Genomic DNA, 54,860 nt, shown 5'->3' on the forward strand with positions numbered 1-54,860 from the left:
GAGCGCTGCTGCCTGGCGACGTCCACCAGACAAGCAGGGCTGAACGGGCGACGCAACGACCCCCGGTACGAAGCGGAGTCGGACCCGCGCCGAACTACCCGGGTGTGGGTGAGGGGGTGTTTTCGCAGGCCGCGTGGGCGTATGGGGGGATTTAGGTGGTCTTGACCCTCTCCTATTCCACGTCGTACGTGACCTAGGTCCTGTGGGCCGCCTCACCCCGGAGGGCCTCTTCCGAGCCCTCGAATGTGACCTGGGCCTCGAAGTTGGCGCGCCGCGTGGCCCGCCGGAGCGCCTTCAGGACCGTGCCGCCGATGGTGAGGGTGAGGACGACGGTCAGGGAGGCCCGGCCGAGGTCCCAGCCGAGGGAGGTGGCGAGGACGTACGCCAGGAAGCGCACCAGGTTCTCGCCCACCGGGTCCCCGGGCTGGAAGGAGACTCCCGTACCGAGGCCGCCGACGGTGACCCAGCCGTACAGATTGGTGACGGTGCCGTACGCGAACGCCGCCACGAACCCGTACGCCGACAGCATCAGCAGCTCGGCCCGGCCGCGGATCCCGCGCTCCGCCGCGCCCGGCAGCAGGCCCGCGCCCATGGTGAACCAGCCCATGGCCAGCATCTGGACCGGCATCCAGGGGCCCACACCGCCCGTGAGCAGGGCGGACGCGAACATCGTGACGGCGCCGAGGACGAAGCCGAAGCCCGGCCCGAGGACTCGGCCGCTCAGCACCATCAGGAAGAACATCGGTTCCAGGCCGGCCGTGCCCGCCCCGAGCGGCCGCAGCGCCGCGCCGACGGCGGCGAGCACGCCCAGCATGGCGACGGCCTTCGCGTCCATGCCGGAGTCGGCGATCGTCGCGACCACGACCGCGATGAGGAGGGGCAGGAGGGCGGCGAAGAACCAGGGGGCGTCGGCGGCGTGGGTGGTGACGGCGGAGTCACTGTCGGCGAAGAGGGGCCAGCCGACGGCGATCAGCCCGACGGTGGAGACGAGGGCGAGCGCGGCGATGGAGCGGACGCCGAGCCGGATGGGACGGGTCTTTCTGGCGGGGGCCCTGGTCGCAGTGCCAGTCACAGTGCCTCCCTGACCTGCTCGACCGTGAGCCAGGGCTGCGGGGCGAGGATCTTGGCGACCTGCGGGGAGAAGGCGGGGGAGGAGACGACGACCTCGGCCGTCGGGCCGTCCGCGACGACCTCGCCGCCCGCCAGGATCACCACCCGGTGCGCCAGCTCGGCGGCCAGCTCCACGTCGTGCGTGGCGAGCACGATCGCGTGCCCGGCGGCGGCGAGCTCGCGCAGGTGGGCGACGAGGCGGGCCTTGGCGGCATAGTCGAGACCGCGGGTCGGCTCGTCGAGGAGGAGGAGCGGGGGGCGTCCGGTGAGGACGACGGCGAGCGCGAGCGCGAGCCGCTGGCCCTCGGAGAGGTCGCGGGGGTGGGTGTCGTCCGCGACGCCCGCCAGCAGCTCGGACACCAGCGCCCGGCAGGTCCCGGGGGCGGTGCCCGCGTCGGTGTCGGCGGCGGAGCACTCGGCGCCTACCGTGTCCGCGTACAGCAGGTCACGGGGTTCCTGCGGTACGAGACCGACGTGGCGGATCAGCTCGCGGGGGTCGGTGCGGTGCGGGGCGCGGCCGGAGACGAGGGCGGTGCCGGAGGTGGGCTCGACGATGCCGACGAGGGCGTTGAGCAGGGTGGACTTGCCGGCGCCGTTGCGCCCCATGAGCGCGACGGTCTCGCCCGCGTCGACCCGCAGCTCCACCCGCCGCAACGCCTCGACCCGCCCACGCCGCACGCCTAGTGCGCGGACGTCGACGAGGGGGGCGGTGAGGGCGGTGGGGGGTGGGGTGGGGTCGGCGGTGCCCCGGGCGCGCCGCCGGAACAGGGAGATTCCCCCACCCCGCCCCTTCCCGAAACCCTGCCGGGGGCTGGTGGACGGTTGATCACCGGGGGCTGGTGCCCCCGGATCCGCCTGCTGCGCGGAGGCGTCCGAATTCAGCCCGTCCGGCGTTTGAGGACCGGGGGGTCGGGGGCGGAGCCCCCGGTTTCGGGAAGGGGCGGGGTGGGGGAGAGGCCCCGCAGGGCCGCCGCCCTCGGGGGCGTGGCCCACGGGTGCGCCGGCCTCCGGCGTCCGGCCCTCCAAGCGGGACCGTAGCCCCGACGCCTGTCGGCGGGCGTCTCGGATTGTCAGGGGGAGCGGGGTCCAGCCCGCCAGGCGGCCCAGGGAGACAACCGGGGGGTGGATCGGGGAGATCGCCATGATGTCAGCGGGCGGGCCCATGACCCCGTCCGGCAGCAGCAGGACCTGGTCCGCGTACTGGACCACCCGCTCCAGGCGGTGCTCCGCCATCAGGACCGTCGTGCCGAGGTCGTGCACCAGCCGCTGAAGGACCGCGAGGACATCCTCCGCCGCCGCCGGGTCCAGCGCCGACGTCGGCTCGTCCAGGACGAGGACCTGGGGGTGCGGGGTCAGCACCGAGCCGATCGCCACCCGCTGCTGCTGCCCGCCGGAGAGCGTGGCGATCGGCCGGTCGCGCAGCTCCGCGAGGCCCAGGAGGTCCAGGGTCTCCTCGACCCGCCGCCGCATCACGGCGGGCGCCAGGCCCAGGGACTCCATCCCGTACGCCAGCTCGTCCTCGACCGTGTCCGTCACGAAGTGCGCGAGCGGGTCCTGGCCGACCGTCCCGACCACGTCCGCGAGCTCACGCGGCTTGTGCGTACGGGTGTCCCGCCCCGCGACCGTGACCCGGCCGGTCAGCGTGCCGCCCGTGAAGTGCGGGACCAGGCCCGACACCGCGTTGAGCAGCGTCGACTTGCCGACGCCCGACGGGCCGACGAGCAGGACGAGTTCGCCCTCCGGGATCGTCAGGTCGATGCCCCGGAGCGTGGGCGCGGCCTCGTCCCCGTACCGCACCGAGACGTTCTCGAACCGGATCACTACGACTCCCTCGATACGGATGCGGATGCGGAGACCGGCACCGGGGCCACCCACGCCGGCAACAAACCCACCAGCAGCGAAAGCGCCGGCCACAGCGGCAGCTCCGGCGCCTCCAGCGGTACGACCCCCGGATGCAGCGCGTCGTACGCGTACCCGTTCGCCCAGATCATCAGCGCCGCCACCGCCACGCCCGAGCCGGCCACCAGCCAGGCCCGTACGCCCCACCGGTCCGGCCGGTACCGGGTCCGTGCCGCACGCAGGCCGCCGAGCCGGAGCCCCGCCATCGCCGCGACAAGACCGACGACGACCAGCGGAAGCCCGTACCCCGCGCCCTCCGCCGCCAGCAGCCCGTACGAACCCGCGCACACCCCGAGCAGGCCGCCCAGCGTGAGCAGGTTCGTCGTCCGCCGTACGGCCGGCGGCACCTGCGCCGTACGCCCGTACCCCCGCGCGTCCATCGACGCCGCCACCGCGATCGAGCGCTCCAGCGCGCCCTCCAGGACCGGAAGGCCGATCTGGAGCACCGCCCGTACCCCGCCCGTCGGCCGCCCGCGCAGCCGCCTGGCGGTCCGTAGCCGGACCACGTCGGCCACCATGTTCGGCGCGAAGGTCATCGCCACGACGACGGCGACCCCCGCCTCGTACAGCGCGCCCGGCAGCGACTTGAGCAGCCGCGCCGGGTTCGCGAGCGCGTTCGCCGCGCCCACGCAGATCAGCAGGGTCGCCAGCTTGGCCCCGTCGTAGACGGCGAAGACCACCTGCTCGGCCGTCACCCGGCCGCCGATCCGCACGCCCTGCGCCCAGTCCGGCATCGGCACCTCGGGCAGCGTGAACAGCTCCACCGTCCCCGGGATCGCCGAGCCGAGCACCACCGAGAACACCACCCGCAGGGCCACCACGAACAGACCCAGCTTCACGAACGCCCCGTACGAACGCGCCCACGGCGCGTCCGTACGGCGGGCCGCGACGACATAGCCCGCGACCGCGACGATCAGGCCGAGGAGCAGCGGGTTGGTGGTACGGGACGCGGCGACGGCCAGACCGAGCGCCCAGATCCACCAGGCGCCCGCGTGCAGCGCGTTGGAACGGCTCGCCTCGGGGGCACGGATCATGCGCGGCGGCGTGCCTTCCAGAGCGCGGCGCCCCCGAGCACGAGCACGGCGGCTCCGCCCACCAGGATTCCGACGGAGGGCCCGCCGGTGCCGTCGCCGTCCGCTTGCGGGGAGGCAGAGTCCGTGGCCGAGGCAGAGGCCTTGGGGCTTCCGCTGGGCTTCTTCTCCTCCGCCACCTGCTCGCCGCAGCCCTTCGCCGGGTACCCGGCGATCCCGCACAGCAGCGCCGCGCTGTCGTACCGCAGCGGCTTCGCCACGGCGGCCAGCGCCTCCGCGCTCGTCGCGTCGGTACGGACCTGGGCGCAGCCGGTCTTCACCGGTGGCTCGGGCGGGGTCTCGCCCTGCGGGGCGTCCTGAGCGGTGCCGAAGTCGATCACGACGGCGACCCGCTTGGTGCCGGCCTTCTCCCCCGTACCGCCGCAGATGCCCGCGAAGTCGGGGCCGGTCGTGGGCTTGGCCGCGTCGTTGGCGTCCTCGCTGACCGCGAAGCGGAAGCCGATCGCGTCGCCGTCGGAGGGCCGGGCGGTCGCCGGGCCCTGCGTCGCGTACGCCCAGGTCTTCCCGCCGTCGCTCTCCCAGTACGACCAGTAGCGATAGCCGGCGGCCTGGGCGGGCGCGGCGGTGGCGGCCAGTGTCAGTACGACACCGGCCGCCGCTCCGAGCAGCCGTGCCCTCACTTCTTGCGCCGCCCGCTCAGCAGGAAGCCGATCCCGATGCCGACGACCGCGCCGATGCCGATGATCCACCACAGGTTGGTCGAGTCGGAGTCGCTCTCCTCGCTCGCCTCGGCCGTGGCCTTGGCGGACGGCGTGGCCTTCGGCGCGGGGCCGGTGGCGGCCAGTTCCTTGAGGAGGTCGGTCGAGCCGAACGCGGTCGGGTCGACGTGCATGGCCGTCGCGGCCAGGGTCAGCTGCGCGTACGCGGCCGGGCCGTTCTCCTTGGCCCAGGCCGCGGAGTTCTCCTGGAGCCAGGTCAGCGCGCCGGTCGCCTCCTTCGTCGCACCGGCGGCGGCGAGCGCGACGACGGCGTCGGCGGTGTTGCCGTAGTCGGGCTGCTCGGTCGGGTCGGTGGCGCCGGGCATCGGCGGGGTGTTCAGGTGGCCGGTCTTCGCGAGCGCGGCGGCCAGGTAGGAGGCGCCGTTGAGCGCGGCCCGGTCGATCGTGGGCTTCGCCTCGGGCGTGCAGGTCGGCGTCTGCTGCGGCTCCACGCCGCGCGCGGTGATGCCCTTGCCGAGCCCCGCGAGGGTGGCGGCGGCGGTCGCGTCGGCGTTCGCGAGCAGCTTGCCGTCCTTGTCGGGCTGGTACGCGAAGGCGCCCGCGCCGTCCTTGGTGGAGCAGGGCAGGGCGAGGGTGAGCAGCGCGTCGTACGGGGTCTTGCCCTCGGCCGACTTCACATCGCCGGGCTTCTGGCCGAGCGCGGTGAGGGCGCTGACGACGATCGAGGTGGAGTTGGCGTCGCTGGGGCTGCCGGGGTTGTAGCCCCAGCCGCCGTCCTTGTTCTGCACGCTCTTCAGCCAGCTCGCGCCGGCCTCGGCGGACTTGCCGAGCGCCGGGTCGGTGTTCTTGCCCCTGACCCCGGTGATCGCCTGGACGGCGACGGCGGTGGCGTTGGTGTCCAGCATGGTGGTCGCGTCGCAGGGCTTCGCCGGGTCCGCGCGGTAGGAGGAGTAGGCGCCGTCGGCGCACTGCTGCTTCGTGAGCCAGGCCACGGCCTCGTCGGCGGGCTGGACGCCGTTGGTCGTCTGGGCGATGAACGCGAGGGACTGGCGCCACACGCCGTCGTACGTCGGGTCCTTCGTGCCGTAGAGACCGGCCGGGACCGTGGGCGGCGCGGGGGTCGCGGAGGGGGACGGGGCGGCGGTAGCGGCGGGGGCCAGGCCGGTGCAGAGCACCGCTGCGGCTGCGAAGGCGGCGGCGCCGCGGCGAACGGTGGTCATGCGTGTGGTGGCCTCTCCTGCGGCCGGGCACCGGCACGTTGAGGCACCAGGCTCGGCTCCGTATTCCTCGACGGTGCCGGCGGTCACGTCCCGGGCGGGGCATTCCGGCTTCCGTCCTCAGGGCGCCTTGGTGCGCCTGGCGCTCTGCGAGGGACGGTCACGGCTGCGGGTCAGTGCCGGATTTGCACCGGCTTCCCCCCGTACGGGTGTGATGACGACTCGCCCACTCTACCGGCCCGTACCCAGCCCGGCCGGGTGGGGAGGAGGGGGCTGGCCGGATGGGTGCGAGGGGCGTGCCCGGGTGGGTAGGAGGGCCTGCCCGGGCTTCGCTCGTGCCCCGCCCCGGGCTTCGCGGACTCGCCGCCGGGGTGCGGGTCCGCTGTGCCATGCTGGCCGCTGTTCGCGAGGACGGCGTCTCACGGGGGTGCGGAATGCGGCCGTTGACCGAGACCGATCCGCGTCGGGTGGGCGCGTACCGGTTGCTCTACCGCCTGGGGGAGGGCGGCATGGGCTGCGTCTACCTCGGCCGTTCGCCGGGTGGGCGGACGGTCGCGCTGAAGGTGGTGCACGGCACGCTGGCCGGTGACCCCGGATTCCGGCGGCGGTTCGCCCGCGAGGTCAGGGCCGCCCAGTCCTTACGGGGCGCGGGCACCGTACCCGTACTGGACGCGGATCCCGAGGCGGCGGTGCCCTGGCTGGCCACGGCGTACGTTCCCGGGCCCGCGCTCTCCGAGGCCGTGATCGCCCATGGGCCGCTGCCCCAGGAGGCCCTGTGGCGGCTGCTCTCCGGGCTCGCGCACACGCTCCACGGGGTGCACGGGGCGGGCCTGGTGCACCGGGACGTCAAGCCGTCCAACGTGCTGCTCGCGCAGTCGGGACCGCTCCTCATCGACTTCGGCATCGCGCGCTCGGCCGACGAGACGGCGCTGACCGGGACCGGTCTCGTGGTCGGTTCGCCCGGCTACATGTCGCCCGAGCAGGCCGAGGGCAAGGAGATCACCTCGGCCGCGGACGTCTTCTCGCTCGGCGCGGTCCTGGCCTTCGCGGCCACCGGGCGCGGCCCCTTCGGCGGCGGCTCGGTGGCCGAGCTGCTCTACCGCCTCGTGCACCACGAGCCTGACCTCGACGGAATCGGCGGCCGCTTCGAGGAGCTGGCGCGGCACTGCCTGGCCAAGCGCCCCGGGGACCGCCCGACGGTCACCGAACTGGCCGCCGTCGCCGACGAGCAGGGCGCGACCCGCGGCTCCTGGCTGCCGGGGCCGGTGATCGCCGCGATCGCCGAGAAGGCGGAGGAGCTGCTCAACGCGGAGGCGGAGGAGGACTCCTGGGAGGTCGCGGAGCCCGTTGCCAAGGCGTCGTCGGAACGCGTCACCACCGCCCTGCCCTCGCACGCCCCGCGGCCCACGACGGTCCTGCCGGACCAGGACCAGGACCCGAACCCGGCCCGGGTGTCGCCCGGACCTCGGCCCAAGGCGGCCGTGCCGCGTGCCCGGGCCGAGTCCAGGGCCCCGTCCGCCCGCGAGAGGGCGGTCAACGGCGTGAAGTTCGGGCTCGGCAGACCGCTGTACGCGCTGTTCTTCCTGCTCCCGATGGTCGTCTTCCTCGTCGGCGGCGTCGATCTCATGGACCGGGCGGTGCGGCACCCCTCCGAATCGGACCAGCAGCAGGGCCCCTTCCAGTGGGCGGCGGACGCGTGGTGGCGCGTGCCCGGCACCCTGGCCCTGTTCGCCGCCATGGTGGGGCTCCACCTCTACCGGCGGCGCCTGCTGACCGTCCCGCCCGGCAGGGTCCGGCTGTGGACGGTGGGCGTGGGTCTGTTCTGGATCGCGCTGATCGCGATGACCGTCCTGCACGTCCTGTGGGTCGCGTTCCTGGAGAACGGCACGGCTGCCGGCGGAGAGCACTGGCTGATGTGGGTGGCCATCCCGGTGATGATCCTCGGCGGCGGTACGGCTCCGCTGATCCTGGGGGCGTCGGTGATCAGGATCGCCAAGGCCTGAGTGTGAGGTCCTGCCGCGCCGGCCTCACACCGCCACGTACGTCACCGGCTCCGTACCCGCCACGGCCTCCGCGCGGCCCAGCTTCACGAGCCGGCGCAGATGTGCCTCGGCCTCGCTGACCGCGATGGTCCGGGAGCCGTACGGGATCTGGTCCCAGGGGCGGTTCCACTCCATGCGCTCGGCGAGCTGCCAGGGGGTGAGCGGGTTCGCGAGGAGGACCAGGAGCCCGGTCAGCCGCTCCTCGTGGTGGTCGAGCAGCTCCCGTACCCGCCCGGCCGCGTCGGTGAAGGCGTACTGGTGGGCGGGGAGCACCTCGGCGACGCCGAGCCGGCCGATCCGCTCCAGCGAGTCCAGGTAGTCGCCGAGGGGGTCGGTGGCGGTGACGTCGTCGGGGTCCTCGTAGAGGCCGATGTGCGGGGAGATCCCGGGCAGCAGGTGGTCCCCGGAGAAGAGGCGGCCGTGCCCGGGGAGCCGGGAGGGGTGCTCCTCCTCCAGGTGCAGGCAGACGTGGCCGGGGGTGTGGCCGGGGGTCCAGATCGCGCGCAGGCGGCGGCCGGCGAGGTCGAGCAGTTCGCCGGGGACGATCTCGCGGTCGGGCAGGGCGGAGCGGAGCCCGGGCAGGGTGCTCGCGCGGCGGCCGGAGGCCCGGGCGGCGAGGAGCGGCGCGGTGTGCTCCTCGGGCGCGCCGACGGCGGCCAGTTTGCGGGCGAGGTAGTCGAGCCACGTACCCGGCTCGGACTCGCGGGTGCGGCGGACGACGGCGGTGTCGGCGGCGTGCATCGCGATCCACGCCCCGGACGCCTCGCGGACCTGCCCCGAGAGGCCGTGGTGGTCGGGGTGGTGGTGGGTGATGACGACGCCGTGCACGTCCCGTACGGAGGTCCCCAACGCGACGAGTCCGTCGGCCAGTTCGGTCCAGGACGCGGGATCGTCCCAGCCGGTGTCGATGAGTACGGGCCCCCGGTCGGTGTCGATGACGTGGACGAGGGTGTGCCCGAGGGGGTTGTCCGGGATGGGGACCCGGATCGACCAGACGCCTCCGCCGTGCTCGGTCACCTGGCTCATGGGCCCTCATCTCTCCGCGACGGCAAGGCGTTCGGCTTGTCAGACCATGGCCACTATAACGAGATCTGACGATACGTCAGAAGAGTCTTGCTCACTCGACGAGTGCGGCGACGGCGGCGGGCGTCCAGTGCCCGAGCGCGCCGGGCCGGCCGGCGAGGTACTCCGCGATGTCGTCCACGCTCCAGGCCCCTGAAGCGCGGAGGCCGCCCGCGAGGTGCCGCAGGTAGACGGCGGAGGGCGCGAGGAGGGCGACCTCGGCGATGCGCCAAGGCGCGGTGAACGTCAGAAGGGGCAGGCCGTCGAGACGCCCCGGGCACACGACCGTCTCGTACCGCCCCGCCCCCAACTCGCTCCGCCCGAAGGCGAGAACACCGGCGAGGTCGAGGTCCACGGCCGTCCCCGGCTCCCGGTACATCTCCTGGGCGAGGATGTCGGAGAACTGCTCGACGGTGATGAGATGCGCGACGCCCCAGGCGACGCCGTCCGCGTCGGGGTCGTAGAACCCCCGGCCACCTCCCCACACCGGGGACTCGGTCGCGAAGTAGACCTGCCCCGGGAGGATGACGGCGACCGACCGCGCGGGGGGAGTGGTGTCGCGGCAGCCGGGATGGGCGTGCCCGGCGCCGCCCGGTGGAAGGCCGCCGGCGATGTAGCGGTTCAGGCGGGCGGGATGCATGTTGGAGCCGTAGGAGGCATACCAGACCCGCGACGCCGGACCGAGGTCACCCATGACGAACGCCTCCCGGGTGGGTGCTGGGCGGTGCTGTGCTGTGCTGTGCTGTGCGACAACGTCTCTCCGCCCCTCTCCCCATGGTCCTCCAAAACTCCCCGTCTGCCGGGAGGGCGCGGTCATAGACACCCGGGGTGGAAAAGACACCGCACTTCCCCGAGCTGCTGAGGCTGATCGACGAGCGGTCGGTGGCCTTCCGCGCCGCGATCGCCTCCGCGCCCAGCCTCGACGCACGGGTGCCGACCTGCCCCGAGTGGACGCTGTTCGACCTGGCGCGGCACCTGGGCGAGGGGCGCCGCGCCTGGGCCGCGACCGTCGCCGCGGGGCCCGCCGCCACGGCCAAGTCGGCACCGGAGGGCGCCCCGCCCGCGCCTCGGGAGCGCGAGGCCCTGCTGGCCTGGCTGGCCGCGTCGGCCCAGGAGCTGCTGGACGCGCTACGGGATGCCGGGCCGGACCGCGGTTGCTGGACGTGGTGGGGCGGCTCGCAGTCGCCGCAGACCTCGGGCGCCGTCGCCCGCCACCAGCTCCAGGAGGGCGCGGTACACACCTGTACGACCGCATCCCCGCGACCGCCCTCCACGTCACCGGAGACCCACCCAGATCGACCTCCTCCGCGCCTGGGACCCGGAGGGAGTAGGCGGAACGCTGAACGGGCAGCCGAGGCGTGGCGGTCGCCATCGGAGAGCCCTTCGCCGGTACGCGCTGGCGTCCACCCATCCGCGGCGAGCCGCTTTGAGCATTCGAGCAGGGCCAAACCCGACTACCACTTTCATCGGCTCGCCCCATCTCGCAGTCCCTACCAGCGATCGCCTCCAGCGCCTCAAGTCCTTGCTAGACATTCGGGACTTGAGAGGTGTCTGTGTCTGCTCGCCGTCGGTTAGTCTCGGCGGCATGGCTGCACGGAAGGGAATCATCGCGTTCGCTGCGCTGCTGGGTGCGCTCTGCGGCTCGACGGTGACAGCAGGCGTGACGTTGGCTATTGGGGGAAATTCGACTCCGTCGGTGGAATCGCGCACGGAGGTGCCTCCCACACGTGAGGAATCCATCCGCCAGTGGGAAGCAGCCTTGTCCAAGTCGGGGAAGACGCTCCCCGCAGGCGTGAACAAGATGACCGACCGGGAAATCTATGAAGCGATGTGGGCAGAGTGGCGGAAATACATCGTCCCCGAGAGTCCACCGAACCACCTTGTCGACTGAGAGCAACCGGTGACGGGCCCGCGCTGAGAGAAGGGCCCGTCACCGTAGGGTGTCTCAGGGTCAGACTCCGTTGGCCATGTTGATCACTGCAGCCGCGTGGCTTCCGTGCTCGGACGAGAACAGGTCATCGCTGACGCGCTGCCGGGTGTCCTTGTCCGCGTCGTAGTGACTGTTCGTTCCGACGATGCGTGGATCGTTCGGACCTGCCTGAATTGCGAACGGTCCGCCACTGGATCCCTGACCCATGTCGCAGTCCAGCTTGATCCTGTCGTCGAAGGGGTTCAAGGGGCTGGCGTCAGTGGTGTTGCCCATGCAGTACATCTGGCGCATGCCGTCGAGGTCGGCTCGCTTGTACCCCTGCATCGGATAGCCCATCGTGGCCACCGGCGCGTAGTCCGTCCTGTTCTCGGTGAACAGATAGCCGAATGCCACCCCGACGGCGTCCACCAGGGTGCCGTGATTGGCGTGCGAATTGAGGACGATGGCGGCCATATCGGCTTCATCGTGGTCGCCGTCCTGAGTCCAGGCCGTCGGGGCGAAACGGTGCGCGCCAGTCCATGACCCAAGAGGTTCGCTGCCGTTCCGTGACCCGGGAACGTACAGGAAGTGCTTCATCCAGCCGGCGTCACCCGAGCCGTCACCAAGATGGACGCAATGGCCGGCAGTCCAGATGGTGTTCTCGTTGGCCGAGGTGATCGACGCCGCGCTGCAATGACTGGGCGTCCCATCGGGCAGGAAGAAGAACAGCTTGCCCACAACCTTGTCTTGAGGTGCGGCGGGGGTCTCCTGAGAGACAGGGATCGTGGGAGGCGGCTCGGCTGCGGTGCTCGCCCCCGTCGGAGGCGTGCGCGCGTTGAAGCCCTGGGCAGGTGCTGACGCGGCCAGATTCTGCGGTGGAGCCATGCTTCGGACGCTGCGAACAGGGTCGGGACGCATGGCGGCCGGCTTCGCAGGATTGCGGAGCGCTTCCTCAACGCGTGCCGACGTCCACAAGGCGCGAATCTCCTTGTCCGAAAGCTCGTCCTTCTGGTCGTCGACGAAGGCGGTGCCAAGTCCCGTCGCGACCGGTTCTGCGGTGGCCGTGGTGGGGATCAGGAGGGCAAGTACAGAGGCCGCTGCGGTTGCCGCGGCGAAGCGGAGAAGACGCACGGATGCCCTTTCGCAGGGGTCGTTGGCGATCTACGTATGGCATCGAATCACGAGCAACTGGCATGTACACCGCACTTTCGCGCCGGTCTCGCCGGTGGAAATCGCCCTCGCTCCTCCCTTCTGCTCGCCGCCTGCCGGGCCGACCTCGTGGTCGCGGGAGGGTGTCCCGGGCGCGAACTGGGCTCGGGAGCCGTGGAGGGTTGCGCATGCGGGTGCGCAAGCGGTCGGCCCAGGTTCAGGCCCGTGGGGTCCTCGCCATTGCCCGTGATAACTAGAACTGGTATCAGTTCTGATGCACAGTCAGAAAAGTCGGGAACATCGCGGGTTCCGGGAGGCAGTCGGTCATGACCGAGCTTGTGGAGCACGGAAAGCTGTACATCGGTGGGGAGTTGACCGAGCCGGCGGGTGGGGACGTCATCGAGGTGATCTCGCCCCACAGCGAGGAGGTCATCGGCCGCGTGCCGCACGCCTCGCGGGCCGACGTGGACCGGGCCGTCGCCGTCGCGCGGGAGGCGTTCGACCATGGGCCCTGGCCGCGGATGACCCTCGAGGAGCGCATCGAGGTCGTCGGGCGGATCAAGGACGCCATCGCCGTGCGCCACGAGGAGATCGCCCGGTCGATCAGCTCCCAGAACGGCTCCCCGTACTCCTGGAGCGTCCTCGCCCAGGCCCTCGGCGCCATGATGGTCTGGGACGCGGCGATCACCATCGCCCGCGAGTTCCCGTACGAGACCCGGCGCGCCGGCGTCCTCGGGCCGATCATGGTGCGCCGCGAGCCCGTCGGCGTCGTCGCGGCCGTCGTGCCCTGGAACGTCCCGCAGTTCACCGCCGCCGCCAAGCTCGGGCCGGCCCTGCTCGCCGGCTGCACCGTGATCCTCAAGCCGTCGCCCGAGTCCCCCCTCGACTCGTACATCCTCGCCGAGATCGCGACCGAGGCCGGGCTCCCGGAGGGCGTCCTGTCGATCCTGCCCGCCGACCGCGAGGTCAGCGAGTACCTGGTCGGCCACCCGGGCGTCGACAAGGTCTCGTTCACCGGCTCGGTCGCCGCCGGCAAGCGCGTGATGGAGGTCGCCTCCCGCAACCTCACCCGCGTCACCCTCGAACTCGGCGGCAAGTCCGCCGCCGTCATCCTCCCCGACGCCGACCTCGCCCCCACCGTCGCCGGGATCGTCCCCGCCGCCTGGATGAACAACGGCCAGGCCTGCGTCGCCCAGACCCGCATCCTCGCCCCGCGCAGCCGGTACGACGAGATCGCCGAGGCCTTCGCCGCCGCCGCGGGCGCCCTGGTGGTCGGCGACCCGCTCGACCCCGCCACCCAGGTCGGCCCGCTCGTCGCCCAGCGGCAGCGGCAGCGCTCCCTCGACTACATCAAGGTCGGGCAGGACGAGGGCGCCAAGGTGCTGACCGGCGGTGGGCGGCCCGCCGGGCTCGACCGCGGCTGGTACGTCGAGCCGACCCTCTTCGGCGGCGTCGACAACTCCATGCGCATCGCCCGCGAGGAGATCTTCGGGCCCGTCATCTGCCTCCTCCCGTACGGGGACGAGAGCGAGGCGCTCGCGATCGCCAACGACTCCGACTTCGGGCTCAGCGGCAGCGTCTGGACCGGGGACGTGGAGCACGGCATCGACTTCGCCCGGAAGGTCCGCACGGGCACCTTCAACATCAACACCTTCAGCCTCGACATGCTCGGCCCTTTCGGCGGCTACAAGAACTCCGGTCTGGGGCGGGAGTTCGGGCCCGAGGGCTTCAGCGAGTACCTGGAGTACAAGATGGTGCATCTGCCGGCCGGGTACGAGGGGCCGGGTGGTGCGTGATGGGCGACCGCTGGCTCGTGGAGGTCGACCGGAGCGTGTGCATCGGCTCCGGGATGTGCGTCAACCACGCCCCGGACGGCTTCCGGCTCGACACGGCCCGCCAGTCCCACCCGCGCGAACCGGAGTCCGACGCGAACGAGCGCGTCCTCGCGGCGGCCGAGGGCTGCCCGGTCGAGGCCATCCTGATCACCCTGCTCGACGGCGGGGAACCGGTCTTCCCGCCTGAGGAGTGACCACCCCGGTCGACGGGCCCGAGCCGTGTGTGACACTCCTGCGGCATACGTACGACAGGGGTGGGGGACATGGTGAGGATGCGGTGGGCTGTGCCGGCGGCTGTACCGGCGGCTCTCGCGGCGCTGGCTGCGGCGGTGCTCGTGACCGGGTGCGACTCCGCGGGGCGGGCCGGTGCCGGCACGCCCTTCGGGCGGACCGCGGCCCAGACAGACATCGACGAGGCCACGGCCGCCGCCGGGCTGCCGGCGTCCGGGCGGCCCGAGGCGGTGGCGTCCACCACGCCCACCGCCAGGCCCTCCGCCACGCCGTCCACGGAGAAGGAGCGGGAGAAGGAGAGGCTCAAGGCGCGGGCCACGGCCTGTTCGGCGCACTGGATGAGCGGGGACAGCGAGCTGCGCGGAAGTGGAGATCCCCGGGGGAAGTTCGACGCGACCACCGCCGAACTGGTGAAGAGGGGATGGAGGGTGACGACGGACCGCCGCGAGGACAAGGTCGATGCGAAGGGCAGTACCGTCAGTGTCACGCTCAAGAAGAGCGGCTGGACGCTGATGGGTCGCCATCACGACCTGGGATCCGTGGACATGGTGTCCTTCCAGGCCTCCGAGGACGCCTGCATGAACGAGTTCAGCGAGAAGGACTGGGAACTCCTCGTGAACCAGGCCTGACCGTCCGGTGCCCGGCCGGGCGCGGCGCCAGGGACCGTTCTCACGTGCAAAAATCTTCCCTTGATCACGGGGGCAACAGGCCCGTGTGCACTCAGGATTGGGACAGTCGTGCGCAAGGCGAAGATGGTGGCCGCGGCCGCCGGTGTGGTGCTGCTGGTCGCGGGTTGCGGCAGCGAGGGCGGCTCGGGCAAGAACAAGGGCGGCGGCTCGTCCGCCTCCTCCTCGGGCTCCACGACCGGCGGCGCGGAGGCGGGTGGCGGCGAGAGCCCCACCGCGGCCGCGGTGGAGAAGGAGATCGAGTCCGCGGCCACGGCGGCGGGCTTCGTCCGGGACTCCTCGGGCGAGGACATCCCGGCCGGGCTCAAGGAGTGCATGGTGTCGTGGACGCCCGACGCCCAGAAGGCGGCGGACCCGAAGAAGTCCTACGAGACCACGGTGACCACGCTGACCGGCGGCGGCTGGACGCAGGGCCAGAAGACCGAGCAGGCCGGCTCCACCGTCCAGACGCTGAACAAGGGCGGCTGGTCGCTCAAGGCCAGCAACCACGGCGCCGCGGGCCTCGCCATGGTGATGTTCATCGGCACGGACAACTCCTCGAAGTGCGAGGCGCTGTTCAAGGCCGATCTGGAGAAGAACAAGAAGCAGTAGCGGTAGCAGTCGCAGTCGCAGTAACGGTCCGCCGTCTGCCTCGTCCCGTGGCCCCTCTACGGGGTCACGGGCACCGTGGCCGCCCCGGGCCCGGACCCGGTCCCGGGCCCCTCCGGCATCGTCAGGTCGATCAGCCGGCACACCGTCTCGATGTCGATCTTGACCTGTGCGATCGAGGCCCGCCCCGACAGCCAGGTGATCAGCGCCGAGTGCCAGGTGTGCTCGATCACCCGTACCGCCGACAGCTGCTGCGGCGTCGGGTGTTCGAGCCCCATCGAGTCCAGGATGATCGCCGTCGTCAGCCGCGAGACGGTGTCCACCTCCGGGCTCACGCTCCGGTCCGCGAACGTCAGCGCCCGCACCATCGCGTCCGCGAGCTGCGGCTCGCGCTGGAGCGCCCGGAACGCCCGCATCAGCGTCTCCGCGACCCGCTCGGCCGAGGTCTCACCCGCGGGCGGCCGCTTCCGCAGCGTGGTGTGCATGTGCTGGAGCTGGTCCTGCATGGTCGCGACCAGCAGATGGATCTTGGACGGGAAGTAGCGGTACAGCGTGCCCAGGGCCACCCCGGCCGCCTCCGCGACCTCCCGCATCTGTACGGCGTCGAATCCGCCCCGCCCGGCGAGCTGCGCGCTCGCGTGCAGGATGCGACGGCGGCGCGCCTCCTGGCGCTCCGTCAGGGGCGGCGATGCGGGTCTGTCTTCCGCGGTCATGAAGTCCCGTTCCGTGCGGTGGGCGAGCGGCGGTACGGCCGGAGTATGGCGGGGCTTCCGTCGTGGCGCGAATCACCTGATCCGGCTCTCGCGACGCGGCTACCTGCCGGTAGATTCTGTGCTCCTTGAACGATCAAGAATGATCAGGTCTGACAAGTCTGAAACTTGTTCTAGATTAGCGCGAGCGGATACGCTCCCGCGAAACGCAAGCTCGAAGGGGGCCGCGAGTGACCGCTGAGGCCATAGAGGCAAGCCCCCGCCAGGGCGTCCCGGACCACGGTGACTCCCCGTTGCGGATCGCTCTCCTCACGTACAAGGGAAATCCCTTCTGTGGCGGTCAGGGCGTCTATGTCCGCCACCTCTCGCGCGAACTCGCCCGCCTCGGCCACCACGTCGAGGTCATCGGCTCCCAGCCGTACCCCACCCTCGACGAGGGCGTCCCGCTCACCGAGATCGCCAGCCTCGACCTCTACCGCTCGCCGGACCCGTTCCGTACGCCGAAGCGCGACGAGTACCGCGACTGGATCGACGCCCTCGAGGTCGCCACCATGTGGACCGGCGGATTCCCCGAGCCGCTCACGTTCTCCCTGCGGGCCCGGCGCATGCTCGCCGCCCGCCGCGGTGACTTCGACGTCGTCCACGACAACCAGACGCTCGGCTACGGACTCCTCGGCGGCCCCCGGGTCCTCGGCGCCCCGCTCGTCACCACGATCCACCACCCCATCACCGTCGACCGGCAGCTCGACCTCGACGCCGCCGACGACTGGAAGCGGCGCCTCTCCGTCCGCCGCTGGTACGGCTTCACCCGGATGCAGAAGCGGGTCGCCCGGCGCCTGCCCTCCGTCCTCACCGTCTCCGGCTCCTCCGAGCAGGAGATCGTCTCCCACCTCGGCGTACGCGAGGACCGCGTCCGGGTCGTCCACATCGGCGCCGACACCGACCTGTGGTCCCCCGACCCAGCCGTCGCCGAGGTCCCCGGCCGCATCGTCACCACCTCCAGCGCCGACGTCCCGCTCAAGGGCCTCGTCCACCTCGTCGAGGCCCTCGCGAAGCTCCGCACCGAGAACCCGGCCGCGCACCTCGTCGTCGTCGGCAAGCGCGCCGAGGACGGGCCGGTCGCCCAGGCCATCGAGCGGTACGGGCTCGAAGGCGCCGTCGAGTTCGTCAAGGGGATCTCCGACCGCGAGCTCGTCGACCTCGTGCGCTCCGCCCAGGTCTCCTGCGTGCCGTCCCTGTACGAGGGGTTCTCGCTGCCGGCCGCCGAGGCCATGGCCACCGGGACCCCGCTCGTCGCCACCACCGGCGGCGCGATCCCCGAGGTCACCGGAGCCGACGGCGAGACCTGCCTGGCCGTCCGCCCCGGCGACGCGGGCGCCCTCGCGACCGCCCTCGGCCGGCTCCTCGGCGACCCGGAACTCCGCGCGCGCCTCGGAGCGGCGGGCCGCGAGCGCGTGTTGTCCAGGTTCACGTGGGCCCGTGCCGCCCAGGGCACCGCGGACCTGTACCGCGAGGCGATCGCCGCGCAGGGGCGTCCCGTACGCCAAGGAGCCCGCCGGTGACCGTGCCCGCCGCCACCGCCCCCGCGTACCGCTCCCACCCCCGCACCGCCACCCCTCCGGAAGGGCAGACCTCGTGCTGACCGTCGACTTCACCCGCTTCCCGCTCGCCCCCGGCGACCGCGTGCTCGACCTGGGCTGCGGTGCGGGCCGGCACGCCTTCGAGTGCTACCGGCGCGGTGCCCAGGTCGTGGCCCTCGACCAGAACGGCGAGGAGATCCGCGAGGTCGCCAAGTGGTTCGCGGCGATGAAGGAGGCCGGCGAGGCCCCGGCCGGCGCGACCGCCACCGCGATGGAGGGCGACGCGCTCAACCTGCCCTTCCCCGACGAGTCGTTCGACGTCGTGATCATCTCCGAGGTCATGGAGCACATCCCGGACGACAAGGGCGTCCTCGCCGAGATGGTCCGGGTCCTCAAGCCCGGCGGCCGGATCGCCGTCACCGTCCCGCGCTACGGCCCCGAGAAGGTCTGCTGGGCGCTCTCCGACGCGTACCACGAGGTCGAGGGCGGCCACATCCGCATCTACAAGGCGGACGAGCTGCTCGCCAAGATCCGCCAGGCGGGCCTCAAGCCGTACGGCACCCACCACGCGCACGCGCTGCACGCGCCGTACTGGTGGCTGAAGTGCGCGTTCGGCGTGGACAACGACAAGGCGCTGCCGGTACGGGCGTACCACAAGCTCCTGGTCTGGGACATCATGAAGAAGCCCGCCCTGACCCGGGTCGCCGAGCAGCTGCTCAACCCGGTGGTCGGCAAGAGCTTCGTGGCGTACGCGACCAAGCCCCACCTGCCGAAGGTGAAGGCCGAGGCGTGACAAGCCCCGAGCAGATCGCGGAGCACCTGCTCCTCCCCGGGGTCCTCACCGCCGAACAGGCCGCGGAGACCGTCGCCGGGATCCTCGCCGCGCAGTGCGAGGACGGCGCGATCCCGTGGTTCCGCGGCCACCACCTCGACCCCTGGGACCACACCGAGGCCGCCATGGCCCTGGACACCGCCGGTGAGCACACGGCGGCGGCCCGGGCGTACGAGTGGCTGGCCCGGCACCAGAACACCGACGGCTCCTGGTACGCGGCCTACCGCGACGGCGACCCGGAGGACGTCACCGACCGCGGCCGCGAGTCCAACTTCGTCGCGTACGTCGCCGTCGGCGTCTGGCACCACTACCTGGCGACCGGCGACGACGCCTTCCTCGACCGGATGTGGCCGGTCGTCTACGCCGCCGTCGAGTTCGTCCTCGTCCTCCAGCGGCCCGGCGGGCAGATCGGCTGGAAGCGGGAGGCGGACGGGCAGGCGGTCGAGGACGCGCTCCTCACCGGCAGTTCCTCCATCCACCAGGCGCTGCGCTGCGCGCTCGCCATCGCCGAGGCGCGCGAGGAACCCCAGCCCGACTGGGAACTGGCGACGGGCGCGCTCGGCCACGCGATCCGCAGCCACCCGGAGCGCTTCCTCGACAAGTCCCGCTACTCGATGGACTGGTACTACCCGGTCCTCGGCGGCGCCGTGAGGGGCGCGGCGGCCACGGCCCGGATCGACGAGCGCTGGGACGACTTCGTCGTCCCCGGCCTCGGCGTGCGGTGCGTCCTGCCCAACCCGTGGGTGACCGGCGGCGAGAGCTGCGAACTCGCCCTCGCCCTCTGGGCGATGGGCGAGTCCGACCGGGCCCTGGAGATCCTCCAGTCCATCCAGCACCTGCGGGCCGAGGGCGGGATGTACTGGACGGGGTACGTCTTCGAGGGCGAGGCGGCCGTCTGGCCCGAGGAGCTCACGACCTGGACGGCAGGCTCGCTGCTGCTCGCCGTGGCGGCGCTCGGCGGCGACGAGGCGACGGTGGCGGTCTTCGGCGGGGAGCGGCTGCCGAGCGGCCTGGAGCCGGAGTGCTGCGGGACGTGAGCGCCTCTGGGCGTCCGCGTCAGCGGCTGCGGAGCTTGCCCGCCACCGTGTGCCCGATGGCGAGGTAGACGACGGCGGCGAGACCGTAGCCGGCGACGACCCGCGCCCAGGCGTCGTCGAAGGTGAACAGGTCGTAGGACCAGGCCGCCAGCCAGCGGGCGGCGTCCTGCACGAAACTCACCAGGGCGTTGGCCCGGTTGGCCTCCAGCAGGTACATGAGGATCCAGAGGCCTATGAGGCCGGCGGCGATGTCCGCGGCGACGGCGATGACCTTGGCCGCCTGCGTCGTACCTCTGTGAGCAGTCATGGGTGTCGTCTTGCCGTTTGCCGGGCGGTCGAAACCCGTTCGGAGTCGCCCGAGTGGCGGAGCGGTGGGGGCGGGGCGAGGCTGTGGCCAAAGCCCTCAGGGAGGTCGAGTCGTGCCCAGTTCCGTTGTCCCTTCCGGTCCGATACGCCGCGGGATCGTGGCGTTGCTGCTGTCCTGCGCCCTGCTTCTGACGACGGCGGCCTGCGGTGGCGACGACGACCAGAGCGCGAGCGGCAGCGCCACCGCGAGCACGACGGCCGAGCAGCAGAAACTCGCCAAGACCCGGTTCGTCGCCAACGCGGGCCTGGCGGCCGGGGCGACGTACCAGTGGATCGTCAAGCCGTACCGCGCGGGCAAGTTCAAGAAAGGCGCGGACGGTCAGAAGTTCGCGCTGGTGAAGGCGGGTCTGGCGGGAGCGTTCGCGTACAACCGGCTCAAGGCGGCGGTGAACAACGCCAAGGGTGACGAGCACCTCTCCAAGGCGGTCGCGCCGCTCACGGCGGGCATCGAGAAGCTCAAGGACCTCGGCACGAAGCTCCGCAAGGGCGAGGCGAGCGAGGCGGACGTCGGCTCGTTCGAGGACGTCATCAACAACGTCAAGGACGCGGGCGCGAGCGCGGGCGCGGTGGTGACGGACAAGGTGCCGAGCACGTCCCAACTGGGCGGCTAGGGCTACGCGTTCAAATCGGCCAGCAGTCGCAGCGTGGCCGGGTCGGGCGCCGTGACGAGCAGGTCCGTCACCGGCCCCTTACGCCACTCCGCCAGCCGCTCGGCGATCCGCTCCCTCGGCCCGACGAGCGAGATCTCGTCCGCGAAGGCGTCGGGCACGGCGAGCACGGCCTCCTCGCGGCGGCCGGCCGCGAACAGCTCCTGGATGTGCCGGGCTTCGGACTCGTACCCCATGCGGGCCATGAGATCGGCGTGGAAGTTACGGGCGGCGTGCCCCATGCCGCCGATGTAGAAACCGAGCATGGCCTTGACGGGCAGCAGCCCCTCGGCCGGGTCGTCACAGACCTGGGCACGGACCATAGGAGCGACCAGGAAGCCCTCGGGCAGCCGCTCGGGGAGCGAATAGACCTCGGCGTACCGCGAGGGCGACCAGTAGAGCGGCAGCCAGCCGTCGGCGATCCGCAGGGTCTGCGCGATGTTCTTGGGCCCCTCGGCCCCGAGCAGCACGGGCAGGTCGGCTCTGAGGGGATGGGTGATGGGCTTGAGGGCCTTCCCGAGTCCGGTGCCGTCCGCTCCGGCGTACGGATGGGAGTGGAACCGCCCGTCGAGCGCGACGGGCCCCTCGCGGCGCAGGACTTGGCGGATCACGTCCACGTACTCGCGGGTCGCGGTGAGCGGACTGCGCGGGAAGGGCCGGCCGTACCACCCCTCGACGACCTGGGGCCCGGAGAGCCCGAGCCCGAGCATCATCCGCCCACCGGAGAGATGGTCGAGGGTCAGCGCGTGCATGGCGGTCGCGGTGGGCGTCCGGGCGGCCATCTGCGCGACGGCGGTCCCGAGCCGGATGCGCGAGGTGTGCGCGGCGATCCAGGTCAACGCGGTGAACGCGTCGGACCCCCACGCCTCCGCGGTCCACACGGAGTCGTACCCGAGCCGCTCGGCCTCGCGGGCGAGCTCGAGGTGTGCGGGGGAGGGTCCGCGCCCCCAGTAGCCGAGAGCGAGTCCGAGACGCATGACGCGGCACCTTTCTGACGCTCCGTCAGTTCACGCTTCCCGGGGACTGTACGGCAACGGCCCCCCGCCCGGAAGGGATTCCGGGCGGGGGGCCGTGAGGGTGCGGTGGCGGCGCAGGCGTCGCTCAGCCGCGCTGGATGCCGGTCGTGTCCTGGAGGACGCCGCGGCGGCCGTCCTGGGTCTGGGCGATCAGGCCCGGGCCGCGCTGCTCGACCGCCAGGTACCAGGTACCGGGGGCCAGTTCGGCGATCGGGGTCGGCGAGCCGTCCTCCGCGTACAGCGGGCGGGCGACCGGAACCGCGAACCAGAACGGAGCGAAGTCACCGGCGGGCTGGCCCTGTCCGCCCTGCGCGGGCGCCGGGGTCGGCTGCGGGGCGGCGGCGTGGGCGTTCGGGTCGGGCTGCGGCTGACCGCCGTACGGCTGCGGCTGGGCGCCGTAGGGCTGCTGGGCGCCCGGGTAGCCGTAGCCGCCGGGGACGCCCTGCTGGCCGGGCTGGCCCGGCTGCATGCCGTAGGGCTGCGGGGTCTGCGGCTTCGGGGCGCTCAGGAGCGGGGCCTTGAGAGCGGGGACCAGCGGGGCGGCGACGGCGGCACCTGCCAGGACCAGGGAGGCGATCAGGCCGAGGATGAGGCCGGCACCGGCGTTCACCGACTCGAACATCCACATCAGCATGTTCCAGGCCGAGGCAACGGCGAACGCGACGCCGACCTGGCCCAGCTCAAGACCCGCGACCTTGCGGTTCTGGAGCTGCGGCAGCCCGCGCGACAGGACGACGAGCGCGGCACCCGCGATGCCGAGGATGATGGCGCCCCAGCCGAGGGGGGAGACCTCCCAGGCGTTCGTGCTCGGGACCTGGTCGCAGATGGCGGGGGCGGCGTCGCAGCCGTTGATGCTGAGGAATGAAGCGATGAACAGCACCACCGCTGCACCGATCAGAACGCCATCGCCTCGAGTGAGGGAGCGGATATTCACGTAAGAAGTCCTTCGTCGGGTCGTCTCGTCGGGGTGGCGCGAAGCACGGGGGCGGCCCCCATCGTACGGAGGGAATCTATCGCCCGTCGGTACTACCCCTTGAGGTAGGTCCCGATGCCGTCCGCCATTCCCTGCGCCGCTTTCTGGCGCCATGCCGCATTCGTGAGGAGTGCGGCGTCCTTCGGGTCACGCATATTGCCGCACTCGACGAAGACCTTGGGCACGGTCGAGAGGTTGAGCCCCCCGAGATCGTCCCGTACGTCCAACCCCGTTCCGCCACCGAGGTAGTTGGCGGGCGCGGTGCCGGTCGCGCGCGCGAAGTGGGCGGCGATGGCCTCGCCGAGCTCGCGGGAGGGGCCGACGATCTTCGTGGTGTCGGCGGCGCCGGAGCTTACCTGGGCGGGCAGGATCACGTGGAAACCGCGGTTGCCGGTGGCGGAACCGTCCGCGTGTACGGAGACGACGGCGTCGGCGCGGGCGGCGTTGCCGGTCCGCGCGCGCTCGTCGATGCAGGGCCCGAAGGGGCGGTCGGCGTCGTGGGTGAGCAGGACCTTCGCGCCCTGGGCCGTGAGGAGATCACGGAGACGGTGTGAAACATCGAGGGTGAACGCGGCTTCGGTGTAACCCGCGTTGGTGGAGGTGCCGGTGGCGTCACATTCCTTGCGACCTGTGCCGATATCGACCTTTTGGTTAATTTCCTGGGAATGGCGGAAATTGCCGGGATTGTGACCCGGGTCGATCACGATCGTCCGACCGGTGAGCGGGAGCCCTCCGGAGGAGGGCGTGGAGGGCGTGGAAGGCGTACGCGTGGGGACGCTCGTGGTCGTCTTGGCGTCCGGGGCCGCCGATGGCGAGCCGCCGCCGCAGCCGGCGAGCGCGCTGAGGGCCGCGCAGGCGGTGAGAGTCCCTGCGAGGGCGCGGGTGCGGGTGCGGGTCTTTCGCTGGTCGTACGGCACCTTGCGACTCTAGTGGGAGCTTCCGGTGTGTGTTCGGCCGACGCGTCGGGACTGTGAAGGCCGCGTGGGGGGTATGCAGAGAGGACGTACACGGACCACGGGGGGAACTGTGACGGGGGAAGAGCCGAACGACGTACGTCCAGCGGGAGAGCCGGAGCCGCAAGGGCCGCACGGGCCGCACGGGCCGCACGGGGTGTCGGAGACGCCTTGGGCTTATGGGGCGCCGGGGACGGCGGGGTTTCCGCCGCCGCCCACGCAGCCGCCCGTGGCGCCGGTGCCGCCGCCCGCACCGGTCGAATCCAACCCGGCTCAGGCTGTCCTCGTCGGGTTACTGAACCTGTCCTGTCTGGGACTCGGATATGTCCTGCTCAAGAAGTGGGTCCAGGCCGCCGTCTGCGTCCTCGCGACCGCCGTGCTGCTGCTCGTCGCGCTGCCCGCCGACGTGGACGGCGTACCCACCGGCGTACTGGTGGGGTACGCAGCGTTCCTGCTGGCCGCGGCCGTCGACGGCGCCCGGCGCGGCCTGCGCGCCCCGCTCGCCCTGCCGGCAGGCGCCGCCGCCACGGCCGGCGCCGGGGCGCGGCGGCTCGCGCTCCCGCTGGCCCTCGGGCTCGTGCTGCTCGCGGTGCCGGTCGGCGGCTCCGTCGCCTACGGCGCGGCGCGCGACGAGGCCATAGAGCAGTCGCTGCTCGCGCGGCTCGCGGAGGCGGACAAGCAGGTGAAGTCGGTGGAGGGCCAGAGCTTCGGCGGGGCGGAGCACACGTACGGCAAGGCGCTCGCCGTCTACCAGGAGCTCGGCACGAAGCACGCGGGCTCGCGGGCGGGCCGCCAGGTCCCCGACCGGCTGAACGACTACTACGCGTCGGTCTCCGCCCCGTACCAGCAGAAGAAGTACTGCGAGGCCGTCCCGGGGCTCCAGCATCTGCGCGCGCTGCCGGAGAAGGTGGACCGCGCGCTCCTGGACGGGCTGACGGGCAAGGCGGACGACCCGCTCGCCCACTCCTGGTACGAGTGCGGGATCACCGGTCTCGCCCGCGCGGGCACGGAGGCGTCGGCGGGGGACAACCTGAACGCGCTGCTGTCGACGTTCCCCGAGTCCTCGTACGCGAAGAAGGTCGAGCTGACGGTCCGCGAGGGGCTGAGGACCCGGGGCGCGGCGATCGCCGCGGGCAGCACGGACCCCTGCGACGCCGTCCTCGAACTGCAGCGCTTCCGCACCACCGTCGACCTGCTGCCGAAGGACACCTTCGCCGCCGTCTCGACCGACACGGGCAAGGAGATCCAGAAGGGCGACTTCGCCTGCGGGGTCGAGCAGTTCAAGGAGAAGGAGTTCAGCGAGGCCGTCCAGACGATGAACGACTACGTCAAGGAGTACCCGGGCAGCGCGCAGGTCGCCCACGCGCGCTCCATCGCGATCGCCGCCGAGATAGCCGACGAGACACCGGCCGCGGGCAACCGGCTGCCGTCCGCCACGGTGCCCGGCGGCTCCCGGATGGTCATGGTGGTGTCCAACGACGGCCCCGGTGAGGTCGAGCTGCTCTACACCGGGCCGGTGACCGGACGCGTCACGCTGAAGGCGTGCGGGACCTGCACGGCGTACGGGGACCTCCTCGCGCGGGGCGCCGCCAAGCCCAAGGTGTGCTCCGGACCGTCGTCCAAGTACCCGAAGGCCACGCTGTGGCTGCCCGCCGGCGACTACCACTTCCTCCAGAAGCGGCCGGGTTCGGGGTCGCTGGCGGCGGGGGACAAGTCGAGCACGGCCAAGATCGAGCCGGGGTACTCGTACACGAACTGCCTGTACGTGACGAGGGGCTACGGCTTCGGCCTCTAGCCCACGGCCGTCCGCGCCGTACGCGTCCGTCAGCGGCGGCGCAGGACCCGCAGCGAGTCGGTCACCGAGACCTCCTCGAAGTCGCCCGACTCCAGAGCACGGAGGTAGATGCGGTACGGGGCCTGGCCACCGTCCTCCGGGTTCGGGAAGACGTCGTGGATGACGAGCAGCCCGCCGGCGGCGACCTTGGGCGCCCAGCCCTCGTAGTCGTTGCCGGCGTGCTCGTCGGTGTGCCCGCCGTCGATGAAGACCAGGCCCAGCTCGCCCGCCCAGACCTTGGCCACCTGCGGGGAGCGCCCGACGACCGCGATCACGTGCTCCTCCAGGCCCGCCGTGCGCAGCGTCCGCCGAAAGGCCGGCAGGGTGTCCATGAGGCCGACCTCGGGGTCGACGACGGTCGGGTCGTGGTACTCCCACCCCGGCTGCTGCTCCTCGCTGCCCCGGTGGTGGTCAACGGTCACCGCGACCGTCCCGGCCTCCCGGGCGACGTCGGCCAGCAGGATCGTGGAGCGCCCGCAGTACGTCCCGACCTCAAGCAACGGCAGCCCGAGCTTCGCGGCCTCCGTGGCGGCGGCGTGCAGGGCGAGCCCCTCGTCGAGCGGCATGAAGCCCTTGGCGGCCTCGAAGGCGGCGACGATCTCGGGCGCGGGCATGGGGGCCTCCTACTGGCGGGTACGGCAGCTGCGAGCGCCCATGGTGCCCTACGCGTCGCACTCGAACCACACCGTCTTCCCACCCGCCGCCTCCGACGCCCCCCACCGGTCCGTCACCCCCCGGGCATACGACCGCCGATCCGGCAGCCAATCAGAGAGAGTTCGCTCCGTTACGATCACGATCACGATCAGGACCACCTGCAGGCTGCCGCGCTCCCCGTGGAGGGCTAGGCGGCGCTGATCGCCCGCGTAACGGAGGAACGCCATGGGGACCAACCAGAACCTGATGGGCGCGCGCACTCCGGCGGCTTTCACCGCGTTCGTGGTGGCCGCCGCCGATGGCCGGATCGGCTGAGCGGTGCCGGTACCGCCGTTCGACCCCGAGCTGGCCGTCGTCCTCGCGGCCCTGGACCCCGAGGCGCTCGCGCCCGTCACCCCGGAGAACCTGCGGGCCGTGCAGGAGCGGGACGTCAACGCCCGGCCCCGGCCGACGGTCGAGGAGTTGGGCGACGGCGGCCGGTTCGAGGTGGCGGAGCTGAGCGTGCCGGGGCCTCCGGGCGGGCCTGAGGTCACGCTCGTGAGCGCGCGGCCCGCCGGGCTCGCGGGGCGGCCGCTGCCGTTGCTCCTCTACATGCACGGCGGGGGCATGGTCATGGGCAACGCCTGGTCCGTGCTGCCACGCGTCCTGAACGACTGGGCGGAACCGCTGGGCATGGCCGTCCTCTCGGTCGAGTACCGGCTCGCGCCCCAGACGCCGTACCCGGGTCCGCTGGAGGACTGCTACGCCGCGCTCGTCTGGGCCGTCGAGCACGCGGCCGAACTGGGCGTCGATCCCGACCGGGTCCTCATCGGCGGCAAGAGCGCGGGCGGCGGCCTCGCCGCCGGCCTCGCCCTTCTGGCCCGTGACCGGGGCGGCCCGGCGGTGCTCGGGCAGGTGCTGCTCTGCCCGATGCTCGACGACCGCATGAGCGGATTCTCCAGCCGCCAGATGTCGGGCATCGACATCGGGGACCTCACCTCCCACGCGACCTTCTGGCACGCGTACCTCGGCGACGACCTCTACGGTTCCGCCGACGTCCCGCCCTATGCGGCGCCCACCCGCGCGACGGACCTCTCCGGGCTCCCTCCCGCCTACATCGACGTGGGCTCGGCCGAGATGTTCCGGGACGAGAACATCGCCTACGCCGACGCGATCTGGCGATCGGGAGGCCAGGCCGAACTCCACGTCTGGCCCGGCGCCTTCCACAGCTTCGACGGCATCGCCCCGAACGCCACCGTCAGCCAGGACGCCCGCACCACCCGCACCCGCTGGCTCCGCCGGCTCCTCGCTCAGTCCGGGCGGTCCTGAAGGGCTTTCGGCGCGGACGCGGCCTGGCCCCGCTCAGTAGCGATGGTTCGGCCAATGCGGGTCCTCCCAGCGGGCGGGGCCCGTCAAGCCGATGAGCCGTATCCGGTGGAGCGGTTCCTCGGGTACGTCCGGCACGGCGCGAAGCCGCGCCGGGGCGCATCGGACCAGCCAGGCGACGAGTTCGGCGCGCAGGGCCTCCTCGTCTCCCCAGGCGGACCAGGGGAGTTGGTCGCCCAGCAGGTCGTACTCCCAGACGTCGACGGCTTCGGCCAGGTGCCGGTCGGTGTGGCGGTCGTCGAGCGACTCCCAGGCCGTCAGCCAGGGCGTGAGCGTGTCGGACGCCTCGGTGCACAGCACGAGCACCTCGTGGACCGGGACGGCGGGATCCGCAGTGGCCAGGCTGTAGGCCCACCAGGCGTGTAGGAACTCCCACACCGCCTCTCTCTGAGGCTCGGGCCACTCCTGCCAGTGGCCGAGGGCGAACGAGCGTCCGGCGTCGTCCATGCGGAACAGGTGACTCTCCAGCCCCTGGACGAGTGATCGGGCGAACTGCGGCAGGACGCGGCGAAGTACCGCGCCGTGGTCCTGCCAGTCGAAAGCGCGCCAGGTACGTCGCAGAAGGTCCGGATCGAGCTCGACGTCCGGGATCTTCAACAGCGCGAGCTCTTCCGCGCTGCCCCAGTGGCACTCGCAGTTGTCCTCGTCGGCGCGGGCGGTCATCCCGCGGAAGGTGACGGCCAGGAGGTCCAGAACGCGGTCGAGTCGGAGTCGCGCGGATGTCTCGTCGGGACCGTCGGGATCCATGGTCATGGGGCACAGCCTCACAGGACTCCGGCCAAGTCTCACCGGCCGAAGGTTCCGACGATACAGGTCCGGGCGAACCCTTTAAGTATCTGACCTTCCGTCAGAATGGAACGTGTTCTAGTCTGCGGCCCATGGGCATCGGAATCACGCAAGAGCAGCGGGAGTTGGCCCGGTCCGTGCGCGGGTGGTTCGCCCGGGCTGTGCCGTCCGAGGACGTGCGGAAGCTTCTCGACGCGCCTGCGGAGAGTGGGGCCGGGCGGCCCGGGCACTGGGACGGGCTCGTCGAGCAGGGGCTTCTCGGGGTGCACCTGCCCGAGTCGTACGGGGGTGGGGGCGGCGATCTCGTCGATCTGGCCGTTGTGCTCGAAGAGGCCGCGCGGGCGCTCGTGCCGGGGCCGTACCTGCCTTGCGTGCTCGCCGGGGAGATCCTTAGCCGGGTCCCGGGAGCGGGTGACCTCGTCGCCGACCTTGTGCGTGGCGCCCGTGTCGGGGCCGTCGCACTTGGGGCCGGGGGGATGACCGGGGTCGAGGTCGAGGGCGGGGTCGTGTTCGACGGGGTCGCGCCGCCCGTTCTCGGGGGCGCCCAGGCCGACCTGCTGATCCTGGCCGCGAGCACCGCGCGGGGTGTCGTCTGGGCCGCCGTGGACGCCGAGACCCTCGCCGTCCGCCCGCACGAGAGCGCCGACCCGACGCGGCCGACCGCCGAGGTCACCGCCGACGGCGTCCACGTGCCCGCCGAGCGGATCCTGGAACTCGACCCCACCCTCGTACCGGACCTGGCCGCCGTGCTGTACGCCGCCGACGCCTGCGGGACCGCCGCCCGGGCGCTTGAGACGGCCGCCGAGTACGCCAAGACGCGCGAGCAGTTCGGGCGGCCCATCGGGCAGTTCCAGGGGGTCAAGCACCTCTGTGCCGACATGCTCGTACGGGTCGAGCAGGCCCGCGCGCTCGCCTGGGACGCCGCCAGGGCCACCGAGTCGACCGCGCGCTCGCTCGTCGCGGCGCTCGCCGCCGCCACCGCCCTCGACGCCGCGTACAGCTGCGCCAAGGACTGCATCCAGATCCTCGGCGGGATCGGCTTCACCTGGGAGCACGACGCCCATCTCGCCCTGCGCCGCGCCCTCGTCGCCCGCCAGCTGCTCGGCGCCGGTGACACCCACCGGGCGCAGGCCGTCCGGCTCGCCGCCGAGGGCGTACGGCGTGAGCTGCGGCTCGAACTGCCGCCGGAGGCCGACGCGGTCGGCGCCGCCGCGCGCGAGGCGATCGCGCCCGCCGTCGGCCTGGACCCGGGCGCCGCGCGCCGTGCCCTCGCCGCCACCGGGTACGCCGCCCCGCACCTGCCCGAGCCGTACGGCCTCGGCGCCGGGCCGCTCCAACAGCTCGCCGTACAACGGGAGCTGGACGCGGCCGGGGTCCGGATCGCCGGCCTCGGGATCGCCACCTGGGTGGTCCCCTCCCTGCTCGCGTACGGGACGGCCGGGCAGCAGGAGCGTTACCTCGGTCCCACGCTCCGGGGCGAGTTGCTCTGGTGCCAGCTCTTCTCCGAGCCCGGTGCGGGGTCCGACCTCGCCTCGCTCCGTACGAAGGCGGAACGGACGGAGGACGGCGGCTGGCGGATCACCGGGCAGAAGGTGTGGACGAGCGCGGCCCAGTGGGCCGACCACGGCATCCTGCTCGCCCGCACGGATCCCGACGCGCCCAAGCACAAGGGGCTCACGTACTTCCTCGTCGACATGAAGAACACCCCCGGGATCGACATCCGGCCGCTGAAGGAGATCACCGGCGAATCGCTCTTCAACGAAGTCTTCTTCGACGGCGCGCTGCTTCCGGCCGACGCCGTCGTCGGCGAGGTGAACGACGGTTGGCGCGTGGCCCGCAACACCCTCGGCAACGAGCGCGTCCACATGGCCGACCAGGTCGCCTTCGACTCCGGGCTCGAAGCGCTGATCGAGCGGGCGGACGGTGCGGACAGCTCCGTACGCGTACGGATCGGGGCCCTTGCCGCCGAGGCCCACGCGCTCGCCTGCATCGGGCTGCGGACCACGATGCTCCAGGTCTCGGGGCTCGAACCGGGGGCGGGGGCCAGCGTCCGCAAGCTCGTCCAGACCGTCCACCAGCAGAAGGTCGCCGAGCTGACGCTCGAACTGCTCGGCCCCGAGGGCGCCGTGCGGGAGGGCGCGGGGGAGCGGGCGGTGCACGGGCTGCTGATGTCCCGCTGCCTGACCATCGCGGGCGGCACCACGCAGGTCCAGCTCAATGTCGTGGCCGAGCGCCTGCTCGGCCTGCCGAGGGACTAGAGACCAGAGACTGACTGAACTGACGGAGGGGAACCGGAGATGGGGAAGGCGTACATCGTCGGCGTCGGGATGACGAAGTTCGAGAAGCCCGAGACGCGCGACTGGAACTACTGGGACATGGCGCGCGAGGCCGGGACGGCGGCGCTCGCCGACGCCGGCGTCTCGTACGAGCAGGTCCAGCAGGTCCCGGTCGGCTACTGCTTCCAGGCCTCCACGGCCGGGCAGCGCGCCGCGTACGAACTCGGTCTGACCGGCGTGCCGGTCTACAACGTCAACAACAACTGCGCGACCGCGTCGACCGCGCTGATGATGGCCCGGCAGTTCGTGGAGGGCGGGATCAGCGACTGCGTCCTCGCGCTGGGCTTCGAGAAGATGGCGCGCGGGGCGCTGGGTGGCGGATCCGACGGCGGCGACTTCAAGACCTCGCCGGTCGCCCGGCACTACGGGATCATGGCCGCCGCCCACGGCTTCGAGATGTCGCCGCCGACCGCGCAGATCTTCGGCAACGCGGCCCGGGAGCACATGGCGCGGTACGGGACGACCGAGGTGCAGCTCGCGGCCGTCGGCGCCAAGAACCACCAGCACTCGGCGAACAACCCCAACGCCCAGTTCCAGGACGTGTACTCGGTCGACGAGATCCTCGCCGCCAAGACCATCCACCGGCCGCTGACGAAGCTGCAGTGCTCGCCCACCTCCGACGGGTCGGCGGCGGCGGTCGTGGTGTCGGAGCGGTTCGTGGTCGAACACGGGCTGCACGACAAGGCCGTCGAGATCGCGGCACAGGCCATGACCACGGACACCGGGGACTCCTTCGCGTCCGGATCCTGCATCGACGCGGTCGGCCGGCCGATGTCGCGTGCGGCGGCCCGGCAGGTCTACGAGAAGTCCGGGCTCGGCATCGAGGACGTGGACGTCGTGGAACTCCACGACTGCTTCTCCATCAACGAGCTGCTGACCTACGAGGCGCTCGGCATGTGCGAGGACGGTGCCTCGGGGAAGCTCGTCGAGTCGGGGGCGACGACGTACGGCGGGCGGTGGGTGGTGAACCCGTCGGGCGGGCTGATCTCCAAGGGGCATCCGCTGGGCGCCACCGGGCTCGCCCAGGCCGCCGAACTGGTCTGGCAGCTGCGGGGCGAGGCGGGGCCGAGGCAGGTGGCGGGGGCGCGGGTCGGCCTCGCGCACAACATCGGTCTGGGCGGGGCGGCGGTGGTGACGATGCTGCGGAGGGGGTAGGACGGGGCTGTGGGCTGTGGGCTGTGGGCCGTGGGTCCGGGCCGGGGCGTGGGCCGAGGGTCCGGAGGTCGTAGGACCGTTCCGGACCATTCCTGGGCCCGTTCCTAGGACCGATTGCCGATGTACGGGGCAAGGGGTGTCTGCGACCATCACACGCATGGCCCGAACCGAGTCCTCCGCCGAGTCCTCCGCCGCCGAGTCGGCCGCACCGTCGTCCACCTCCATACGCCCCGCCCCGCGCACCTGGCTCGTGGTGCTGGCCGCGTGCGCGGGGCAGTTCCTCGTGGTCCTCGACGTCTCGGTCGTGAACGTCGCGCTGCCCTCGATGCGGGCCGACCTCGGTCTCTCGTCGATCGGGCTGCAGTGGGTCCTCAACGCCTACTCGATCGCCTTCGCCGGGTTCATGCTGCTCGGCGGGCGGGCGGCGGACCTCTTCGGCCGGAAGCGGATGTTCCTGCTCGGGCTCGGGCTCTTCACCGCGGCCTCCGTCGCGGGCGGGCTGGCTCAGGAGGGCTGGCAGCTGGTCGCGGCCCGGGCCGTGCAGGGCCTCGGCGCCGCGGTGCTCGCGCCCGCGACGCTCACGATCGTGACCGCCGCCGTACCCGCGGGGCCCGCGCGGACCCGGGCCATCGGGACGTGGACGGCGGTCGGGGCGGCCGGTGGCGCGGCGGGCGGCTTCGTGGGCGGTGTCCTCGTCGACCTGCTCTCCTGGCGCTGGGTGCTCCTGATCAACGTGCCCGTCGGCGTGCTGGTTCTGGCCGGGGCCGCGCTGTGGCTGAGCGAGAGCCGTACCGGTGGCGGGCGACGGCTCGACCTGCCGGGCGCGGTCCTCGTCACCGGCGGCCTCGCCTCCGTCGCGTACGGCATCGTGCAGACGGAGGAGGGTGGTTGGGGCGCCCCGGCCACCGTGGTCCCGCTGCTCGGCGGTCTGGCGCTGCTCGGGGCCTTCGTCGCCGTCGAGGCCCGGACGGCGGCCCCGCTGATGCCGCTGAAACTCTTCCGCTCGCGGGCGGTCTCGGCGGCCAACGTGTCGATCCTGCTCGCCGGTTCGACCTCGTTCGGCATGTGGTTCTTCATGACCGTGTACGCCCAGAACGTCCTCGGCTACACCCCGCTCCAGGCGGGCCTGGCCCTGGTCCCCAGCTCGGTCAGCGTCATCGTGGGCTCCAAGCTGGCACCGCGCCTGATGCCGACGACGGGCGCGCGCAACCTCGCGGTCATCGGAGCCCTCGTGGCCGCGGCCGGCTTCGCCTGGCAGTCGACGATGACGGCGAACGGCACGTTCCTGACCACCATCCTGGGCCCCGGCATCCTGATGATGGCCGGCATCGGCCTCCTCACCACCCCACTGGCCACCCTGGCCACTTCCAGCGCCGCGCCCGGCGACGCGGGCCTGGTCTCCGGCCTCGTCAACACCTCCCGCACGATGGGCGGCGCACTCGGCCTCGCCGTCCTCTCCACCGTGGCCGCCGCCCGCACGGCAGGCGGCACGACCCCCGAGTCCCTGACAGAGGGCTACGCCCTGGCCTTCCGCACGGCAACGGGCGTCCTCCTCGCGGCGGCACTCCTGATGCTGCTGTGGCTCCCGAAGCCGAGTCGCCAGGACTGAACCGTCAGAGCCAGCCCTGCTGACGGGCCTCCCGGACCGCCTCCATGCGGTTACGGGTGCCGGTCTTGCCGATGGCGGACGAGAGGTAGTTCCGTACCGTCGACTCGGACAGGTGCAGGCGCGTCGCGATGTCGGCGATCGTCGCGCCGTCCACCGCCGCGCCCAGGGCCTCCCGCTCGCGGGCGGACAGCGGGTTCGGCCCCGCGCTGAGGGCCGCCGCCGCGAGGGCCGGGTCGATGACCGTCTCGCCCCGCAGGACCTGCCGGATCGCCGAGGCCAACTCCTCCACCGGCCCGTCCTTCACCAGGAATCCGGCCGCTCCCGCCTCCATCGCCCGCCGGAGGTACCCGGGCCGGCCGAAGGTGGTCAGGATCAGGACCCGGCAGTCGGGCACCTCTTCGCGCAGGTCGGCGGCGGCGTCGAGGCCGGAACGCCCCGGCAGCTCGATGTCGAGCAGCGCCACCTCGGGCCGACTGACGAGCGCCACGTCCACGATCTCGTCCCCCCGTCCCACCTGAGCGACGACCTCGATGTCCGGCTCCATCCCGAGCAGCAGCGCGAGCGCGCCCCGCATCATGCCCTGGTCCTCGGCGAGGAGAACTCGTGTACGCGAAAGCGGGCGGTGGTCCTGCGGCATCTCGCTCATGAGGGAAAGGGTACTCACCGGCGTGGGGCTCCAGGCGGGTCCACAAGTAGCAATGCAAAGGACAGCGGCACACACTGGGAGTGATTCGGGCAACCGGTTTCGCCGGGCCCGCGCCCCCCATGACCGCCAATGCGGCACTTCGAAGTTGATGGATAAATATCCATCGCCTGCGTCGCAGCGGAATGAGCTCAGTGCCTGGTCCACCAAGGGAGCGTCCATGAGCGCCAAAGAAGAGACCCCACTTCAATGCACGCTGAAAGAGGAGAACTTCACAGCTGTAGCGAGCCTGCACAGTGGCGGTAGGCGGCGAGTCACTGTCACCGGTCGGCTCACCTGCCCGACCCCTGGCTTCACGTTGCGCCTCGAGCTCGACAACCCGGGAGTCAACCCGCAGCCGAACGAGCTCGTACTGAAGGTTGTCGAGGTTGAGCCGAGTGAAGACGTGACACTGGTTCTGACCGAGACCGAAGTATCTGACTACTTCCCGGTCAAGCCGGAGGTGGACACCGTCATCATCCGCAATCTCGGCATCAGCATTCCAGTCGAGGGTCAATAGGCGAGTGAATTCGGCCGTCATTCAGTGATGCGTGAGCCGCCACCGGGAGTTCCGCGGTCACGCGGAAGCCGCCTTCTGGCGCCGGGCCCGAGTTGAGGGTGCCGCCTGCGGTCGTTATGCGTTCGTGCAGGCCCTTCAGGCCGCTGCCGGGCGGGGCCGCGGAGCCCTTGCCGTTGTCCGTGATCGTCAGGCGGACGTGGGTCAGGGTGCCGCCGAGGTCGATCGTGCAGCGGGTCGCCCCGCTGTGGCGGACCGCGTTCGTCACCGACTCCCGTACGACCCAGCACAGCAGCGCCTCCGTGGCGGGCGACAGCGGCGGGCCGGACTGGCGGACCACCGGGTCGATGCCCGCCGAGGACAGGGCGTCGCGGGCGCCGTCCAGTTCGGTGGCGAGGCTGCCCTCGCGGTAGCCGGTCACCGCCTCGCGGATCTCGGCGAGCGCCTGGCGGCCGACGGACTCGATGTCCGCCACCTGCGCGAGCGCGGCCTCGACGTCGCGCGGGGCGAGCCGCCGCGCCGCCTCCGACTTGACGACGATCACGGACAGGGTGTGCCCGAGCAGGTCGTGGAGGTCCCGGGAGAAGCGGAGCCGCTCCTTCTCCACCGCCGTCCGGGCCAGTTCCTGCCGGGTCGCGCGCAGCTCGCGGACGGTCTCGGAGAGGGCGAAGATGGCCGCCGTCACCATCGCCGAGATGAACGTCCCGTAGGCCACGTTGATCGCGCCCCAGCCGTCCCGTATCCCCGCGACCACGGCCGCCGTGACGCAGAGCGGGAACACCACCCGGGGCAGCCGCCTGCCGCGGGTGACCGACCCCGCGGCGAGGCCGAGCAGCGGGAAGTACAGCAGGTACGGTCCGCCGTAGGTGATGCCGAGGCCGAGGGTGATGGCCGCCATCCCCGCCAGCAGCCACCAGGTGGTGGGCGCGTCGCGCTTGGGGCCGCTGAAGGCACGGAAGACCACCGCTATGTAGAGCGAGTTGAAGACGAGCAGGCCCAGGCCGGTGATCAAAGGGTTGGACGTCTTGCCCTGGAAGAGGTGGGAGACCGCCCCCATGCCCATGAGCAGCCAGGGCAGCATCGAGTACCCGTTGGGCGGCGTCATCCCCTCCGGCGCCCACTCCCGGCGGCTTCGCCGCGTACGTCCCCAGCGCATGGCGCCCCTCCCGAGCATCGTGCCTCTCCCGCGCATGGCTCCCCTCCCGCGCATCGTGCCCGTCCTCACGTCCGCCTCCCCGAGCGACGGTACGAATCCGTCGCGTACAGGCCGAACAGCAGGGCCCACACGGTGATCACGGCGATCGCCGCGAGGCCAGGTGCGGAGCCCTCCGTCAGTGCCCGGCCGAGCTCCGCGAAGCGGTTCGTCGGCGTGTACGAGGAGACCACACGCAGCCAGTCGGGGAAGAGCTCCACGGGAAACCACAGGCCACCCACGACCGCGAGCCCCAGATTGCAGGCCACGTTGACGACCCCGGTGGTCTGGGCGGAGAGGCGGTAGCCGTTGCCGAGGCCGAGCAGGGTGAAGGGGAGCGAACCGAGCCAGAGGGCCAAGGCGACCGCGGCCCACTGCCAGGCGGCCATCCGGACGCCGTTGACGACCGCGCCGGCGAGGAGGACGGCGGTGAGGGCGGGCAGGACGATCACCGACCCCGTGAGCGCGCGCCCGATGACGACCTGGCGCGGTGTCATCGGGGTGATCCGCAGCTGCCGCAGCCAGCCGACGGACCGGTCCTCGGCGATCCCCGTCCCCACGGACAGCGCCGCGTTGACCGCTCCGTACGCCGCCATGCCGACCATCGAGGCGGTCTTCCACACGGCCTCGTCCGTGCCGAGGTTGGTGAACAGGAGGTACATCATCACCGGCACGCCGATGCTGCCGATCGCGAATCCGACGTCGCGCAGGGACCGGCGGACCTCGAGTCGTACGTACGCGGTGATCACGAGGTCGTCTCCAGGGTGCGTCGGGTCAGGGACAGGAAGGCGTCGTTCATCGACACCGGGGCGACCTCCAGGCCGCGGATCGCGTTCAGCGCCGCGAGAGCGACGACGGTCGCGTCGGAGTCGTCGGTGCGCAGCCGGGCGCGGTCTCCCCGTATCTCCACCGAGGTCACGCCGGGGAGGTGGGCGAGCCCTTCGCTCGACCCGCCCGCCAGGTCGAAGGAGACGAGGCTGCCGCCTCCCGCGCGCCTGAGCTCCTCGCCCGTGCCGTCGGCCAGGACGCGGCCCCCGTCGAGGACGACGATCCGGTCGGCATGGGCGTCGGCCTCCTCCAGATAGTGGGTGGAGAAGAGGACCGTGTTGCCCCGGCGGGCGTACCCGCGCATCGCGTCCCAGAACGCCTCGCGGGCCTCCACGTCCAGAGCGACGGTCGGCTCGTCGAGCACGATCAGCTCGGGGCTCCCCGCGAGGGCGAGGGCGAACCGGACCCGCTGCGCCTGGCCGCCGGAGAGCCGGTCGACACGGCGGCCGGCGAGTTCCGTGAGGCCCGCCAGCTCCAGGGCCTCGGCCACCGGCAGTGGGGCCGGGTAGGTGCGGGCGACGAAGGCGACCAGCTCGCGGACCGTCACCCGGGAGACCGGCCGGCCCTCCTGGAGCATCGCGCCGACCCGGCCCGCCTCCACGGCCCGGGCCGGGGCCGCGCCGAACAGCGACACCCGGCCGCCGTCGGGCTCGGCGAGGCCCAGCATCAGACCGATCGCCGTGGACTTCCCGGCGCCGTTCCTGCCGAGCAGGGCCACCGTCTCGCCACGGCGGACGGTCAGGTCGACACCGTCCACAGCGCGCACGCTTCCGTAGCTCTTCGTCGTGGCCTCGAAGACCACCGCGGGTTCGTTCCTCATGCCGTCGAAGCTACGGATCCGGCCCAGGTGCGCGGCAGGCGTGGATGTACGGACCTGGCAGTGACAAATGTCCTGCCCGGCCGATGAGGTCGCTGGCGCCATGAAGCTGACGTGGCGTCAGATGTCCGCTCCCGAGGGCTTCTCAACTCACCCCCGCTCGGCTATACATGAGGATCACCGACCTAGAACGCGTTCTAGAACGGAAGAACGGGCGCGTACGGGACGGTCCCCGCACGGCCTCGGTGCGGCCGACGGTGCGGACGGTCGCACCGAGGTCTTCCACACCTCTCGACCTTCACGGATCTCCAAGGAGCAGCATCCCCATGCCCATTGATGCCGCCAAGGCCGTCGCCGCCGAGCCCCGCAGCGCCGAGATCGGCTGGGACCACAAGGACGTCCAGCTCTACCACCTGGGACTTGGCGCCGGAACCCCGGCGACCGACCCCGGCGAGCTCCGCTACACCCTCGAATCCAGGCTCCACGTCCTGCCCAGCTTCGCCACCGTCGCCGGCGCCGGCATGGGGGTCGTCGGCGGGCTCTCCGCGCCCGGCGTCGACATCGACCTCGCCGCCGTCCTGCACGGCGGCCAGACGATCACGCTCCACCGGCCGGTCCCCGTCAAGGGCCGGGCCGTCACCACCTCCCGCGTCGCCGCCGTGTACGACAAGGGCAAGGCGGCCGTCCTCGTGCTGCGTTCCGAGGTCGCCGACGACGACGGCCCGCTGTGGACCAGCGACGCGCAGATCTTTGTCCGCGGAGAGGGCGGCTGGGGCGGCGACCGCGGACCCTCCGAGCGGCTCGAACTCCCGGACCGCGAGCCCGAGAAGACCGTCGAGCGTCCCGTACGCGAGGACCAGGCGCTGCTGTACCGGCTCTCCGGCGACTGGAACCCGCTCCACGCCGACCCCGAGTTCGCCGCGCTCGCCGGCTTCGACCGGCCGATCCTGCACGGACTCTGCACCTACGGAATGACCCTCAAGGCGGTGGTGGACACGGTGCTCGGCGGGGACGTCGCCCGGGTCCGCTCGTACCGCACCCGCTTCGCCGGGATCGTCTTCCCCGGCGAGACCCTGCGTATCCGGATGTGGACCGGGGACGGCCGCGTCCAGGTGTCGGTGACGGCCGTGGAGCGCGACGACGCTCCCGTGCTCGCCGACACCCTCGTCGAGTATTCCTGATCGGGCGATTGGAGCCGCACCATGCGCGCAGCCGTACTGCACGAGATCGGCCAGGACAAACTGGAGGTCCTCGACGACGTCGAGGCCGTGGGATTCGGCCCCGGCAAGGTCAAGATCCGGGTCAGGGCGACCGGGCTGTGCCACTCCGACGTCTCCGCGATGAGCGGCGTGCTTCCGCAGCCCGCCCCGTTCATCCCCGGCCACGAGGGCGCGGGCGAGATCCTCGACATCGGTGACGGGGTCACCGGGCTCAGCGAGGGGCAGCGGGTGCTGCTGTGCTGGCTGCCCGCGTGCGGCACGTGTCCCGCCTGCAAGCGCGGCCAGACCCAGCTCTGTCTGGCCGGCTTCATGAACGCCGGTACCCCCAACTTCCGTAGGCCCGGAGGGGAGGTCTTCGGCTTCGCGGGGACCGGCACCTTCACCGAAGAGGTCGTCGTCGACGCCGGCTGCGCCGTCCCGATCCCCGACGACGTGCCCTTCGACATCGCCGCGCTCATAGGCTGCGGCGTGACCACCGGGCTCGGCGCGGCCATCAACACCGCGAAGGTGGAGGCCGGTTCCTCGGTCGCCGTCATCGGCTGCGGTGGTGTCGGCATCTCCGCGATCCAGGGCGCCAAGCTCCAGGGAGCCGCCCAGATCATCGCCGTCGACCCGGTCGAGTCCCGGCGCGAGGCCGCCCTCCGCTTCGGCGCGACCGAGGCCGTCGCCCCCGACGCGCTCGCGGACGCCAAGCAGCGCGTCACCGCCGGCGAGGGCTTCGACTACGTCTTCGAGGTCGTCGGCAAGTCCGCCACCGCCCGTACCGCGTACGAGACGACCCGGCGCGGCGGCACCCTCTGCGTCGTCGGCGCGGGCGCGCTCGACGACTACCTGCAGCTCAACATGTTCGAGCTGTTCTTCGACGAGAAGCGGATCCTGCCGTCGATGTACGGCGGCGGTGACGTCATGCGCTCGTACGAGCGGGCCATCGCGCTCTGGCGGGCGGGCCGGATCGACCTGGAGTCCCTGATCACCCACCGGGTGCCGCTCTCCGGGATCAACGAGGCGCTGGAGCAGATGCGTACGGGCGTCGCGCTCCGCACCTGCATCGAGATCTGAGACCAGAGAGGACGCGAATCGATGTCACTCCCTTCGATGTCACTCCCTCTTGAGGGGCTGTCCGCGATCGTCACCGGCGCCGGCCGGGGCCTCGGCCGGGCCGAGGCGCTGGAACTCGCCCGCCTGGGCGCGGCCGTGGTCGTCAACGACTACGGCCAGCCGGGGCGCGACGGCTCCGGCGAGGCGTCGGCGACCCCCGCCGAGGAGGTCGCCGAGGAGATCCGGGCGGCGGGCGGCCGTGCGGTCGCGCACCTGGGCGACGTCGCCGACTTCGAGACCGCGCGGGGCCTGGTGGACCTGGCGGTGGGCGAGTTCGGGAAGCTGGACATCCTGGTCAACAACGCGGGCATCCTGCGGGACCGGATGGTCTTCTCGATGAGCGAGGAGGAGTGGGACTCGGTGATCCGGGTCCATCTCAAGGGCCACTTCAACACCACGCACTTCGCGGCGGTGCACTGGCGGGGGCGGGCGAAGGCGGGGGAGACCGGCGTGTACGGCCGGATCGTCAACACCTCGTCCGAGGCGTTCCTGGCCGGCTCGGCGGGCCAGCCCAACTACGCGGCGGCCAAGGGCGGGATCGTGGGCCTGACGACCTCGACGGCGCTCGCCCTCGCGAAGTACGGCGTCACGGCGAACGCGATCTGCCCGCGGGCCCGGACCCGGATGACGGAGGACGTCTTCGCGGGCTTCGCGGAGCCGGGGGACGGCGAGCTGGATGCGCTGGCACCGGAGCACGTGGCGCCGGTCGTGGGCTACCTGGCGTCCCCGGCGGCGGCGGCCGTCAACGGCCAACTCCTCGTCGTCCACGGCGGGATGGTCGCGATCGTGGACCGGCCGAAGGTGTCGGCGAAGTTCGACACGGCGAAGGACGCGTTCACGTACGAGGAGCTGGACGGGCTGCTGTCCCCGCACTACGCGGGCCGCCCGGCGGGCGAGACGTTCGCGGCGGCGGAGGTGCTGGGGCTGAAGCGGGGGTAGGGCGGGGCGGTGGGGTGAGGGAGTTCCCCCACCCCACCCCTTCCCGAAACTCTGACGAGACGGGGGCGCTGCCCCGCCCCCCCGAGGCGCGGCGGCTGCGTCGCGCCTCGGGGGGGCGATGAGAACGACCCCGAAGGGCCCGCGGTGGTCCGCCGCGATGGGTCGGCGGTCGAGCGTCGGCGGTCGAGCATTGGTGCGCGGAGACGAGAGCGGCCCCGGAGGGATGCCCCGGGGCCGTTTTCGTTGTTGCGGCTGGTGTTACTGATCCGCGTCGCGGCGGTGGCGGCCGTGGGGGGAGGACGTGGAGTCCTCCGACGGCGCCGCCTCGCCGCGATGCTTACCGGAGGCCTGCTGCTCCGAGCCGTCCGTACGCGCTTCCGACATGGTGGAACTCACCCCGTATTGATCGCTGTTGTCGTGCGGCCGCGAGTCTAGCCAGCGGCTTTGCGGTCGGCGAGGGGAGCCTGCTGGAGCGGTACGGGGCGGCAGACGCGCGGTTCGACCCTGACCGCGACCGGCTCCGGGTCCGGCGGGACCGTGAGCCCTGCGAGGCCGCAGGACGTGTCCTGCGTAGCGTACGGCAGTCGCAGCACGCCCTCCGGCGTCCAGACGCCCGAGCCGGCCATCCATCCCGTCGGCGCGGCCAGGTGGTGCATCCGCCGGCCGGTCGGCTGCCACATGCCGACCCAGCTCCCGGCCGCCGCGTCGATCCGCAGCGCGACCGAGCAGCTCTCCGGAAGGAGCACCTGCCCCGGCTGTACGGCGAAGGGGGTCACCGCCGCGTCGTCGAGCCGCAGGCACTCCGGGAAGCGGATCGGCAGCAGGCTGCCAAGGACGCCCCAGCCGAGCCGCTCGTGGCCCGGGGAGGGGGCGTCGGAGCGGATCAGGAGCAGTCCGCTGTCCGGGTCGGCCAGGAGCAGCCGGTCGTGGCTCTCCTCGGTGATCTGGAGCAGCGGCGTCACCTCGCCCCCGCGCTCCAGGTCGACCGCGACCGCCTTCACCGGGCCGCCGTCCAGGCACCGGTCGAGGGCCAGCATCCGTCCCGTACGGTCCAGCCAGACGCCGCCCGTGCAGCGGCCCTTGACCTCCGCGACCTGCTCGGGGCCGAACGCGCCGCCCGCCACCAGCCAGATCGTGGTGGTGTCCGCGCCGACGCACATCGCGTAGCCGCAGATGCCGTCAGGGGAGGGCGGCAGGAGGACGAGATCCTCGGCCTCGACGGCGCCCAGGGGGAGTTGGCCGGTCCCCGGGCCCGTCGGATAGAGCAGGCAGAACGTGTGCCGCTGTCCGTCCACCCGGCGGCCGATGAGCACCCGCCCGTCCGCGAGCGGCAGCAGCTGGGTGTGGGCTTCCTCGGGCTGGTCGAGCGGGAGCGGTACGGCGTACGGCTCCGGTCCGTCCAGGGTCCACCGCTCCGCGTACAGGGCGTCCCCGGTGCCGGCGAGCCGCGCCGCGTACGCGCCGTTCGCCGTGATCGTGAAGCGCGCCGGCCGCACCGCGCCGCGGTCGTCCGTCGTTGTCTCGATGGCACAGGCTGTCATCGACTCGTCACCTCCGGCCACCGAAGCTAGTTTTCGCACTTCCTGCCGAACAACACGAGACCGGTCACTTCACACATAAGGGTGGCCGTGAATCGATTCTGCTGAGGGGAGGGGGCCGGGTGTGCTGGAGAGATGAGTGGTACGTAAGGTAAGGCGATCCTAAGTGGAGCCTGTGACTCCGGGTGTGGGCCCGCCCCGCGCCGGCCGCGCACCGGCTTCCGCGCCGCACCGCCCTCGTATCCGTACAGGAGTCACCCCATGTCCCTCCGCCGCCGCGGCACCGCCGCAGCCGTAGCCCTCGCCGCCGCGCTCTCCCTCGCGGCCTGCGGAGGCGGCGCCGACGCACCGGCCGCCACCTCGGAAAAGAAGGACGGCGCCGCCAAGAAGGACGTCGCGACGGGCGGCAAGGACTTCGGCGACGCGGCGGCCAAGACCGCGGCCATGGGGACCGACGCCAAGCCCGGCCAGTTCCCGCGCACGCTCACCCACGCGCTGGGCAAGACGGAGATCACGGCCGCCCCGAAGCGGGTCGTCGTCCTCGACGTCGGCGAGCTCGACAACGTCGTCTCGCTCGGGATCAAGCCCGTCGGCTACGCCCCCGCCGAGGGGGACGATGGCATTCCCACGTATCTGCAGAAGGACGCGGGCGCCCCCAAATCCGTCGGAACGATCAACAACCTCAACCTCGAAGCGATCGCCAACCTGGAGCCCGATCTGATCCTCGGCAGCCAGCTGCGCGCCGCGGACAAGTACGACGAGCTCTCGAAGATCGCCCCCACCGTCTTCTCCATCCGCCCCGGCTTCACCTGGAAGGAGAACTACCTCCTCAACGCGGCGGCCCTGGACAAGACCGCCGACGCGAAGGCGAAGCTCGCGACGTACGAGACGAAGGCCAAGCAGCTCGGTACGGACATCGGCCCCAACAAGCCGTCCGTGTCCATGGTCCGGTACCTCCCGGGCAAGATCCGGCTCTACGCCAAGGCGTCCTTCATCGGCACGATCCTTGAGGACACCGGCCTGCCCCGGCCCAAGAACCAGCAGGTCGACGAGCTCGCCGCGGAGATCAGCCCCGAGAAGATCGACCAGGCCGACGCCGACTGGATCTTCACCGGCGTCTACGGCGATCCGAAGGCCACCAAGCGCGACACCGCCCAGGGCAACCCGCTGTGGAAGAACCTGAAGGCGGTCAAGGCCGGTCAGGCCAAGGACGTCCCGGACGAGACCTGGTACCTGGGCCTCGGCGTGACCGCGGCGAACAGCGTCCTGGACGACCTGCGCGCGGACCTGGTCAAGAAGTAGACGGAGCGGACGACCGGCCCTCGTGGAGAAGTAGACGACGTGGATGACCGGCCCTCGTGAAGAAGTAGACGGAGCGGACGACCGGCGGAGAGCGGTGCTTTCCGCGGTTGTCCACAGGCAGGACGGCGGGGCGTGGGGGCCAGGTAGCCTTTCCCTCGTGTCTCGTCCCCGTCTGTCCGAAGTCATCGCCGCGCTCGACGCCCTCTGGCCGCCCGAGCGGGCCGAGCAGTGGGACGCCGTCGGCACGGTCTGCGGCGATCCCGACGCCGAGATCGGCCGCGTCCTCTTCGCGGTCGACCCCGTCCAGGAGATCGCGGACGAGGCGATCGCGCTCGGCGCCGACCTGATCGTCACGCACCACCCGCTCTATCTGCGCGGTACGACGACGGTCGCGGCCTACCACTTCAAGGGCCGCGTCGTGCACACCCTGATCAAGCACGACATCGCCCTGCACGTCGCGCACACCAACGCCGACACCGCGGACCCCGGCGTCTCCGACGCCCTCGCCGGCGCCCTCGACCTGCGCATCACCGGCCCCCTGGTCCCCGAGAACAACCTCGGCAGGATCTGCGAGCTGGACCACCCCGAGACGCTGGCCGAGTTCGCGGCCCGCGCCGCGAAGCGGCTGCCCGCCACCGCGCAGGGCATCCGGGTCGCCGGCGACCCGGGGATGACCGTGCGCCGGGTCGCCGTCAGCGGCGGCTCAGGCGACAGCCTCTTCGACGCCGTACGGGCCTCGGGCGTGGACGCCTTCCTCACCGCCGACCTGCGCCACCACCCGGTGTCCGAGGCCACCCAACACGCGCCGATCGGCCTGGTCGACGCCGCCCACTGGGCCACCGAATGGCCCTGGTGCGAGCAGGCGGCCGCCCAGCTCGACGAGATTTCCGACCGCCACGCATGGGACCTGCGCGTCCACGTCTCGAAGACGGTCACCGACCCCTGGTCCTCCCATCACACCTCCCCTGGAGCCCCCAACTGAACGCCGCGCCCGCCGACCAGATCCGACTCCTCGACGTCCAGTCCCTCGACGTCCGTCTCCAGCAGCTCGCCCACAAGCGCAAGTCCCTTCCCGAGCACGCCGAGATCGAGTCGCTGACCAAGGACGTCACCCAGCTGCGCGACCTGCTCGTCGCCGCGCAGACCGAGGAGAGCGACTGCGCCCGCGAGCAGACCAAGGCCGAGCAGGACGTCGACCAGGTGCGCCAGCGCGCCGTCCGAGACCAGCAGCGCCTCGACTCGGGCGCAGTCTCCTCCCCGAAGGACCTGGAGAGCCTCCAGCGCGAGATCACCTCGCTCGCCAAGCGCCAGGGCGACCTGGAGGACATCGTCCTCGAGGTCATGGAGCGCCGTGAGTCCGCCACCGAGCGGGTCGCGGAGCTGACCGAGCGGTCCTCCGCCGTCCAGGCCAAGACCGACGACGCGACCGCCCGCCGCGACGCGGCGCAGGGCGCGCTCGACAGCGAGGCCGCCTCGGTCGGCAAGGAGCGCGAGCTGGTGGCCGGCACCGTCCCCGCGGACCTGATGAAGCTCTACGAGAAGCTGCGCGAGCAGCAGGGCGGCGTCGGCGCGGCCCGGCTGTACCAGCGCAAGTGCGAGGGCTGCCACATCGAGCTGAACATCACCGAGCTGAACGATGTCCGCGCGGCCGCGGCGGACACGGTGGTGCGCTGCGAGAACTGCCGCCGGATCCTGGTCCGCACGTCGGAGTCCGGCCTGTAATGACGGCCAGGAGCGGAGGGGCCGGGGTCGGCGAGGTCGTCGTCGAGGCCGACGGAGGCTCCCGGGGCAACCCGGGCCCCGCCGGCTACGGCGCCGTGGTCCTGGACCCGGTCAGCGGCGAGACGCTCGCCGAGCGGGCCGAGTACATCGGCGTCGCGACGAACAACGTGGCCGAGTACAAGGGCCTGGTGGCCGGCCTCAAGGCGGTGCGCGAGCTGTTCCCGGACGCCAAGGTGCACGTCCGGATGGACTCCAAGCTGGTCGTCGAGCAGATGTCGGGCCGCTGGAAGATCAAGCACCCGGACATGAAGCCGCTGGCGGCGGAGGCGGCCCGGATCTTCCCGGCGAGCCAGGTCCGCTACGAGTGGATCCCGCGCGAGAAGAACAAGCACGCGGACCGGCTCGCGAACGAGGCGATGGACGCGGGCAAGCGCGGCAAGCAGTGGGAGCCGTCGGCGTCCACGGCCGCCCTTGACACGTCGGCGGCCCGCAACGCGGCGTCCGCTGCCCCGGCGGGCCCACCGGGAGACGCGACGGCGGGCGCGGCCCGCGCGAGGGCGGCGATTGCGGGCTCGGGTAGTGGCACTGCTACCCGTACGGGCTCAGGTGAGGGACTCGCTGCGGTCCGTTCCGACGAGGGGCTCTTCCCTGCCGACGAGACCGTCGCGGCGCAGGCCCGTGCCGCCCTGGCGGCGGCCGGGGCGGCGGAGCGCGCGTCCGCGTCGAGCGGCGACTTCGAGGCCGAGGCCTCGGTGCAGGCTTCCGCACCCACTACCGCCTCTCCCGGCTGGGGGTCCGCCGACATGGGGGCGCCGGCCACGTTCGTCCTGCTGCGGCACGGGGAGACGGCGCTCACGCCCGAGAAGCGGTTCTCCGGGAGCGGGGGCACCGACCCCGAGCTGTCCGCCGCCGGGCTGCGGCAGGCCGACGCCGTCGCCACCGCGCTCGCCGCGCGCGGCACGATCCAGGAGATCGTCAGCTCGCCCCTGAAGCGGTGCCGCCAGACCGCCGAGGCGGTCGCCGCCCGCCTGGGACTCGACGTACGCATCGAGGAAGGGCTGCGCGAGACCGACTTCGGCGCCTGGGAGGGCCTGACCTTCGCCGAGGTGCGCGAGCGGTACGCCGAGGACCTCGACGCCTGGCTCGCCTCGCCCAAGGCCGCCCCGACCGGCGGCGGCGAGAGCTTCGCGACGGTCGCCCGCCGCGTCTCGGCGACCAGAGATCGGCTGACCGCCGCGTACGCGGGCCGTACGGTCCTGCTCGTCACGCACGTCACGCCCATCAAGACCCTGGTCCGGCTGGCCCTCGGCGCCCCGCCGGAGTCGCTGTTCCGGATGGAGCTGTCGGCGGCCTCGCTGTCGGCGGTCGCGTACTACGCGGACGGCAACGCGTCGGTACGGCTTCTGAACGACACCAGCCACCTGCGGTGATCAGGAAGGGGCGGGCCACGGAAATCGATGGCCCGCCCCTTCCTCCCGTAGCACCATCGTCGCCATGACGTGGCACATCACCGAGGACGCCGAAGCCTTCCGGGCCGCGGCCGTGGACCACTTCGCGGCCGACCCCGCCCGCAACACCGTCCTGCTGACCGTCAGCGAAGGCGCCCGCAGACGGCCCCTCGAATCCGGCCGGTACGGCTGGTGGGCCGAGCCGGACGGCCGGGTCACCGGCGCATTCCTGTTCACCCTGCGCCACGAGCCGGCGCTCGGGCCGATGCCCGCCGTGGCCGCGCGCGCCCTCGCCCATGTCCTGCCGGACGCGGCCGAGTTGACGGGCGTACGGGGCGAGGAGGAGACGGCGGAGGCGTTCGCGCGGGAGCTGTGCCGGGTGTCGGGCCGGACGTGGGCGACCGCGCGCCGGATGCGGCTGCACCGCCTTGGCGACCTCACGCCACCGGACCCGGCGCCGCCGGGCCGGGCGAGGGTGGCGGGTGCGGCGGACATCCCCCTCGCGGTGGAGTGGATGCGGCAGTTCGCGCGCGACATCGGGGAGGAAGCCGACGTCGACTTCACCCCGAACATCGAGCCCCGCGTCGCCGAGGGCCGCCTCCACCTCTGGCAGACGGACGAAGCCGGACCGGTCTCGATGGCGAGCGTCTCGCGCATCGTCGCGGGCCAGGCCCGGGTCTCACCGGTCTTCACCCCGGCCGAGCAGCGCGGTCGCGGCTACGCGGCCGCCGTCACCACGGCGGTCACCCGAGCCGCCCTGGACGCGGGCGCGGCCCAGGTCCTCCTCTTCACGGACGTGGCCAACCCGACCAGCAACGCGCTGTACCGACGGCTGGGGTACCGCCCCGTGATCGACCACGTGGGCCTGACGATCACCTGACGACCAGGAGCCCTGAAACGCTCCTGACGACCGGTCAGCGGGCGCGCAGCCCCGCCGCCTCGCGCGCCAGGGTCTCCACCCGCGCCCAGTCGCGGGCCGCGAGGGCGTCGGCGGGGAGCATCCACGTGCCGCCAACGCAGCCGACGTTGGGCAGGGACAGGTACGACGGGGCCGAGGTCAGGGAGACGCCGCCGGTCGGGCAGAAGCGGGCCTGGGGGAGGGGGCCCGAGAGGGACTTCAGGTACGGGACGCCGCCCGCCGCCTCGGCCGGGAAGAACTTCATCTCGCTCACCCCGCGTTCGAGGAGGGCCACGACCTCCGAGGTGGTCGAGACGCCCGGCAGGAACGGGACGCCGGAGGTCTTCATGGCGTCCAGCAGGCCGTCCGTCCAGCCGGGGCTCACCAGGAAACGGGCGCCCGCGCCGACCGCGTCCGCGACGCCCGCCGGTGTGATGACGGTGCCCGCGCCGACGACGGCGTCCGGGACCTCGGCGGCGATCGCCCGGATCGCGTCGAGCGCGGCGGGCGTCCGCAGGGTCACCTCGATCGCGGGCAGACCGCCCGCGACGAGCGCCCGGGCCAGCGGTACGGCGTCGGCGGCGTCCTCGATCACCACGACCGGGACGACGGGGGCGAGGTCGAGAACGGAGGCGGAGGCGGAGGGCAGCGCGGAGGTCATGGCGCCCATCCTGCCCGGCCGCGACAACCTCCGCAACGAGCGTTGCGCAGGGCGCAACACCCCTGCCCTCCCGTCCCCTAGTGGATCTCGTCCACCAGCACGTCCAGCGCCCCCGCCTTCCCCTCCTCCACCACGTACTTCAGGTCCCGCAGCGCCTCCACCAGCTGCGCCGGGTCCTTCGGGGCCGCGCCCGCCTCCAGGAGGCTGCGGACGATCCGGCCCTTCGTCGCCTTGTTGAAGTGGCTGACCACCTTCCGCGTCGGCGCGTGCAGGACCCGTACCGTCGCCGTCCGGGCAGCCACCTCGCCCTTCGGCTTCCACGCCGACACGTACGCCGAGGACCGCAGGTCCAGGACGAGCCCGTCCCCGGCCGCCTCCGGCATGACCGTCGCCATCGCGTGCCGCCAGTGCGCGACCAGCGCGCCGAGCCCCGGCAGCTTCACGCCCATCGAGCAGCGGTACGACGGGATCCGGTCGTCCACCCGGACCGCGCCCCACAGCCCCGAGAACACCAGGAGCGAATTCCGTGCCCGCTTCCGGGCCGCCGGGTCGAGCGTGGCCAGGCCCAGCGCGTCGTACAGCACGCCCGTGTAGATCTCACCGGCAGGACGGGCACCGGCCGTCCGCAGCTCCGTGTTCTTGGCGACCTCGCCGCGCAGCCCCTCGCTCAGCCCGAGTACCTCGCGGGCCTTCTCCTCGTCGGCGACGCACAGCTCGACCAGCTCGTCCAGGACCGCCGCCCGTGCCCCGGCCAGTCCCGGCAGCGACAGGGACTCCGGCTTGAGCGGCGCCCCCCGCCCCGACGCGGCCTTACCCTCCGACGGCGGCAACAGCACGAGCACGGTGGTTCTCCTTCGTACGACCGGGGCTGGGGGTGCGGCCCCAGGACGTTCAGCCTACAAAGTGCCGGGCCCCGCCCCGCGCCATACGCTCGGTCCATGCCCCGCCGCCACCTTCACGTGACCGGCGCAGCCGAGGCTCCGCTGCGGGCCGCCCTGCGCGCACTCCGTACCGAGCTCGCGATCCCCGACACCTTCCCGCCGGACGTCCTCGCCGAGGCCGAGGCGGCGGCCAAGGCGCCCAGCCTTCCCGGGCACGACGCCACCGACATCCCGTTCTTCACGATCGACCCGCCCACCTCCACGGACCTCGACCAGGCCATGCACCTCGCCCGCCGCGCCGACGGCGGCTACCGCGTGCACTACGCCATCGCCGACGTCGCCGCCTTCGTCGCGCCCGGCTCCGCCCTCGACGCCGAGGCCCACCGCCGCGTCCTCACCCTCTACTTCCCCGACGGCAAGGTGCCCCTCCACCCCACCGTCCTCTCCGAAGGCGCCGCGAGCCTCCTCCCCGGCGAACCCCGCCCCGCCCTCCTCTGGCGGATCGACCTGGACGCGGAGGGCCGCCGCGTCGCCACCGACGTGCGCCGCGCGCTCGTCCGCAGCCGCGCCAAGCTCGACTACGCGGGCGTGCAGCGGCAGATCGACTCCGGTACGGCCGAGGAACCGCTCGCCCTCCTCCGGGACATCGGGCGGCTCCGCGAGGCCCTCGAAGGCGAACGCGGCGGGATCTCCCTCAACGTGCCCGAGCAGGAGATCGTCGAGCAGGACCACACGTACGCGCTCGACTACCGCGCCCCGCTGCCCGCCGACGGCTGGAACGCCCAGATCTCCCTCCTGACCGGCATGGCCGCCGCCGACCTCATGACCGCCGCCGGCACCGGCATCCTGCGCACCCTCCCCACCGCGCCCGTCGGCGAGGTCGCCCGGCTGCGCCGCTCCGCGCACGCCCTCGGCGTCGACTGGCCGCACCACGTCTCGTACGCCGACGTCGTCCGCGCCGCCGACCCCACCGACCCGCGCCAGGCCGCCTTCCTGCAGGAGTGCACGACGCTGCTGCGCGGCGCCGGCTACTCCGTCTTCACCGACGGCAGCGTCCCCACGCCCGCCGTCCACGCGGCCGTCGCCGACGAGTACACGCACTGCACCGCGCCGCTGCGCCGGCTCGTCGACCGGTACGCGGGCGAGCTGTGCGTCTCCGCCGTGGCGGGCGAGGAGCCGCCGGAGTGGGTACGGGCCGCGCTCCCCGCCCTCCCCGACGAGATGGCGGCCGGCTCGCGGCGCGCGAACACCATCGAGCGCGAGTCCGTCGACATCGTCGAGGCGGCGCTGCTCGCCGGGCGGATCGGCGAGGTCTTCGACGCGTACGTGATCGATGTGAAGGAGCGCGAACCGGCCGTCGGGACCGTCCATCTGGACGATCCCGCGGTCGTCGCCCGGATCGAGGGCGGCACGGCCGCGCTGCCGCTCGGGGAGTGGCTGCGGGTCCGGCTCACACACGCCGACCCGGGAGCGGCGAAGGTGCTGTTCGCGCCCGCGTGACGGTGCTCAGCTCCCGGTGGAGCGCCCGGGCGTCGTCGGCGTGACAGCGCACGATCCGTACCGGCCGGGTCCCGCCGAAGAACCTGGGCGCGTCGAAGGGCTCGGTCAGCTCGATGGTGACGGAGGTCTGCGAGGCGACGGCGAGGTTCAGCTCGCCCTCCTTCTTCTTGTCGTGGGTGAAGACCAGCTCGTGCCGTACGGAGGCGATCCGGTCGAGCGGGATGCGGAGGTCGACGTGCGCGGCCTGCCGCAGGTGGAGCGTGTCGGCGGTGAGGACGTGCGGGTGGACGACGGAGGCGCCGTGAAGCCCGAGGACGAACAGGACCGTGTACACGTCCAGGACGAGCACGATCGCGTGGACGACGGGCCAGTCGGCCAGCAGGTACGACATGCCGACGGTCTCGACGAGGCAGACGAAGGCGAAGCCGTACATCAGGGCCGCCTGGTCGCGGGCGTGCCCGAACGCCTGGTCACCGGGGCGTACGCCGACGCGCCGCCGGCCCACCCACAGGGCGAGGCTCGTCATCAGGCGCAGCTCGTGCCCGATGATCCGGAGCACGGGCTCGGGCACCAGCTCGCCGAGGGCCCGGCGGGCGGAGCCCTCGCGTCGCCAGAGCCGCAGGAAGACGCCGGCGCCGATGACGAACAGCACCAGGCCGACCAGCTCGGCGGCGGCGAGGGCGGCCGGGGGTATCCGTACCCCCGATACGAGCAGGACGAGGAGGACGACCTCGGCGGGGAGGAAGACGTAGGCGACGGCGCGCATGAGGCGGATGAGGGTGTTCATCGGTTCCGCTCCCGGAGCAGGTGGAAGGCGTGGTGGAGGGCGGCGGTCTGGGCGGGGGAGAAGTCGCCGAAGAAGGCTTCGGTGATCGGCCCCCGCGGCATGCCCTGCTCGCCGATGTCCGCGACGAGCGAGTCCGGCAGGACGTCGGCGAGGGCCTGCCCGGCCTCCGCCACGCGCGGGTCGTCGGCCGCGGCGTGGGCGAGTGCGTCGAGCCGCACGTACACGTCGTGGGCGCGGGCGACGGCGTCGGGGTCCTCGGTGATGGAGCGCATCGCGCCGATGAGCCGCGAGCGGTCCTCGTCCGGGGCGACGGTGTCGAGCAGGGCGAGGATCTCCCGGTCCTTGGCGGCCATCGGGGACTCCGGGACCTCGCCGAGGCCCGAGAACAGCCCGGCCAGCTCCGGGGAGACGGGCCCCTCGGCGGTCAGCCGACCGGCCCGCGCCTCCCCGAGCAGCTCGGTGAGCCGCTCCCGGCGCGCCCGGATCACGGCCTCCTGCCGCCCGAGGTCGGCGTCGAGCTCCTCCAGCACCTCCACGAGCTCGCGCCCCTCGTCGTCGGCGAGCACGTCCCGCACCTCGTCGAGCCCGAGCCCGAGCTCGGCGAGGCGCCGGATCCGGGCGAGCAGGACGGCGTCCCGGATGCCGTACTCGCGGTAGCCGTTGGCCCGCCGTACGGGCTCGGGCAGCAGTCCGAGGTGGTGGTAGTGCCGCACGGCCCGCGGGGTGACCCCGACGAGGGCGGCGATCTCGCCGATTCGCATGAGCCCAGTACAAACCCTGACGCTGCGACAAGGTCAAGCGGCCGCGGGTCCCTGCGGGTCAGCGGGCGGGACGCGGGTCCCTGCGGGTCAAGCGGACGCGACGCGGGTCCGTGCGGGTCAAGCGGGCGAGACGCGGGTCCCTGCGGGTCAAGCGGGCGGGACGCGCCGGGTAGCATGGTCGGCACGGCAGACGAGCCGGGCGGGCGGCCGCGTGGGGATCCTCGGATCCTCCCGAGGAACGTCCGGGCTCCACAGGGCAGGGTGGTGGCTAACGGCCACCCGGGGTGACCCGCGGGACAGTGCCACAGAAAGCAGACCGCCGGGGACCTCGGTCCTCGGTAAGGGTGAAACGGTGGTGTAAGAGACCACCAGCGCCTGAGGCGACTCAGGCGGCTAGGTAAACCCCACCCGGAGCAAGGTCAAGAGGGGTCGTCCTCGGACGACTCTGCGCGAACGACCGAGGGCTGCCCGCCCGAGTTCGCGGGTAGACCGCACGAGGCCGGCGGCAACGCCGGCCCTAGATGGATGGCCGTCACCCCGACGACCGCGAGGTCCCGGGGAACAGAACCCGGCGTACAGCCCGACTCGTCTGCCGCTCTCCAGCCTCTGGCCAGGAAATACAGGTCAGAGGCCTTTTCTTCGCGAACTGGCGGGCCCGGCGCCCGGCCCCGCTCACTTGATGGTCGTGTCGCCCAGTGCCTCCATCACCTGGCGCAGGCCCCCCGCGGTCTGTTCGACCACGGCGCGGTCCACGTCGGCGAGCAGTCGCGCGTAGTTCGCCAGGTGGTCGGCGAAGGCGGCCCTGGTGACCTCGTGGCCGTGTTCGGTGAGGCGGATCTTGATGGTGCGCCGGTCCTCTGCGTCCCGTACGCGCTCGACCAGGCCCTTGGCCTCCATCTTGTCGATGCGGTTGGTGATCGCACCCGAGGTCACCATGGATGCCTTGACGAAGGCCCCGGCGGTGAGGGTGTAAGGCGGCCCGGAGCGCTGCAGCGTGGTGAGCACGTCGAACTCGCCGTGCTCCACGCCGTGCGCGGCGGCCGCCGCGCTGACTGACTTGTCGACCACCCGGGCCAGCCGCTGGATCCGGGCGAAGAGCTGCACCGGCCAGAGGTCCTCCACCACGTCGGGGCGCTCCTCGGCCCACTGGCCGACGATCGCGTCCACCGCATCGCTCATGAACGTCACTCCACTCAATGGACATCTTCTCAACGTTAAGACACTTGACGTTGAAGGAGTTGGGCTGCTTTTATTTCAACGTTGAGATTATCAAGACTGAACGGCAGGAGCACCCCATGTCCCAGCTCGCTCTCCACGTCACCGCCCAGGACCTCCTCTTCCGTGAGGCCCGCACCGCCAACACCTTCACCGCCGAGCCGGTGACCGATGGTCAGGTGCAGGCGATCTACGACCTCGTCAAGTACGCCCCGACCGCCTTCAACCAGTCGCCGCTGCGGGTGGTCCTGGTCCGCTCCGACGAGGCCCGCGCGCGGCTCGTCGACCTCATGGCCGAGGGGAACGGGCGCAAGACCGCGGCCGCGCCGCTGGTCGCGATCCTCGCCGCCGACAACGAGTTCCACGAGGAACTCCCCGCGCTGCTCCCGCACTTCCCGCAGGCCAAGGACCTCTTCTTCGCCGACCGCCCGGTCCGCGAGGAGTCCGCGCTGCTCAACGCGACCCTCCAGGCGGCGTACTTCATCCTCGGCGTGCGCGCGGCCGGCCTCGCCGCGGGGCCGATGACCGGCTTCGACTTCCCGGGCGTACGGAAGGAGTTCCTGGACGACGACCACACGCCCCTGATGGTCGTGAACATCGGCCGCCCCGGAGCGGACGCCTGGTACCCGCGCTCGCCGCGGCTCTCCTACGACGAGGTCGTCACTACGGTCTGAGCGCCGTCCCCGAGGCCTCCGCGCCCCCGGCTTCCTGTCGATTCCCCTCGTACTCCGCGCCGACCCCGTCACCTTCCCGGAGCCTGTCATGACTCTGCCAGCCATCCCTCGCCCCGCCGCACAGGTGTCGGCTCCCACACCGCCTTCGCGCCCCGTCCCGGCCGCATGGCTGGCGTTGCTGGCCGCACCCGTCGCCGCCGGCGCCAACAGCCCGGTCCTGATCCTGCCCGACATGGCCGGCTCGCTCGGCATCTCCACGGCCACTGCGACCTGGCTCGTCACGGTCTTCGCCTGGGCCATGGCCGTCGGCACCCCGCTGATGGCGGGTCTGCTGCGGCGCCGCGGCCTGGGCGACACGCTCCGGCTGAGCGCGGCCCTGATCGTGGCCGGTACCGCGGTCGTCGCCGTGGCGCCCTGGCTGCCGCTGGCCATGGCGGGCCGGGCGGCCCAGGCGGTGGGCGGCGCGGGCCTGGTCACCGCGGCCATGAGCCTGGCGGGCTCGGTCCGCCGGATGGGGGTGATCACGGCGGGCTTCGGGACGCTGGGCGCGGTCGGGCCGCTGCTCGGCTCGACGATCGCGAGTACGGCCTCCTGGCGGGTGTCCCTCGCCGTCGGGGCGATCGCCCTCCTGGCCCTGCCGGCGGTCATGCGCCGCGCCGACCTGTCCGCGCCCCCGCGGACCACCCCCTTCGACGGCCGGGGCGCCGCCCTGCTGGTCCTGACGGCGACGGCCCTGGTCCTCATCCCGCGCCACCCGCTCCCGGCGGTGGCCGCCTCGCTGATCGCGGCCGCGCTCCTCGCCCGGCACATCCGGTCCCACCCCACGGGCTTCGTCCCCGCGGAGCTGCT

The 54,860-nt window shown here is 72.4% G+C and carries 52 protein-coding genes, 1 other RNA gene, 1 pseudogene and 1 riboswitch (1 of these 55 running past the window's edge); of the genes and pseudogenes, 29 read left to right on the forward strand and 25 right to left on the reverse strand.

What is annotated here, in order from left to right:
• Positions 1 to 193 precede the first annotated feature (193 nt).
• From ACFWRO_RS26645 to ACFWRO_RS26665, 5 genes are read right to left on the reverse strand one after another with little or no spacing between them, the layout of a single operon-like run.
• Complete coding sequence (locus ACFWRO_RS26645) at positions 194 to 1,072, reverse strand: ECF transporter S component (protein WP_384513970.1); 879 nt, start codon at positions 1,070 to 1,072, stop codon at positions 194 to 196.
• Complete coding sequence (locus ACFWRO_RS26650; RefSeq protein WP_384513971.1) at positions 1,069 to 2,931, reverse strand: ATP-binding cassette domain-containing protein; 1,863 nt, start codon at positions 2,929 to 2,931, stop codon at positions 1,069 to 1,071. The genes ACFWRO_RS26645 and ACFWRO_RS26650 overlap by 4 nt, the downstream gene beginning before the upstream one ends.
• Positions 2,931 to 4,043, reverse strand: coding sequence for an energy-coupling factor transporter transmembrane component T (locus ACFWRO_RS26655; RefSeq protein WP_384513972.1), 1,113 nt, complete (start codon positions 4,041 to 4,043; stop codon positions 2,931 to 2,933). Before ACFWRO_RS26655 ends, ACFWRO_RS26650 begins: the two co-directional genes overlap by 1 nt.
• Positions 4,040 to 4,720 carry an SCO2322 family protein gene (locus ACFWRO_RS26660; RefSeq protein ID WP_384513974.1) on the reverse strand — a complete coding sequence of 227 codons (681 nt, stop codon included), beginning with the start codon at positions 4,718 to 4,720 and terminating at the stop codon, positions 4,040 to 4,042. The genes ACFWRO_RS26655 and ACFWRO_RS26660 overlap by 4 nt, the downstream gene beginning before the upstream one ends.
• Positions 4,717 to 5,979 carry a prenyltransferase/squalene oxidase repeat-containing protein gene (locus tag ACFWRO_RS26665; RefSeq protein ID WP_384513976.1) on the reverse strand — a complete coding sequence of 421 codons (1,263 nt, stop codon included), beginning with the start codon at positions 5,977 to 5,979 and terminating at the stop codon, positions 4,717 to 4,719. Before ACFWRO_RS26665 ends, ACFWRO_RS26660 begins: the two co-directional genes overlap by 4 nt.
• A gap of 97 nt (positions 5,980 to 6,076) precedes the next feature.
• Positions 6,077 to 6,177: riboswitch (cobalamin riboswitch) on the reverse strand.
• A 242-nt stretch (positions 6,178 to 6,419) separates the two neighbouring features.
• On the opposite strand from ACFWRO_RS26665, the gene ACFWRO_RS26670 reads away from it, so the two are divergent.
• A complete protein-coding gene (locus ACFWRO_RS26670) occupies positions 6,420 to 7,979 on the forward strand; it encodes a serine/threonine-protein kinase (RefSeq protein ID WP_384513977.1) in 1,560 nt (519 codons plus the stop codon).
• 24 nt (positions 7,980 to 8,003) lie between these two features.
• Here ACFWRO_RS26670 and ACFWRO_RS26675 read toward each other — a convergent pair whose 3' ends face one another.
• Positions 8,004 to 9,044 (reverse strand): MBL fold metallo-hydrolase, encoded by a 1,041-nt coding sequence (locus ACFWRO_RS26675; protein WP_384513979.1) that lies wholly within the window; start codon positions 9,042 to 9,044, stop codon positions 8,004 to 8,006.
• Positions 9,045 to 9,135: 91 nt separating this feature from the next.
• Positions 9,136 to 9,774: a histone deacetylase gene (locus ACFWRO_RS26680; RefSeq protein WP_384513981.1), complete on the reverse strand. Its 639-nt coding sequence runs from the start codon at positions 9,772 to 9,774 to the stop codon at positions 9,136 to 9,138.
• A 134-nt stretch (positions 9,775 to 9,908) separates the two neighbouring features.
• Here ACFWRO_RS26680 and ACFWRO_RS26685 point away from each other — a divergent pair.
• Together ACFWRO_RS26685 and ACFWRO_RS26690 are read left to right on the forward strand one after the other, a co-directional pair.
• A pseudogene (locus ACFWRO_RS26685) lies at positions 9,909 to 10,346 on the forward strand (maleylpyruvate isomerase N-terminal domain-containing protein); the annotation flags it as partial.
• A gap of 319 nt (positions 10,347 to 10,665) precedes the next feature.
• Complete coding sequence (locus ACFWRO_RS26690; protein ID WP_384513983.1) at positions 10,666 to 10,971, forward strand: hypothetical protein; 306 nt, start codon at positions 10,666 to 10,668, stop codon at positions 10,969 to 10,971.
• A gap of 60 nt (positions 10,972 to 11,031) precedes the next feature.
• Here ACFWRO_RS26690 and ACFWRO_RS26695 read toward each other — a convergent pair whose 3' ends face one another.
• Complete coding sequence (locus ACFWRO_RS26695) at positions 11,032 to 12,120, reverse strand: hypothetical protein (protein WP_384513985.1); 1,089 nt, start codon at positions 12,118 to 12,120, stop codon at positions 11,032 to 11,034.
• 344 nt (positions 12,121 to 12,464) lie between these two features.
• Here ACFWRO_RS26695 and ACFWRO_RS26700 point away from each other — a divergent pair, with 344 nt between their 5' ends.
• The 4 genes from ACFWRO_RS26700 to ACFWRO_RS26715 all read left to right on the forward strand — a co-directional run bounded on the left by ACFWRO_RS26700 (position 12,465) and on the right by ACFWRO_RS26715 (position 15,481).
• Positions 12,465 to 13,934, forward strand: a complete 1,470-nt coding sequence (locus tag ACFWRO_RS26700) for an aldehyde dehydrogenase (RefSeq protein WP_384513986.1) — start codon at positions 12,465 to 12,467, stop codon at positions 13,932 to 13,934.
• The gene (locus tag ACFWRO_RS26705; protein ID WP_384513988.1) at positions 13,934 to 14,167 is read left to right on the forward strand and encodes a ferredoxin; all 234 of its coding nucleotides are present in this window, start codon (positions 13,934 to 13,936) and stop codon (positions 14,165 to 14,167) included. Before ACFWRO_RS26700 ends, ACFWRO_RS26705 begins: the two co-directional genes overlap by 1 nt.
• Before the next feature lie 90 nt (positions 14,168 to 14,257).
• Positions 14,258 to 14,833: a hypothetical protein gene (locus tag ACFWRO_RS26710; RefSeq protein ID WP_384513990.1), complete on the forward strand. Its 576-nt coding sequence runs from the start codon at positions 14,258 to 14,260 to the stop codon at positions 14,831 to 14,833.
• Positions 14,834 to 14,941: 108 nt separating this feature from the next.
• The gene (locus ACFWRO_RS26715; RefSeq protein WP_384513992.1) at positions 14,942 to 15,481 is read left to right on the forward strand and encodes a hypothetical protein; all 540 of its coding nucleotides are present in this window, start codon (positions 14,942 to 14,944) and stop codon (positions 15,479 to 15,481) included.
• Positions 15,482 to 15,537: 56 nt separating this feature from the next.
• Here ACFWRO_RS26715 and ACFWRO_RS26720 read toward each other — a convergent pair whose 3' ends face one another.
• On the reverse strand, positions 15,538 to 16,191 hold the full coding sequence (locus ACFWRO_RS26720; protein WP_384513994.1) for a TetR family transcriptional regulator: 654 nt from the start codon (positions 16,189 to 16,191) through the stop codon (positions 15,538 to 15,540).
• A gap of 227 nt (positions 16,192 to 16,418) precedes the next feature.
• Between ACFWRO_RS26720 and ACFWRO_RS26725 the strand changes: the two genes are divergently transcribed.
• The 3 genes from ACFWRO_RS26725 to ACFWRO_RS26735 all read left to right on the forward strand — a co-directional run bounded on the left by ACFWRO_RS26725 (position 16,419) and on the right by ACFWRO_RS26735 (position 19,637).
• Positions 16,419 to 17,750, forward strand: coding sequence for a glycosyltransferase family 4 protein (locus tag ACFWRO_RS26725; protein WP_384513996.1), 1,332 nt, complete (start codon positions 16,419 to 16,421; stop codon positions 17,748 to 17,750).
• A 73-nt stretch (positions 17,751 to 17,823) separates the two neighbouring features.
• A complete protein-coding gene (locus tag ACFWRO_RS26730) occupies positions 17,824 to 18,561 on the forward strand; it encodes a class I SAM-dependent methyltransferase (RefSeq protein WP_384513997.1) in 738 nt (245 codons plus the stop codon).
• Positions 18,558 to 19,637, forward strand: coding sequence for a prenyltransferase (locus tag ACFWRO_RS26735; protein WP_384513999.1), 1,080 nt, complete (start codon positions 18,558 to 18,560; stop codon positions 19,635 to 19,637). The genes ACFWRO_RS26730 and ACFWRO_RS26735 overlap by 4 nt, the downstream gene beginning before the upstream one ends.
• Before the next feature lie 19 nt (positions 19,638 to 19,656).
• Here ACFWRO_RS26735 and ACFWRO_RS26740 read toward each other — a convergent pair whose 3' ends face one another.
• Positions 19,657 to 19,944: a hypothetical protein gene (locus ACFWRO_RS26740; RefSeq protein WP_384514001.1), complete on the reverse strand. Its 288-nt coding sequence runs from the start codon at positions 19,942 to 19,944 to the stop codon at positions 19,657 to 19,659.
• 112 nt (positions 19,945 to 20,056) lie between these two features.
• On the opposite strand from ACFWRO_RS26740, the gene ACFWRO_RS26745 reads away from it, so the two are divergent.
• Complete coding sequence (locus tag ACFWRO_RS26745; RefSeq protein ID WP_384514003.1) at positions 20,057 to 20,614, forward strand: hypothetical protein; 558 nt, start codon at positions 20,057 to 20,059, stop codon at positions 20,612 to 20,614.
• 2 nt (positions 20,615 to 20,616) lie between these two features.
• Here ACFWRO_RS26745 and ACFWRO_RS26750 read toward each other — a convergent pair whose 3' ends face one another.
• The 3 genes from ACFWRO_RS26750 to ACFWRO_RS26760 form a co-directional block, all read right to left on the reverse strand.
• Positions 20,617 to 21,627 carry an LLM class F420-dependent oxidoreductase gene (locus ACFWRO_RS26750; RefSeq protein WP_384514005.1) on the reverse strand — a complete coding sequence of 337 codons (1,011 nt, stop codon included), beginning with the start codon at positions 21,625 to 21,627 and terminating at the stop codon, positions 20,617 to 20,619.
• A 124-nt stretch (positions 21,628 to 21,751) separates the two neighbouring features.
• The gene (locus ACFWRO_RS26755; protein ID WP_384514007.1) at positions 21,752 to 22,600 is read right to left on the reverse strand and encodes a hypothetical protein; all 849 of its coding nucleotides are present in this window, start codon (positions 22,598 to 22,600) and stop codon (positions 21,752 to 21,754) included.
• Between the two features lie 92 nt (positions 22,601 to 22,692).
• Entirely contained in the window at positions 22,693 to 23,556 is an 864-nt protein-coding gene (locus ACFWRO_RS26760) for an N-acetylmuramoyl-L-alanine amidase (protein WP_384514009.1), read from the reverse strand.
• A gap of 265 nt (positions 23,557 to 23,821) precedes the next feature.
• Between ACFWRO_RS26760 and ACFWRO_RS26765 the strand changes: the two genes are divergently transcribed.
• A complete protein-coding gene (locus ACFWRO_RS26765) occupies positions 23,822 to 25,387 on the forward strand; it encodes a hypothetical protein (RefSeq protein WP_384514011.1) in 1,566 nt (521 codons plus the stop codon).
• Between the two features lie 29 nt (positions 25,388 to 25,416).
• Here the strand turns inward: ACFWRO_RS26765 and ACFWRO_RS26770 are convergent, their stop codons facing one another.
• Positions 25,417 to 26,040 (reverse strand): class I SAM-dependent methyltransferase, encoded by a 624-nt coding sequence (locus ACFWRO_RS26770; RefSeq protein WP_384514012.1) that lies wholly within the window; start codon positions 26,038 to 26,040, stop codon positions 25,417 to 25,419.
• 358 nt (positions 26,041 to 26,398) lie between these two features.
• Between ACFWRO_RS26770 and ACFWRO_RS26775 the strand changes: the two genes are divergently transcribed.
• Positions 26,399 to 27,388 carry an alpha/beta hydrolase gene (locus tag ACFWRO_RS26775; protein ID WP_384514014.1) on the forward strand — a complete coding sequence of 330 codons (990 nt, stop codon included), beginning with the start codon at positions 26,399 to 26,401 and terminating at the stop codon, positions 27,386 to 27,388.
• Positions 27,389 to 27,421: 33 nt separating this feature from the next.
• On the opposite strand, the gene ACFWRO_RS26780 is transcribed toward ACFWRO_RS26775, so the two are convergent.
• Positions 27,422 to 28,198, reverse strand: coding sequence for a hypothetical protein (locus tag ACFWRO_RS26780; protein ID WP_384514016.1), 777 nt, complete (start codon positions 28,196 to 28,198; stop codon positions 27,422 to 27,424).
• Between the two features lie 125 nt (positions 28,199 to 28,323).
• Between ACFWRO_RS26780 and ACFWRO_RS26785 the strand changes: the two genes are divergently transcribed.
• From ACFWRO_RS26785 to ACFWRO_RS26795, 3 genes are all read left to right on the forward strand, one after another.
• Positions 28,324 to 30,489 (forward strand): acyl-CoA dehydrogenase, encoded by a 2,166-nt coding sequence (locus tag ACFWRO_RS26785; RefSeq protein WP_384514018.1) that lies wholly within the window; start codon positions 28,324 to 28,326, stop codon positions 30,487 to 30,489.
• A gap of 39 nt (positions 30,490 to 30,528) precedes the next feature.
• Entirely contained in the window at positions 30,529 to 31,722 is a 1,194-nt protein-coding gene (locus tag ACFWRO_RS26790) for a lipid-transfer protein (RefSeq protein ID WP_384514019.1), read from the forward strand.
• A 157-nt stretch (positions 31,723 to 31,879) separates the two neighbouring features.
• The gene (locus tag ACFWRO_RS26795) at positions 31,880 to 33,331 is read left to right on the forward strand and encodes an MFS transporter (protein WP_384514021.1); all 1,452 of its coding nucleotides are present in this window, start codon (positions 31,880 to 31,882) and stop codon (positions 33,329 to 33,331) included.
• Between the two features lie 4 nt (positions 33,332 to 33,335).
• Here ACFWRO_RS26795 and ACFWRO_RS26800 read toward each other — a convergent pair whose 3' ends face one another.
• Entirely contained in the window at positions 33,336 to 33,977 is a 642-nt protein-coding gene (locus ACFWRO_RS26800; protein ID WP_384514023.1) for a response regulator, read from the reverse strand.
• Between the two features lie 217 nt (positions 33,978 to 34,194).
• Here ACFWRO_RS26800 and ACFWRO_RS26805 point away from each other — a divergent pair, with 217 nt between their 5' ends.
• A complete protein-coding gene (locus tag ACFWRO_RS26805; protein WP_384514025.1) occupies positions 34,195 to 34,533 on the forward strand; it encodes a hypothetical protein in 339 nt (112 codons plus the stop codon).
• Here the strand turns inward: ACFWRO_RS26805 and ACFWRO_RS26810 are convergent.
• The 3 genes from ACFWRO_RS26810 to ACFWRO_RS26820 form a co-directional block, all read right to left on the reverse strand.
• Positions 34,508 to 35,686 (reverse strand): sensor histidine kinase, encoded by a 1,179-nt coding sequence (locus ACFWRO_RS26810; protein WP_384514027.1) that lies wholly within the window; start codon positions 35,684 to 35,686, stop codon positions 34,508 to 34,510. The two genes, ACFWRO_RS26805 and ACFWRO_RS26810, sit on opposite strands and share 26 nt — an antisense overlap.
• A 65-nt stretch (positions 35,687 to 35,751) precedes the next feature.
• Positions 35,752 to 36,471 carry an ABC transporter permease gene (locus ACFWRO_RS26815; RefSeq protein ID WP_384514029.1) on the reverse strand — a complete coding sequence of 240 codons (720 nt, stop codon included), beginning with the start codon at positions 36,469 to 36,471 and terminating at the stop codon, positions 35,752 to 35,754.
• Positions 36,468 to 37,370, reverse strand: coding sequence for an ABC transporter ATP-binding protein (locus ACFWRO_RS26820; RefSeq protein WP_384514031.1), 903 nt, complete (start codon positions 37,368 to 37,370; stop codon positions 36,468 to 36,470). The genes ACFWRO_RS26815 and ACFWRO_RS26820 overlap by 4 nt, the downstream gene beginning before the upstream one ends.
• A 323-nt stretch (positions 37,371 to 37,693) precedes the next feature.
• Here ACFWRO_RS26820 and ACFWRO_RS26825 point away from each other — a divergent pair, with 323 nt between their 5' ends.
• Genes ACFWRO_RS26825 through ACFWRO_RS26835 form a run of 3 tightly spaced genes read left to right on the forward strand, consistent with a single transcriptional unit; the run spans position 37,694 to position 40,624 of the window.
• A complete protein-coding gene (locus ACFWRO_RS26825) occupies positions 37,694 to 38,548 on the forward strand; it encodes a MaoC/PaaZ C-terminal domain-containing protein (RefSeq protein WP_384514033.1) in 855 nt (284 codons plus the stop codon).
• Between the two features lie 21 nt (positions 38,549 to 38,569).
• Positions 38,570 to 39,646, forward strand: coding sequence for a Zn-dependent alcohol dehydrogenase (locus ACFWRO_RS26830; RefSeq protein WP_384514035.1), 1,077 nt, complete (start codon positions 38,570 to 38,572; stop codon positions 39,644 to 39,646).
• Positions 39,647 to 39,682: 36 nt separating this feature from the next.
• The gene (locus ACFWRO_RS26835) at positions 39,683 to 40,624 is read left to right on the forward strand and encodes a 3-oxoacyl-ACP reductase (protein WP_384514037.1); all 942 of its coding nucleotides are present in this window, start codon (positions 39,683 to 39,685) and stop codon (positions 40,622 to 40,624) included.
• A gap of 431 nt (positions 40,625 to 41,055) precedes the next feature.
• Here ACFWRO_RS26835 and ACFWRO_RS26840 read toward each other — a convergent pair whose 3' ends face one another.
• Positions 41,056 to 42,165 carry a hypothetical protein gene (locus ACFWRO_RS26840; protein WP_384514038.1) on the reverse strand — a complete coding sequence of 370 codons (1,110 nt, stop codon included), beginning with the start codon at positions 42,163 to 42,165 and terminating at the stop codon, positions 41,056 to 41,058.
• Positions 42,166 to 42,423: 258 nt separating this feature from the next.
• Between ACFWRO_RS26840 and ACFWRO_RS26845 the strand changes: the two genes are divergently transcribed.
• The 5 genes from ACFWRO_RS26845 to ACFWRO_RS26865 all read left to right on the forward strand — a co-directional run bounded on the left by ACFWRO_RS26845 (position 42,424) and on the right by ACFWRO_RS26865 (position 47,514).
• Positions 42,424 to 43,464, forward strand: coding sequence for an ABC transporter substrate-binding protein (locus ACFWRO_RS26845; RefSeq protein ID WP_384514040.1), 1,041 nt, complete (start codon positions 42,424 to 42,426; stop codon positions 43,462 to 43,464).
• A gap of 157 nt (positions 43,465 to 43,621) precedes the next feature.
• Complete coding sequence (locus ACFWRO_RS26850; protein WP_384514042.1) at positions 43,622 to 44,446, forward strand: Nif3-like dinuclear metal center hexameric protein; 825 nt, start codon at positions 43,622 to 43,624, stop codon at positions 44,444 to 44,446.
• Positions 44,443 to 45,186 (forward strand): zinc ribbon domain-containing protein, encoded by a 744-nt coding sequence (locus ACFWRO_RS26855; protein WP_384514106.1) that lies wholly within the window; start codon positions 44,443 to 44,445, stop codon positions 45,184 to 45,186. The genes ACFWRO_RS26850 and ACFWRO_RS26855 overlap by 4 nt, the downstream gene beginning before the upstream one ends.
• A complete protein-coding gene (locus ACFWRO_RS26860; protein ID WP_384514044.1) occupies positions 45,186 to 46,616 on the forward strand; it encodes a bifunctional RNase H/acid phosphatase in 1,431 nt (476 codons plus the stop codon). The genes ACFWRO_RS26855 and ACFWRO_RS26860 overlap by 1 nt, the downstream gene beginning before the upstream one ends.
• Before the next feature lie 64 nt (positions 46,617 to 46,680).
• On the forward strand, positions 46,681 to 47,514 hold the full coding sequence (locus ACFWRO_RS26865) for a GNAT family N-acetyltransferase (RefSeq protein WP_384514046.1): 834 nt from the start codon (positions 46,681 to 46,683) through the stop codon (positions 47,512 to 47,514).
• A 34-nt stretch (positions 47,515 to 47,548) separates the two neighbouring features.
• On the opposite strand, the gene ACFWRO_RS26870 is transcribed toward ACFWRO_RS26865, so the two are convergent.
• Positions 47,549 to 48,193: a bifunctional 4-hydroxy-2-oxoglutarate aldolase/2-dehydro-3-deoxy-phosphogluconate aldolase gene (locus ACFWRO_RS26870; RefSeq protein ID WP_384514047.1), complete on the reverse strand. Its 645-nt coding sequence runs from the start codon at positions 48,191 to 48,193 to the stop codon at positions 47,549 to 47,551.
• 77 nt (positions 48,194 to 48,270) lie between these two features.
• The gene (gene yaaA / locus ACFWRO_RS26875) at positions 48,271 to 49,035 is read right to left on the reverse strand and encodes a peroxide stress protein YaaA (protein ID WP_384514049.1); all 765 of its coding nucleotides are present in this window, start codon (positions 49,033 to 49,035) and stop codon (positions 48,271 to 48,273) included.
• A gap of 96 nt (positions 49,036 to 49,131) precedes the next feature.
• Between yaaA and ACFWRO_RS26880 the strand changes: the two genes are divergently transcribed.
• A complete protein-coding gene (locus ACFWRO_RS26880) occupies positions 49,132 to 50,574 on the forward strand; it encodes an RNB domain-containing ribonuclease (RefSeq protein WP_384514051.1) in 1,443 nt (480 codons plus the stop codon).
• Here the strand turns inward: ACFWRO_RS26880 and ACFWRO_RS26885 are convergent.
• Both ACFWRO_RS26885 and ACFWRO_RS26890 read right to left on the reverse strand, forming a co-directional pair.
• Positions 50,525 to 51,361, reverse strand: coding sequence for a hypothetical protein (locus tag ACFWRO_RS26885; RefSeq protein WP_384514052.1), 837 nt, complete (start codon positions 51,359 to 51,361; stop codon positions 50,525 to 50,527). The two genes, ACFWRO_RS26880 and ACFWRO_RS26885, sit on opposite strands and share 50 nt — an antisense overlap.
• The gene (locus ACFWRO_RS26890) at positions 51,358 to 52,122 is read right to left on the reverse strand and encodes a MerR family transcriptional regulator (RefSeq protein ID WP_384514054.1); all 765 of its coding nucleotides are present in this window, start codon (positions 52,120 to 52,122) and stop codon (positions 51,358 to 51,360) included. Before ACFWRO_RS26890 ends, ACFWRO_RS26885 begins: the two co-directional genes overlap by 4 nt.
• A gap of 191 nt (positions 52,123 to 52,313) precedes the next feature.
• Between ACFWRO_RS26890 and rnpB the strand changes: the two genes are divergently transcribed.
• Positions 52,314 to 52,714, forward strand: an RNA gene (gene rnpB / locus ACFWRO_RS26895) — RNase P RNA component class A.
• An 80-nt stretch (positions 52,715 to 52,794) separates the two neighbouring features.
• Here the strand turns inward: rnpB and ACFWRO_RS26900 are convergent.
• Entirely contained in the window at positions 52,795 to 53,301 is a 507-nt protein-coding gene (locus tag ACFWRO_RS26900; RefSeq protein ID WP_384514055.1) for a MarR family winged helix-turn-helix transcriptional regulator, read from the reverse strand.
• A gap of 116 nt (positions 53,302 to 53,417) precedes the next feature.
• Here ACFWRO_RS26900 and ACFWRO_RS26905 point away from each other — a divergent pair, with 116 nt between their 5' ends.
• On the forward strand, positions 53,418 to 54,011 hold the full coding sequence (locus ACFWRO_RS26905; RefSeq protein WP_384514056.1) for a malonic semialdehyde reductase: 594 nt from the start codon (positions 53,418 to 53,420) through the stop codon (positions 54,009 to 54,011).
• Between the two features lie 88 nt (positions 54,012 to 54,099).
• A protein-coding gene (locus tag ACFWRO_RS26910) for an MFS transporter (RefSeq protein ID WP_384514058.1) crosses the window boundary here: on the forward strand, positions 54,100 to 54,860 show its 5' portion. Its footprint extends 469 nt past the window's final position; 761 of the gene's 1,230 nt are visible here — the first part of the coding sequence; it begins with the start codon at positions 54,100 to 54,102; its stop codon lies beyond the right edge, outside the window.

The organism is Streptomyces sp. NPDC058579, from assembly GCF_042718575.1.
In the GTDB taxonomy this organism is placed as follows: domain Bacteria; phylum Actinomycetota; class Actinomycetes; order Streptomycetales; family Streptomycetaceae; genus Streptomyces.

Coding starts and splice junctions, on each gene's coding strand:
- ACFWRO_RS26655 (WP_384513972.1), bottom strand. CDS start 4,043: ATGATCCGTGCCCCCGAGGCGAGCCGTTCCAACGCGCTGCACGCGGGC.
- ACFWRO_RS26665 (WP_384513976.1), bottom strand. CDS start 5,979: ATGACCACCGTTCGCCGCGGCGCCGCCGCCTTCGCAGCCGCAGCGGTG.
- ACFWRO_RS26675 (WP_384513979.1), bottom strand. CDS start 9,044: ATGAGCCAGGTGACCGAGCACGGCGGAGGCGTCTGGTCGATCCGGGTC.
- ACFWRO_RS26680 (WP_384513981.1), bottom strand. CDS start 9,774: ATGGGTGACCTCGGTCCGGCGTCGCGGGTCTGGTATGCCTCCTACGGC.
- ACFWRO_RS26690 (WP_384513983.1), top strand. CDS start 10,666: ATGGCTGCACGGAAGGGAATCATCGCGTTCGCTGCGCTGCTGGGTGCG.
- ACFWRO_RS26700 (WP_384513986.1), top strand. CDS start 12,465: ATGACCGAGCTTGTGGAGCACGGAAAGCTGTACATCGGTGGGGAGTTG.
- ACFWRO_RS26705 (WP_384513988.1), top strand. CDS start 13,934: ATGGGCGACCGCTGGCTCGTGGAGGTCGACCGGAGCGTGTGCATCGGC.
- ACFWRO_RS26720 (WP_384513994.1), bottom strand. CDS start 16,191: ATGACCGCGGAAGACAGACCCGCATCGCCGCCCCTGACGGAGCGCCAG.
- ACFWRO_RS26740 (WP_384514001.1), bottom strand. CDS start 19,944: ATGACTGCTCACAGAGGTACGACGCAGGCGGCCAAGGTCATCGCCGTC.
- ACFWRO_RS26750 (WP_384514005.1), bottom strand. CDS start 21,627: ATGCGTCTCGGACTCGCTCTCGGCTACTGGGGGCGCGGACCCTCCCCC.
- ACFWRO_RS26770 (WP_384514012.1), bottom strand. CDS start 26,040: ATGCCCGCGCCCGAGATCGTCGCCGCCTTCGAGGCCGCCAAGGGCTTC.
- ACFWRO_RS26780 (WP_384514016.1), bottom strand. CDS start 28,198: ATGACCATGGATCCCGACGGTCCCGACGAGACATCCGCGCGACTCCGA.
- ACFWRO_RS26785 (WP_384514018.1), top strand. CDS start 28,324: ATGGGCATCGGAATCACGCAAGAGCAGCGGGAGTTGGCCCGGTCCGTG.
- ACFWRO_RS26790 (WP_384514019.1), top strand. CDS start 30,529: ATGGGGAAGGCGTACATCGTCGGCGTCGGGATGACGAAGTTCGAGAAG.
- ACFWRO_RS26795 (WP_384514021.1), top strand. CDS start 31,880: ATGGCCCGAACCGAGTCCTCCGCCGAGTCCTCCGCCGCCGAGTCGGCC.
- ACFWRO_RS26800 (WP_384514023.1), bottom strand. CDS start 33,977: ATGAGCGAGATGCCGCAGGACCACCGCCCGCTTTCGCGTACACGAGTT.
- ACFWRO_RS26805 (WP_384514025.1), top strand. CDS start 34,195: ATGAGCGCCAAAGAAGAGACCCCACTTCAATGCACGCTGAAAGAGGAG.
- ACFWRO_RS26810 (WP_384514027.1), bottom strand. CDS start 35,686: ATGCGCTGGGGACGTACGCGGCGAAGCCGCCGGGAGTGGGCGCCGGAG.
- ACFWRO_RS26820 (WP_384514031.1), bottom strand. CDS start 37,370: ATGAGGAACGAACCCGCGGTGGTCTTCGAGGCCACGACGAAGAGCTAC.
- ACFWRO_RS26825 (WP_384514033.1), top strand. CDS start 37,694: ATGCCCATTGATGCCGCCAAGGCCGTCGCCGCCGAGCCCCGCAGCGCC.
- ACFWRO_RS26830 (WP_384514035.1), top strand. CDS start 38,570: ATGCGCGCAGCCGTACTGCACGAGATCGGCCAGGACAAACTGGAGGTC.
- ACFWRO_RS26835 (WP_384514037.1), top strand. CDS start 39,683: ATGTCACTCCCTCTTGAGGGGCTGTCCGCGATCGTCACCGGCGCCGGC.
- ACFWRO_RS26840 (WP_384514038.1), bottom strand. CDS start 42,165: ATGACAGCCTGTGCCATCGAGACAACGACGGACGACCGCGGCGCGGTG.
- ACFWRO_RS26845 (WP_384514040.1), top strand. CDS start 42,424: ATGTCCCTCCGCCGCCGCGGCACCGCCGCAGCCGTAGCCCTCGCCGCC.
- ACFWRO_RS26860 (WP_384514044.1), top strand. CDS start 45,186: ATGACGGCCAGGAGCGGAGGGGCCGGGGTCGGCGAGGTCGTCGTCGAG.
- ACFWRO_RS26865 (WP_384514046.1), top strand. CDS start 46,681: ATGACGTGGCACATCACCGAGGACGCCGAAGCCTTCCGGGCCGCGGCC.
- ACFWRO_RS26870 (WP_384514047.1), bottom strand. CDS start 48,193: ATGACCTCCGCGCTGCCCTCCGCCTCCGCCTCCGTTCTCGACCTCGCC.
- ACFWRO_RS26880 (WP_384514051.1), top strand. CDS start 49,132: ATGCCCCGCCGCCACCTTCACGTGACCGGCGCAGCCGAGGCTCCGCTG.
- ACFWRO_RS26885 (WP_384514052.1), bottom strand. CDS start 51,361: ATGAACACCCTCATCCGCCTCATGCGCGCCGTCGCCTACGTCTTCCTC.
- ACFWRO_RS26890 (WP_384514054.1), bottom strand. CDS start 52,122: ATGCGAATCGGCGAGATCGCCGCCCTCGTCGGGGTCACCCCGCGGGCC.
- ACFWRO_RS26900 (WP_384514055.1), bottom strand. CDS start 53,301: ATGAGCGATGCGGTGGACGCGATCGTCGGCCAGTGGGCCGAGGAGCGC.
- ACFWRO_RS26905 (WP_384514056.1), top strand. CDS start 53,418: ATGTCCCAGCTCGCTCTCCACGTCACCGCCCAGGACCTCCTCTTCCGT.